Source organism: Halovulum sp. GXIMD14794 (genome assembly GCF_054457455.1).
In genome coordinates this window covers 227,554-283,768 of record NZ_JBTLNF010000006.1, presented here as the reverse complement: position 1 = coordinate 283,768, position 56,215 = coordinate 227,554, and the positions used below count along the sequence as shown (strand labels likewise).

Here is a 56,215-nt window from a genome sequence, read left to right as displayed (position 1 = left end):
TCGCAGCTGTCGCGCACCGGATCGACAAGCGTCGGAATGGCACGGGGCAGCATCCGGATCCCGGCCTCGGAGAGCATGGCGATCACGCTTTCCGCCAGCGCCGCGTCGGTCGTGCGCTGGGTGGAGTAGGACAGCTCGATCTCCAGATTGCGGCCCAGAAGCGGTCCGTCGGCCCAGTTCAGATAACCGTCATCGTCGGTGTCCTCGAACCCGAGATCGGCCAGCAGCGACGCGGCGGTTTCGACCGAATACGGATAGTAGGCGATCGCTTCAGGCGTCAGCACACCGCTTTCCGGGTTGATCCCGCCTGGATAGGGATGCGTGAACGGACCGCGCACCAGTGACTGCCCCAACGCATCCCGATCCAGCGCCTGGCTGACGGCCCGGCGGAAGCGCAGATCACGGTTAAGGTCCCGGATCGCCTGGGTTTCGGCATCATCGGGTCCGCAGGTCTTGGACAGGTTCATGTCGAGCCGCCAATTGAGCGAGCGCGGTCCCCAGTAGATCGCGTTCTCGGCGTCTTCGCCCTGCGTCTTGCGGATACCCTCGAGATAGATCGACGGGTTCTCCATGTTGGTCCAGTCGGCGTTGCCCGCGAAGGTCTGGACGTCCCGGTCCTCCCAGGTGGACAAGCGCCACTGCACCTCGTCGAGGTAGGGGAGCTGGTTTCCTTCCTGATCGACCTTCCAGTAGTACGGGTTGCGGCGTGCGACGACATACTGGTCGGGCGAGTATTGCGTGACCGCCCACGGGCCCATCGTGACCCACGGCACGTGGTCGGCAGGCAGGCCTTGGACGTAGCTGGCGTAATCCGCCCCGCCGTGTTTCGGGTGCAGCGGCTTCAGGATGTGCGACGGCCCCGGGCAGAAATTGATATAGGCCATCTTGTAGACATTCGGCACCGGGAAGGCGTCGGGGAAGGTGAAGCGGATCGTGTAGTCATCCAGCTTCTCGAGCGTCGTCCCCTCGCCGAACGTGTCACCGGTGATCCGCGCAGGAACCTGCGGGTCGAGGACATTGTCCTCCCAAAAGAACATGATGTCCTCGGCGTCAAACGGATCGCCGTCCGACCATTTCGCACCCTCCAGCAGATGCATGGTCAGCTGGTGCCCGTCCTCGGACCATTCCCAGCTGGTGGCAAGGTTCGGCAGGGGTTCGATCTTGGCGTCGGAAAGCTGCCACATCGGTCCGGTGGACACGAGGCACTCCTGCGCCGTCATCGTCAGACCGCCCCATCCCTGGTGCAGACCGGCCGCCCAGTTCCAGCCCTCGGGCCGGCCACCGGTGACGTGGCGCAGGACGCCGCCGTATTCACCCACGCCGTCGGGCGTCACGGACATGTCCATCACCAGGGGCTTTGCCGGAAGCCGCTCCTCGACCGGAGGCAATTTCCCGGCTGCAACGGCGGCCGCGACGAACTCGGGTTCGGAATAGCCATCGAGCGCACGGATCGAGATCAGCTTGTCGTAATCGACAGGCTCGACCTCTCCGGTCGGCAGCGGCTTCGCGTCCGGCAAACCAGTCGATCCGACAAGATCCGCCCCATGAAGCGGTGTTGCCGCCGCAAGCATGGCTGCCACGCAGGCACCAGTTCTAAGTCTCATGTCGTCTCCTCCCAGGGATTCATGGATGTTGGAGTACGGCCCCGGTTGATCCGGGGTCCGCGTGGCGCCCTCAGCCCTGCTGAGTGGCGCGCACCTTCTCGGCGGTCATAACGTTGCTTTCCTTGTCAGCGCGCAGCTCGTCGACGCTGCGGGTCGCCTTGCGCGCGGCTCCCGTCCAGGCACGGGTCTTCACGGTGGCCTTCGACAGCCGCGCCTTGGCCCCATCGATCTCGCCCGCGAACTGAGGCAGCCACTCGGCCTGGGCGACGAGCAATTCGTCGACCATCTGCCAAACCTCGTCCGGGTTGCAGACCGCGCCGACCAGCGGGTCGTGCAGCATGGCTAGGCGCAAAAGTTCGATGTCTCCGTTGACCGCCGCCAGCATACCCATGCGCTGCACGTCGACCGATGCCTGGCAGGTCGCGGCGCAACCGAGCGGCAAGGTCACACCGCCGACCATGTTCAGCCCAAAGCGGTCGATGAAACCAGGGCTTTCGATGATGCAGTCGTCGGGCAGGTTGGTGATCGTGCCGTTGTTCTTGACGTTGAAATGCCCGCGGTAGACGGTCCCTGTTTCCAGCGCCTCGAGGATCCGGCTGCAATGCTCGTCCGACCGTTCATGCTCGGACAGCGGCTTGCCCGCTTCGGCGAGGAATTTCGGGAAGTCCTCTTCGAACCAGTTGCGCCGTTCGCTGCAGACACGCAGGTAACCGCCGGTTTCGCCGTTGATCCACTCGCTGGTATCGATCCAGCGCCCGATTTCGTCGGGACGCTTTCGGTACCAGGGCAGATATTCGCTGAGATGGCCGTTGGACTCGGTCGAGTAGTATCCGAAACGCTTCAGCACATCGATCCGGACCTTCTCGGTCTGGCTGTATTCCGGGTGAGCCTCGAACGCGGCAACCAACTCGTCGCGCCCGATCTCACGGCCCTGGTACTTGATACCAGTGTACCAGGTCTGGTGATTGATCCCCGTACAGAAGATCTCGACCTCCCGGTGATCCTCGGCGCCGAGCGCGTTCGCGATCTGACGCCAGCCGTTCTGCACGCCGTGGCAAAGACCCAGAGTATTCGCGACACCGCCGTGATCGATTGCCGCCCAAGTATTCATCGCCATCGGGTTGGCGTAGTTCAGGAACCAGGCACCCGGCTCGGCCACCTCGCGGATATCCCGGCAGAACTCCAGGATCTGCGGGATCGAGCGCTGTGCGTACATCAGCCCGCCCGCGCAGATCGTGTCGCCGACGCACTGATCGATGCCGTACTTCAGCGGGATCTCGATATCGTGGCGGAACGCCTCGAGTCCTCCAATCCGCACGCAGTTGATGACGTAGCGGGCGCCTTCCAGCGCCTCGCGGCGGTCAAGCGACTGCGTCACCCGCGCCGGCAGCCCGTTGGCCGAGATGTCCCGCTCCAGCAGCTGGGCAACCATGCCGAGGTTCTTGTCGTTGATGTCGTGCAGCGCAAATTCCGCGTCCTGGAAAATGTCGACCTTCAGCAGATCGCGCACCAGCTTTCGGGTAAATCCGACGCTTCCTGCCCCGATGAATGCGATTTTCATTCACGTCTCTCCCGGAGATTTCCGTACCTTTGATCGCAGAATAAGACTGGACATTCCGGCGCTACGAGAGGAAATACGCATTATGCCGGGTATTTTTGACGCATCATCTCTAACACAGAACGGCCCCCGCTCGCGGATGCTGCTGTTCCCGCGCGGCCCCTTGCGACTCTACGTAATGCCAACGAGCGTTGGCTATGACGTCCAGTCGGGCAGTGGCTACAATTACGTCGGCCCCGATCGCGGACCGGGCGAATTCGTGCTGTTCCAGTACACGATCTCTGGTGCGGGCCGGCTGACATTCGAGGGCAAGCCGTTTCACGTTCGGCCCGGCCAGGCGATGATCCTGCGGATGCCGCACGACCATCGCTATTACCTCGAGGATGGTGATACCTGGGAGTTCTTCTGGATCTGCATATCAGGGCGCGAAGCGGTGCGGATCTGGTCCGCGATTCTCGCAGCTCACGGACCGCTGGTAGAGCCGGGCATTGCCGCCGTTTCCCGCATAGCGGATATCGTCCAGGAACTCCTGCGCCAGCCTCACGAAGCCGCCTCGCGCAGCTCGGCCCTGGCCTACGAGGTCTGCATGGCGCTGGCCGAGGACTTTCTCGAAAATGGTGCGGCGTTCCGCACGCGCCGCCGCAACGATGCCGTCCGTGCGGTGATCGAATATGCGCGCGAGAACGTAGACCGGCCGCTGTCCATCGATCAAATGGCGCGGATGGCGGGCTACTCCCGGAGTCACTTCACCCGCGTATTTGAGCAGTCCGAGGGCACGTCGCCGGCCCGGTTCGTTCTGGAACTCCGGTTGCGCGCCGCACTCGCACAGCTTCAGACCGGTACGAAATCGGTGAAGGAGGTCGCCTTCGACTGCGGGTTCCGGGACCCGAGCTACTTCGCCAAGACCTTCCGCCGGGTGTACGGCGTCGCGCCGTCCGAACTCTCCGACGGGATCCTCGCCAGTTCTCTCGACACCGACGCGGACTGATCAGCGCTCATCTGGGAGCCACGTGTCGTGGCAGTTGGGCAGGTCCAGCCCGTGATCCGCATGGTAGGCGTTCGAGAGCCAGCTGACCCCATCCTTGTAGAGCCAGGGGTCTTGTGTCTCTTTCTGCCACGCCTCGACCGTAGCCCGCATCTCGGCTAACAGTCCGGAATAGTCCGGATCGTCCGCCAGGTTACAGGTCTCGTCCGGGTCGGCGACAGTGTCGTAGAGCTCCTCATGTGGTCGCTGAAAGAAATCCCGGATCGGGCGTGTGCCGATCCTGTGCGGCGCATGCTTGCGTACCGCCTCGAATGTCAGTGAGCCATAGATGTCCGACGCCAACGGGAAGTCCAGTTTCCACGCGACGTTCTTTAGATAGCTGTGCGTCGCCGTCCGCAGGGCCCGCACCGGATAGTAATTTGTCACCTCATGGAAAGTATGGGACCCGAAGGCCGAGGACCAATCCGGCAACAGTTGCCGCTCCGATAGCACCGGCAGCAGGGAACGTCCGCGCCGCTCCGATGATGGCGCCTTGATCCCGGCCCAGTCGAGAAATGTCGGCAGGATGTCGGTGAACGAAACGAAGTTCGGGTTCCGCAGGCCTCTGGGTCCACCGGGAACCCGCATCAGGAACGGCAACCGGCATCCGGCGGCGTAGAGCGTGCTTTTCGCATTCAGGAATGGAACACCATTGTCGCTGACGAACAGGACCATGGTATCTTCGGCAACGCCGGCGTCCTTGAGCGCCGCCAGCACCATGCCTACGCCCTGATCCAGCCTGTTGACCGACTGGTGATACTCGGCCAACTCTTCACGCACCTCCGGCAGATCCGGCAAGAAACTCGGAACCTCGGCCTCCTCGGGGGTGAAGATACGCTTCTCGACGCCCGGCCAGTCGGTTTCGTTCGCAAAATTCTTGCGACCCCGAGAGCGGTGCGGATCCTCGAACCCGATGGTCAGATGAAACGGCCGTCCCTCTTTTTGAGCTTGCGCGAACACCCCAGAAGCCCGTGCCGCAATGCTCTGCACGTTACGCCCGTCCCCTTCCATGCGGACGGACCACGGGTAGACCTCGTCGGGTCGCACATGGACCTTGCCGATGATTCCGGTCAGCCAACCGTGCGCATTGAAAAGGGCAGGCAGTGTTTCGACGCCACCAAAGGTCGCGAAATGGTTGATCCCGTGCGAGTGACCATAGTGCCCTATCTCGTGGTTGTGTCGCCCGCTGTAGATCACCGACCGAGAAGAGGAACAGGAGGCAGTCGTGCAGAAGGCGTTGTCGAAGGACACCGCCTCGGCAGCGAATGCGTCCAAAACGGGTGTAACGGCACACCGATTGCCGAAGTAGCCCAGGTCACGCCCCAGATCATCTGCGATCATCAGCAGCACATTTTTCCCGGGCACAGGTTTTCCCTCCACGTCAGTCCGATGCGATGCATCCTGCTGTGCGACCAGTGACCATGAATAGCAGATGATTGTGCGACAGTCGGTAATTCTGTGCGATCTTCCCGAGACCGCACAAAACTACCCGAGATGAGCGAGCTTTCCGATATGGCCGCGTGGCGGTCAGCTTTTAGCCTTTCCGGAAAAACACGTCCGGATGGGAGGAGCTCTTGCGAAACTACCTGATGACCACAGTCGTTCTCATCGCTGCGCCCCCACTCGTGGCCGAGAATATAGCAGCGCCAGTCGCTCTGCCGGACGCGCCCGCGCTCTCGGCGGATACGTCTGAACCCCTGCCCCGCGAAGCACTCATGCGGGTAGAAACGCTTGCCAATTACAGCGAACCCGACTGGGTCTCGAAACTCGTTGCGGCCGGAAAGCTTCCCTCGGTCGCCGAGCGGCTTCCCAAAGCACCCATAGTGATGGACATGACATCGACACCTCATGGGGTCGGGCGCTACGGAGGCGTACTGCGCCACGTAACGGGAGGCCGGCCGAACGGGTGGAACTGGGCCGCAGGTCAAACTCAGGGCTGGGGTGGGGTCAACATGACCCACCAGGAGTGCCTCACCAACACCGGAGCCCTATGGGCGCTCGAAGAAGGCCAGTCCGAGCCGCTGCCAAACCTCGCCACGAACTGGGAATGGTCCGCCGACGGCATGCAGCTGACGATGCATCTGCTGGAAGGAGCCAAATGGTCTGATGGCGACCCCTTCGATGCAGAAGACGTCCTGTTCTTCTGGGAAGACAACGTGCTTGACCCACGCGTTCCTTCCCGCGCGACGATCGGGGCTTTCGGAGAAGGAACGACCCTCGAACAGGTGAATGCCCACACGATCCGCTGGACCTTCGCCAATCCGCACGAGCGCACACAGCTTCTGCGCATGGCATATCCCACAATGTGCCCGGGTCCGGCGCATATCCTCAAGCCGCTGCACCCCAAGTACAACGACGACGCGACGTATGAGAGCTATATCTCGGCTCTTGCGCCATCGACCCTACCCTGGGTGACGATGGGACCCTGGGCGGCGGTGGATTACGCCCCTGACCAGTTCATCATCGCGCGGCGCAACCCCTACTACTTCAAAGTGGATCAGCAGGGAAACCAGCTGCCATATCTGGACGAAGTGCAATGGCGGCTCTCCACGGTGCAGGACCGCGACGTTCAGACCCTGGCGGGGAATGCCGACTACACCAACATGCAGGACCCCTCCTTGTATCTTGAGGGCGTGAAGGCCGCGCGGGCCGAAGATTCTCCGGTCAACGTCTACTGGGGTCCGCGCGTGTTTCACTGGCGGATCGACCTGAACCTGTCCACCTCCTGTGGCGCTGATGACCCCGAAGCGTTAGCCTACCGCGAGAAGTTTCGTGAGTTCGAAGTACGTCGCGCATTCTCCCACGCGATGGATCGCCGCGCCATGGGGCAAGCGCTTATCCGCGGTCCTTTCACGGCCCAATATCCCGGGGGCCTCCACCCGGATAGCGGATCGTTCGACCTGGACCGTGCCGTTTTCTACCCGTTTGATCCTGCCTCGGCTACAGCGCTGCTTGAACAGGCGGGCCTGGAGGATATCGACGGCGACGGTTTCGTGGATTGGACCGACGGACCGCTCAAGGGGCAAACCTTCTCGCCCCGACTTCACTTCATGGCGACGCGGACAACAGACGCAGCGCTTGGGGAAGCCTCTGTCGCGATGTTGCGAGAGGCCGGCATTCGCGTAGTCTCATCCCCGCTGCAAGACTACGTGAACGGCGTCGTGGACAGTTGCGACTGGGAGCTTGTCCTTCAGCGCGGCGATCGAGCATTCCAGGTTCCGCTTGCAAACATCAATTCAATCGCACCGGTCGGTTACGCTTCGCCACCTTGGCATAAAGGCACTTCGACGAAGCCTCAAAAACTGCTTCCTTTCGAAGAGCGTATGGCCGAGATCGCGGCCGAACTGAAGACGGAAGCTGATCCGGCGCAGCAACGCGCGCTCTTCAACGAGTACGAACAGTTGTTCACCGCGAACGTCTACTCGGTGGGCCTGGTTACTGCGGCGGGCGCCCTGGCGATCAACAAACGCATTCGAAACGTCGTCCCCGGAACTCCGGTCCTTTCGTACCAATGGAGCGAACTGACCACGATGCGCGAGCGCTTCTGGATCGACGAAGCAGACATCGCCGCCGCGACCGAGCTGCGGCCGGGAACTCTTCCGGGGATCCAGTGATCCGCACGAATTCAACGAAAAACTGACAAGGAGGAAACATGTTACGCCATCCCCTGGCCCTTGCCCTGGCACTCGCCGCATTGGGTAGCCCGGTCCTCGCGAACGGGCTTGCCGGCCCCGAACCGCTGCCGCGGGTACCCGCCCTCCCCGGCGCCGAGGTCGATCGCGTGCCTCGGAGCGAGTTGATGAGCATCACGGCGCTCGACAGCTACGAAGAGCCCGACTGGGTGCGTGCGCTCGTCGACAGCGGCCAGTTGCCACCCGTGGCCGATCGCCTGCCGGACGCGCCTATCGTGCTTCAGACCGGCCCCGCGCCGGAAGGCGATGATCGGTACGGCGGCGTGTTCCGGCACGTCAGCGGCGCACGGCCCCAAGGCTGGAACTGGTCAGCAGGGCAGCACCAGGGCTATTTCGGGATCAACATGACTCACCAGGAATGCCTGGTGAACACTGCAGGCCTGTTCCTGATCGACGGTTCGGACCAGGAGCCGCTGCCGAACCTCGCGACCAGTTGGGAGTGGTCAGAGGATGGACACCAACTGACGATGCAGTTGATCAAGGGCGCCAGATGGTCCGATGGCGATCCGTTCGACGCTGAGGACGTGACCTTCTTCTGGGACCACAATGTCATGGATCCCCGTGTCGCGGCCAAGATGGGGCCCAACAGCCTCGGCGAAGGCACGACACTTGAGAAGGTCGATGAGCATACGGTCCGATTCACCTTCGCCGCGCCCTTCCCGGTCGCGCAACTCTACAACCTCGCTTATCCGAACTTCTGCCCGGGTCCGTCGCATCTGCTGAAGGAGCATCACCCGGCTTTCAACGAACAGGCAAGCTACGACGACTACCAAGCCGCTTTCCCAGCCGAGCGGATGCCTTGGGTTACGATGGGTCCTTGGTCGACGGTATCCTACAAACCGGACCAGCTCTTGGTTGCAAGACGTAACCCGTACTACTTCAAGGTCGACCAGGATGGGAACCAGCTGCCTTATCTGGACGAGGTCCGCTGGCAGCTTTCATCGAAACAAGATCGAGACATCCAAACGATCGCCGGGAACGCGGACTACACCAACTTCTCCGATCCGTCATCCTATTCCGAAGCCATCTCGGTCTCCCAGAAGGCCGGGGCTCCCTTCTCCCTGACGTGGGGCAGCCGCGCATTCGACTGGCGCGTCGATATGAACCTGTCGACCACATGCGGCGCAGATACCGACGAGGACATGGCGCGCCGCGAACTGTTCCGCACCTTCGATTTCCGCCGCGCCGTCAGCCAAGCCGTCGATCGGCAGGCGCTCGGTCAGGCGCTGGTCCGAGGTCCGTTCACCGCACCGACACCGGGCGGCATCCATCCCGAGAGCACCCAGATCGACGGCGAGGCGAGCGTCTACTATCCCTACGCGCCCGAAACCTCGAAGACCCTGCTCGCCGGGCTCGGCTTCGAGGATACCGACGGCAACGGCATCCTGAACTGGACCAACGGTCCGCTCGACGGTCAGGACCTCGCGCTCAACCTGCACTTCACGACCTACCGCACAACCGACGCAACACTGGCGGACGGCGTGGTGTCGATGCTGCGCGAGGTTGGCGTCCGGCTGGTCCCGCGCCCGCTATCGGACTACGTCGCAGTGGTGCGCGATACCTGCGACTGGGACCTCGCCGTCGAACGCGGCACGCGCGAGTACGAGGTTCCGATCACGAACCTCTCGGCCCTCGCTCCGCTCAACACCTCGGGTCCGGAATGGCACCGCGGCACGCCCGAGCGGCCGCAGGCCCTGCTTCCCTTCGAGGAAGAAATCGTCGCGATCGCCCGGCGGGTGCAGACGGAACGTGACGGCGCGAAGCGTGTGGAATTGTTGACCGAGTTGCAGCGCCTGTTCACCGGCAACATCTACAATGTCGGCCTGATCACGGCCACAAGTGCGATCGCAATCAGCGACCGGTTCGAGAACGTCGTCCCCGGGACCCCGGGACTGTCCTACCAGTTCGGCGAACTCAACATCATGCGCGAGCGGCTCTGGATCAGCGCCGACCGGCGAGGTGATGTCGAGGAACTGGAGCCTGCAACCTTGGGCACTCGGCTGTCGCAGTAGCCACCGAGAATGCATCTTGGCGGTGGGGCACCATGCCGTGTCCCTCCGCCGGGCTTGTTCTGGTCCGGCCTCTAGGTGGAGGAGGGATCAGCAACCCATGCGTTCGGGCAACCAACCTTGGCATTTAGAGAGTTGATAAACGCTTATCATTTTTCTTGACAAGCATTTCTGATAAGCGATTATCATTTTCTCTCGATATATCTCGCGGCACATGAAGGAACAGGATGCCCTCCAGATTGAGGAAAGCGGCAGCAGTGGTCACAGCACCCCTCGCGGGATGCGTTGCTATCTTCGCGCTGTGGGCACTTGCGGCCACGCTCACCGCCAATCCAGTGCTTCTGCCGCCGCCGTCATCGGTGCTGTCCGCACTGGCAGAGATGTTGGGCGATGAGCTCCTGGGGGATATCGCGGCAAGCCTTCGGCACCTGGGGCTCGGCATGGCAATCGGCGTTAGCATCGGGCTCGCCCTCGCCTTTCTGACCGCGTCGCACCCTCTGGTGTCCGATCTGGTGGAACCGCTCATCGAGATCCTGAGACCGATCAGCGGCATCGCCTGGATTCCTCTCGCCATCATGATGTTCGGTGTAGGTGAGACGGTGCCGATCTTCCTGATCGCCTATGTCTCGATATTCCCAGTCTTCCTCAACACGCTTGCCGGAATACGCAGCGTGGACAGGCGGCTGGTGGACGCCGCCCGCGTGTTGGGCGCGACCGAGCTCGCTATCCAGCGACAGGTGATCGTTCCGGCCGCCCTTCCGATGATCCTCTCAGGCTTCCGGCTGAGCCTCGGTGTCGCATGGATGACACTGATCGGCGCGGAATTGATCGGCGGCAACTCCGGCCTCGGCTGGCGAGCATTCTGGTATGAACAGTTCTTCGCGATGAACAAGAACCTGGCGGTCATCCTGGTCGTCGGGTTGCTCGGGCTGACGTTCGATACCGCTATCCGGGCACTGCAGTCCCGGCTTGTCAGGTGGTCGCCCTCGGCACAGGCAGCAAACTCATGACCGGCTCCCGCCGCCTTACCGTAATCTCGATCTATGCCGCAGCGCTGGTCCTGGCCGAACTCGCGGTCAGGGCAAGCGGGAAAACCGAGAGCCTGCCCTCGCCTCTCGGCGTATCGGCAAGGCTCGCCGCCAACACCGCCAGCGGCGAGCTTCTGACCGCCGTCGAGCAGAGCCTGGGACGCATTCTCCTCGCTTTCGTCTTCGCTGCTGTCTTTGGGACCGTCATCGGCGTCGCCATGGGCCGCATCCGCTGGATCGATCGCGCACTCGGACCAATCGTGAATGCACTGCGCTCCATCGCGCCGATCGCGTTGATCCCGATCGCGGTCCTCTGGTTCGGCGTCACCGGCGCCTCGGCGGTGTTCATCGTGGCGTATGCGGCGATCTTCCCGATCATCCTGAACGCGTCCGAGGCGGCCCGAAACGTTGACATGCGCCTGGTGAACGCCGCGCGCACCCTTGGCGCGACGCACGTGCACCTGCTGCGCCGGGTCGTCCTGCCGGCCGCCGCCCCTGCCACGATCACCGGTGCGCGCATCGCAATGGGCTTCGCCTGGGCCTCCATCGTCGCGGCCGAGCTGGCAATCGGCGTCAAGCTGGAGACCGGTGGCACCATCGAGGCAGGCATCGGCCAGATCATGGTCAGCACGCTCTTCGTCGACCGCGACGTGAACGGGCTCGTCAGCTACATGCTGGTGATCGGCCTGATTGGTCTCGGCATCGATCGGGGCATGCGCCGCCTCCACCGACATTTCGCACCCTGGGAACACGCATGACCGCCATCGAAATCCGCAATCTTTCGAAAGTGTTCACCTCGCCGCGCACCGGCGAGAAGGTTACCGCGCTCTCGGATGTGAACCTCACCATTCCGGAAGGCGAATTCACCGCGATCGTTGGCCCGTCCGGTTGCGGCAAGTCTACCCTGCTCTCGATCATGGCCGGCATTCTGCGCGAGACCGAAGGCGTCGCGCTGCACCACGGTACCCCTATCGACGCGCCAGCCCCCGACAGAGGGGTGCTGTTCCAGGACTACGCGCTGTTTCCGTGGCTGACCGTCCGCGAGAACATTGCCTTCGGGCCGAAGGCGCTTGGCGTTCCTCAGGCGGAACGAGAGCCGGAAGTCCAACGTCTGATCACCGTGGTCGGCCTCGAAGGCTTCGAAGCTCGCCTGCCGCACGAGCTGTCTGGCGGCATGCGCCAGCGCTGCGCCCTGGCCAGGATGCTGGCGAACCAGCCGAGAACCTGGCTCATGGACGAACCTCTGGCCGCGGTCGATCTGCAGACCCGGACGCTGCTGCAGGAAGAAATCCTGAGGGTCTGGGGAGAGGAACGCCCGGTCTCCGAACGCCCGACAGTCGTTTTCATCACGCACGGCATCGACGAGGCCGTGCTGCTGGCAGACCGGGTCGTGGTGCTGGGCCGCCGCCCGGGCCGCGTGAAGGCAGACCTGCGCATTGATCTGCCGAGGCCCCGCTTTGAGCGCCGAAACCATGCAGCCGAGGCAGAGCTGGTCGAAACCATCTGGAACGAGATCCGCGACGAAGCGCGGACGGCCATTCTCGAAGACTGACAAACCTGGGGAGGATCCAGTCCATGAACATGTCCCGAAGAAATCTGGTCCGCAGCAGCGCCGCACTCGGCCTGCTGTCGGCGTTCGCCAGCCCGAAAGCACTGGCGCAAGGCACGGTCGAGATGCCAATCGGCGTCGGCACACACACCAACGGCGGCCCGCTGGTGATCTACATGCAGGAACACGGCCTGATCGAGAAGGCGTCCGAGGCCATCGGGATCGACGTCGCCCCCGAGTTCCAGGACTTCCAGGCGCTGCTGCGCATGTTGCAGGGCGTGGCAGCCGGACAGCTCCAGTACGGCATGCTGGGATCGACGCCGGCGATCCGTCTGCTCGCGACACCGAACCCCGCTGTCCCGATCGCCATCGCGGGTGGCGGGCTGGACTTTCCGGTTCAGGTGAAGCCCGACAGTGACATCCGAAACATGGAGGACATGCGCGGCAAGACGGTCCTGACGATCGTAGGATCGGATCTGCATCTGCAATGGGTGAACATGCTAAAGGCCTATTTCGGCACCTCCGATGCGGCCGAGTTGGACATCACCATGCGCAACATAACGGCCGTCACCGAACTCTTCGAGGCTCAGGACAATATCGACGCGGTCGTCGGCCTGAACCCCGGCTCCTTCGGCGCCGAGGAACGCGGCGTGCTGGAAACGCTGATCACCAACTACGGCACGACCGGCAAGCATTACGACGGCCCGGAAGGCTCCGGCGCGGGCCATGTGCTCGACTGGTTCTCTCAGGCGCAGTTCGCGCCCGAGGCGTTCTATCCACACCGGATCTGGTGGGCCGTCCGGCAGCAGTTCCTCGACGCGCATCCCGAGGCGGTGACTGCATTCCTAGTGGCCAATCAGCAGGCGACACAAGCCCTTGCGGCGATGGCGCCCGGCGAAGTCACCGAGATCATCGGGGACCACTGGCCGCAGTCGGCCTCGGTCGACGCGCGCAACGCGGTCGTGGACGTCACCCTCTGGTACCGGCGCGGATGGTCATGGATCACCGAAGGCGATGCACGGACACTCGTCGGCCTGAGCGAGGAGAAAGAGATCTTCGAAACGCCCCTCTCCGCAGACCTGGTGAAGACCATCCTGCAGCGCGGCGCCGCGGCGGCCGAGGCGGCATATGCGCAGGCGGGCGACGTGCCCGCGAACGACGTCTTCACCGACCCTAAGGCGACCGATGTCCGCGGTCAGCCGCAATGGCAAATTGCCGACTGGTCCCTCTAGAGCTTGCGCGGTCCGCCCCGGCCGCCATAGTGCCGGGGCAATATGTAGCGGAACCCGATGAGCCAGAGATCGAAACTTCAGGACGTCGCCGACGCCGCCGGGGTCTCGTTCATCACCGCCTGGCGGGCGTTGAACCAGCCCGAGTTGGTGCGGGAAAAAACTGCCGAGAAGGTCCGCGCCGCGGCGCTCGACGTCGGCTATGTCGTAAACGCCGTCGCCCGCAGCCTCGTCACCTCGCGCACCGGCGTCGTGGGCCTGATCGTCCCTACGCTTGAGGACTCCATCTTCTCAGCCACGGTCGAAGGTCTTTCCGATACGCTGGCGAAGACGGAACGCGAGATGCTCGTCGGCATTTCGCACTACGACAGCACCCGCGAGGAGGAACTGATCCGCGCCTTCGTGGGGCGCCAGATCGACGCCTTGGTCCTGACCGGCAAGGAGCACAGCGCGGCAACCCGCAATCTGCTGTCGAAAGCCGGTACCACGGTGGTGGAGATCTGGGACATTCCGCAGGACCCGCTGGATCTCTATGTCGGCTTTTCCAACGCGCAGCTGGCACATGAAGCAACGCGCTACCTTCTCGAAAAAGGTTACCGGCGCGTTGCTTTCGTGACCCCGGAAAGCCGCGCCCGTGCCGTCGAACGTCGGGTGGGGTATGAAACCGCGATGCGGGAGGCGGGCCACTCCGACAGGATTCGGGTTCTGGAAGTTCAGCCCACCCTTCAAGGTGGCGCCGACGCACTCGAAGAGTTGCTCAGACAGACCGATCCGCCCGACGCGGTGTTCTTCAATGGCGACACGCTGGCGGTTGGCGCACACCTCCACGGCGCTGCGCGCGGCCTGTCGTTTCCCGGAGATGTCGCGATCATGGGGCTCCACGACACCGACATCACCGCACGCGTGCATCCACCGCTGACCACCGTCCGCATCCCCCGCTACGAAATAGGGGCGCTCGCAGCGCAAGAGATCGTGGACCGGCTGGACGGAACATCCGAAGGCCATTCACGTGAGGTCAGCTTCGAGATCGTCGAGCGCGGAACCACCTGAGCGGCTATTCTCGGAGCGGCAGACCCGAGCCCGAGCGAACCTGACGCTCGGTGAGCGCATCGCCCTTGGAGGAGCGCCCAGGCGAATAGAGTTCTTCTGCGTTTCGCCACAAGGTTCTCTCTGCGAAGCTTGCGGGAAACCGCGCGCGGATCCAGTCCGTGAACGTGGCGGGCGCCGTCGCGACCGGCCAGTTGCTGCCGTACATGAACCGTGACGGCGGCAGGTGCTCGCACATCCGCTCCAGGTGGGTGGCGTAGCGCGTGCGCAGCTCGGCGTCTCCGAAATCCGCGCCCTGCGGCGGCGAGACCTTCACATGAAGGTTCTCGAGCGCCAGCAGCCCGTAGCCGAACCCGGTCTCAGCCCCGCGAAGCCGGGGGTGGCCCGCATGGGTCAGGACGAACCGCACGCCGGGCAGCGCCAGGCACAGGGCGCGCAATTCCTCCAGCCGCGCCGGATGCCGGATGCCCAACTCGACATGCCCCAGCCCCTCCAGCCGCGAAAGCGCGTCGCGCAACTGCCGCGAGGACAGGTCGAACGCATCTATCGGGCGCAGCCGGATGCCGCGCCACTTGCCGTCCCGCGCCGACGCCGCCAGCCGATCCCCGAACCCTTCGGCCAGCGGCTGCAGGTTGTTGACATAGGCGACGATCTGCGGCGTTTCGGCCGCCAGCCGCGCCAGCCGCGCGTCGTCCTGCGGGCGCGGGCTGGTCTCGACCGCGACAACCGGGTGCGGGCCGACCTCGCGCCGGTAGGTCTCGGGCAGGCAGGGCCGGTGATGCGCCTCGCCCGGCTTCGGCCAGACGATGCCGCCGGGCCAGGACGGATCGTGGAAATGCGTATGCGTGTCGATGAGCCTCAAGGCGCGGGATCGCCGACCACCGGGTTGAGACAGGCCAGCGCATGGCCCTGCCCCTGCTCGGCCAACTGCGGCGCAGCGCGCGCGCACTCGGGGCGCGCCCGCCAGCATCGGGTGCGGAACGCGCAGCCCGAGGGCGGGTCCAGCGGGCTGGGCACCTCGCCCTCCAGAACGATCCGGTCCGCCTCGGGCGCATCGGGCATCGCCGACAGCAGCGCGCGCGTATAGGGATGTCGCGCCGCCTCGAATATCTGCCGCGTCGCGCCGACCTCGACCAGCTTGCCAAGGTACATCACACCGATCCGGTCGCAGACGTGCCGCACCACCGACAGATCGTGCGAGATGAACAGGTAGCTCATCCCGAACCGCGCCTGTAGGTCGGCCAGCAGGTTCAGGATCTGCGCCTGCACCGAGACGTCCAGCGCCGAGACCGCCTCGTCGAGGATCAGCAGTTTCGGCGACAGCGCCAGCGCGCGGGCGATCGAGATCCGCTGCCGCTGCCCGCCGGAGAACTGGCTCGGATAGCGATGCGCGAAACCGGGATCGAGGCCGACCAGCCGCAGCAGTTCGGCCACCCGCTCGGGCCGCTCGGCGGCGGGCACGACGCCGTCATGGATCTCCCAGGGCTCAGTCAGAATTTCGCGCACGGTATGGCGCGGGTTCAGGCTGGCCCAGGGATCCTGGAACACCATCTGCACGTCGCGCCGCACCGGGCGCAGCGCGGTTTCGTCCAGCGCGGCAAGGTCTTTGCCCTCGAACAGGATCTCGCCCGAGGTCGGCCGCTCCAGCCGCATCACGCAGCGCGCGAGCGTGGATTTCCCGGACCCGGATTCCCCGACGATGCCGAAGGTCCGCCCCGGCTCCAGGTCCAGAGAGACCCCGTCTAGCGCCCGCACGACCTGCGCCCGGCGTCGCATCAGCCCCCGCCCGCGCGTGGTGAAATGGCAGCCGAGATCGCGGATCGACAGGATCGGGCCAGGGGCGGCCCTGGCCTGCCTCGCAGCTCCGAGGGCGGGATCGGACATGTTCATGACAGCTCCTCGGCAAGATGGCAGCGGACCACATGCCCGGACCCGAGGTCAGTCTCGACCGGCCGCTCGGCGGCGCAGATCGCGCGGGCATCGGCGCACCGGTCGCGGAACGGACAACCGCGCGGCAGCGCCCGCAGATCCGGCGGCGAGCCCGGGATCGGCGTCAGCTTGCGCCCCAGCCCCGCCGCACTTGGCGTCGCCCGCATCAGGCCGCGCGTATAGGGATGCCGTGGGTCGCGGAACAGCGTATCGCGCGTCGCCTGCTCGACCACCCGGCCCGCGTACATCACCGCCACCCGGTCTGCGATCCGCCGCGCCACCGCCATGTCATGGGTGATCAGGATCAGCCCCATCCCGGCCTCGGCCTGCAAGCGCAGGATCAGGTCCAGAACCTGCGCCTGCACGGTCACGTCCAGCGCGGTCGTCGGCTCGTCGGCAATCAGCAGCTTCGGCCCCAGCGCGACCGACATGGCGATCAGCGCCCGCTGCCGCATCCCGCCCGACAGCTGGTGCGGATAGGCGTCCAGCCGCGCCTCCGGCGAAGGAATACCGACATGCGCCAGCAACGAGACCGCCCGCGCCCGCGCATCCCGCCGGCTCAGGCCCAGGTGATGCCGCAGCAATTCGCAGATCTGGTAGCCGATCCGGAACCGCGGGTTCAGCGAGGTCAGCGCATCCTGGAAAATCAGCGCCATTTCCCGGCCCCGGACCCTGCGGTGCTGCGCCGGCGTCAGCGCCTGCAGGTCGACACCGTCCAGCAGCAGCCGGTCGGCGCTCACCGTACCCGGAGGCGAGGGCACGACACCCATGATCGCCTGCGCGGTGACGCTCTTGCCCGAGCCGGATTCGCCCAGGATGACCAGCGTTTCGCCCTGTCGGAGCGTCACGTCCACGCCGCCGACGGCCTCGACCCGGCCAAGGTCGGTCGAGAACCCGACCCGGATGTTGCGCGCTTCCAGCAGCAGCGGGCCGGGCGCGGTGCGCAGCGGGCGGTCCGCCGTCTCGACCAGGGTCATTCCTCGCCTCCCGCCGCGCGTTTCGCGGTCATCCAGCGCCAGCGCTGCACCGGGTCCGAGACCGCGCGCAGCCAGGCGGCAAGCAGGTTCGCGCTCAGCGCGGTCAGAAAGATCGCCAGCCCCGGAAACGCCACCAGCCACCAGGCCAGCGCGACATAGTCCCTCCCGGCCGCGACCATCAGGCCCCAGGAACTGTCCGGTGGCTGGATGCCGAGCCCCAGGAAGCTCAGCGTCGCTTCGGCCAGGATCAGCTTGGCGACCTCCATCGTGCCCAGAACGATCAGCGGCGAGGTCATGTTCGGCAGGATGTGCCGCCGGATGATCCGCGCCTTCGACGCCCCCAGCGAGCGCGCCGCCTCGACGAAAGCCGACTCGCGCAGCGACATCGCCAGCGAGCGGGCGACGCGGGCATAGACCGGCCAGCGCACGATGGCGAAGATCAGGATGATGTTGCCCAGGCTTGGCCCCAGCGCATAGAGCACCAGCAGCGCCAGCATAAGAAAGGGAAAGCCCAGCTGCAGGTCGGCAAGCCGCATGATCACGTCGTCGGTCCGCCCGCGCAGCGTGCCCGCGATCACGCCCAGCGTGACGCCAAGCGCCCCCGACACGATCACGCCGCAGAACGCCACCAGCAGCGACACCCGCGCCGCGTGGATGATCCGGCTGAGAATGTCGCGCCCCAGCGTATCGGTCCCCAGCAGGTGAACCGGCCCGGAACCCGGCTGCGTCAGCGGCGGCGAGTTGCGCATCAGCAGCGATTGTGCAGTCGGATCATAGGGCGCGAACACCGCCGGAAAGGCTGCCATCGCCGCCAGCAGCAGCATGAAGATCAGCGCCAGCAGAGTCACCGGATCGCGCAGTAGCGCCAGCGCGAACCGGGACAGGCCGGGCCGGTCGGGCAGGTTGCTGGCACGCTCGATCGCCGCGTCAGGCGAGGTCATGTCTTGGGTGCTGTCGGTCATGCCCGGCTCACTCGTAACGCAGTTTCGGGTCGAGCCAGGCGTAGGCCAGGTCGATGACAAGGTTGACCAGGATGATGACCACGACGATCACGCAGACCACCGCCTCGATCAGGAACAGGTCCCGGTGATAGATCGCCTGCACCAGAAGCCGCCCGATCCCCGGCCAGGCAAAGACGGTCTCGATCGCGATCGCTCCACCCATCAGCATCGCCATCTCGTCCCCGGCGATGGTGAGAATGGGGATCGAGGCGTTCTTCAGCGCGTGCAGGAACACGCGCGACTCCGGGATGCCGTTCGAGCGGGCGACGTGGATGTAGGGTTTGGCATACTCGTCGATCATCGCGCTGCGGGTGATCTGCGCCGTCCGCCCTATGGACCGGTACGACAGGGCGAGCGTCGGCAGGACCAGGTGCGCCAGCGTGCCGTATCCCGAGGTCGGCAGCCATCCCAGCGTGATCGAGAACAGGATGATCAGCAGCAGTCCCAGCCAGAAGTCGACGGTCGAGATCCCGCCCAGCGTGAAGACCGTGATCGCCTTGTCGATCCAGGTTCCCATGTGCAGCGCCGCGAAGGACCCCAGCAGCAGCGCCGCAGGAACCGACAGCGCCAGCACGCTCGCAGTCAGATAGAAGGTCGGCACGATCCGCTCCAGCGCGATCCCCAGCGCCGGCGCCTTCTGCCACAGCGAGTCCCCGAACCCGGCCGAGACCCGGTGCAGGAAATCCACGAACTGCCCCGACAGCGGCTTGTCGAACCCGTACTTGGCCCGCATGTCGTCGATCAGTTCCTGCGACGCCTCGGCGGGCAGCATCATCTCGACCGGATCACCGATCACATGGCTGACCAGGAAGACCAGCAGCAGCACGGCAGCGGCGACGAAGACGGACTGGAACAGGCGACGAAGGATATAGGCTTCCATCGCGGGAGACCTCTCGGACTGGCTTGCGTTCGCTGAGAGTGTATCCGCACCCGGCGCCACCGGGTGCGGATCGTTTGCTTCCGGGAGGAAATTACTTCGCGATGATATCCGTCAGACGGACACCGGCATGAAGCGGCGGTTCGAACGCAACACTGTCCGACACGCCGTGGAAGCGAACCTCGTGATGAAGCGGGATGTACCAGAGATCCTCGTAGGTCAGCCGCCCGATCTCGGCCAGCGCCGCCTGCCGCGCGTCGCCGGTCAGGGCAACCGCAGCCGCCAACTTCTCGTCGATCTCGGGATTGCAGGCGACCGACAGGCGGCCCTCGCAGGTATAGAACGCGCCCGCGGTCGAGGCGAAATCATAGGGATCGTTGGTGTGCTTGTGCAACGCGATCAGGCCACGCGCCGGGTCGATGGGTTTCTCGGCATGGATGAACACATCCTGCCAGGCCGGACCACGCTCGAGCACCTCGACCTTCACATTGGGAATGCCGATCTGCTTGAGCTGCTCCAGCATCACCTCCATTACGTCCGCGTTGCCGATGAACCCGCCCTGCATCGTCGCCATCCAGAGCGGAGTATCCTCCACCGGAACGCCGTCGGCCTTGGCTTCTTCCACCAGCCGCCGCGCCTCGTCCACGTCATAGGCAAGGGGTGGCAGATCGGCGTTATAGCCGGTCGCCGATGGCCCCACGATCATCGTCGCGGGCTGCGCACCGCCCAGCAGCACGTCGCCGATCGTCTGCCGGTCCACCGCCAGCGAGATCGCCTTTCGGATGCGCGGATCGGCCAGCACCGGATTGCTGCTGTCCAGCCGGAAATAGGTCGAGGTCGTGTCCGGGCTCTCGATGCAGTTCTCGCCCAGCATCGACTTGCACAGCTCGCCCGGCAGACGCTCGGCGAAATCCACCTCGCCCGCCTGCAGCGCGGCAATCCGCGACGAGGCCTCGGGCCGAAACTCGAACACCGCCTCGGCATACTGGATCCGCCCATAGGCGTCCTCGGCCTCCTGGCCCCACCAGTCCGGGTTCGCCTCGAGCGTGATCGACGTGCCGCGCGTCCAGTCCCTGACCTTGTAGGGCCCGGTCCCCACGGCCACCTGCCCCCATTCCTCGGGATGCGCACGAATATGCTCGGCGGACGGAATGTAGGTCTGCCACATCCGCGTCAGCAACAATGGGTCGGCCGCGTCTGAGCGCACCTCCAGCAGCATGTCGCCCTTGGCCTCGAAGGTCATCTCGGGCCCGCCGAGCGCGCGGATCTGGAAGCCGTTGTCCTTGCTCCAGACATGGCTCAGCGCCGCCGCCGCACCCTCCGCGGTCAGCGGCGATCCGTCGTGGAACAGCACGTCCTCGCGCAGCGTGAACTGCCAGGTGCGGTCGTCGATCTGCGTCCACGAGACCGCGAGTTCAGGCACGAACGCATTGGTCCTGCCGTCGCGCCCGACAAGCCCCTCGTAGACATTGCCCATCACCGTCCGGCTGTTGGCGTTATAGGCGTTGGCGCTGTCCAGCGACGGCGGCTCGACAAGGGCCGCGACCGCGATGGTCCGATCCTCGGCCTGCGCCTGCACGGCCAGCAGCGCCGCCACGCACACGGATACGCCGGTCCGCAATAACATCGGCCGGGCGTCGCAAAGCTTGGTCATCCTCATGTTCCTCCCCGTTCTCCGGCGTGTCAGGACCTCCTGCCGCCTGTTCCGCCAAGGCTATGCGGGTTGCGCCGGGCACAGAAGCGGCAGAGAATCCTGTTCCACCTGTCGGAACACGTCAGGCCAGTTTCAGCTCCGGCACACGCAGTCCGGGGACGGTGGTCTCGACCCGGAAGACCGCGCCCGACTCCGGCGCGTCCAGCAGCACCTCGGGCGGGACATGCAGGCGGCAGGTGGTCACGAACAGGCTGCGCAGGTTCGGTCCGCCGAAACACAGCGCTGTCGGCAGCGGCACCGGCAGTTCGACGGTCTCGATCTCGCGGCCATCCGGATCGAATCTCGCCACGCACCACCCGCCGTAAATCGCCGCCCAGAGACAGCCCTCCCGGTCCATCGCGATCCCGTTCGGCGTGCCCTCGCCGCGGTGAACCGCGAACCGGCGCGGGTTGAGCGGACGCTCGCGCCGCTCGTCCATCTCGAACCGCAAGATCGCCTTCGAGCCGGCCTCGGTCAGGAACAGGTGCCGCCCGTCGGCGCTCCAGCACATTCCCTTCGCTCCGCGCTCGAGGTCCAGCGCGCGCCGGATCTGCCCGCCCGGGTCCATGCGGTAGAGCCGCCCCTGCCCCATCCCGGCCAGCGGCACCGGGCTGAGGCTGCCCACCCATAGCTGGCCCTCGGGCGCGGCCTGCGCGGTCGAGAACCGCCGCAGCGCATCCTCCGGTTCCGGGTGACTGAAGACCGAGCGCCGCCCCGTGCCGAGGTCCAGCACCGAGATCCCGTCGCGCGATGCCACCATGACGCGCCCGCTCCCCGACGGAAGCACCGCGCCCGGCAGGTCCGGCATCCGCCTGCGCCCCGGCACGGAACCCGCATCCTCGGCCGCGGTCCAGCTGATTGCACCGCCCAGACTGTCCAGCCAGATTAGCCGCCGATGCGCCGTGTCCCAGCAGGGCGAGGTGCCCACCTGATCGTAATGGCCGCCCGAAACCACCTCGGGCTCTTCGACGGAATGCGCTGAACCGCCAGAAGTCCGCACTCCCACGTCCCGCCGCCGAGGTGCTGCGCGGGGCCCGTGCGACAACTGGCGCGCGGTGAAGGCCAGCTTCCGCCCGATCTGGTGGCGTTCGGCCTCGGAATGCCCCGCCGCGATACAACGTACAGATATTGCGGCAACCGGACGCCCCTCGACATCGGTGATCGCGGCCGCGACCTCCGGTGCATGATCCTCAGGTGCTCCGTTTGCGCCAACTGGTCGAGAGACCACCGCAAACCCGGTCGCGGCGGCGAAACCGAGCCTCCGGGCGGTCTCTGGCGCAGGCGGTTTCTCCGCTTCGCGGAACCGGGCCAATGCCCGCGACAACCCGATGCTGTCCATCGCCGCGAGTACCGCAAGTCCCGGCGCGGCCCGATCCAACCGCTCGGTGCGCCCATCCGGCGTCTCCGCGCGCGGGCTGAACGGCAGGAACCGACTTGCCGGGCTGATCCTCTCCCCGGTTACCAACCAGTAGAGGATCGGCAGCTCCAACTCGTCGGTCAGCCTCTGCAATTCGTCCCTGATCTCGCCCAGACGCGCGCGATGGGGCTGACCCGTCGGGATCAGGTTCATGAACTCGGGCCCCAGCACATAGCCCTTCTCACCCGGATCCAGCGCGAGGTACCCCGCCCGGCGCAATGCCGAGAGAATCCGCGAGAGCGTGGCCTTCGGCAGCCCGGTCCGGTCCCGGATGTCCCCAAAGCCTGGCGGGTGCGCGGCCTGTCCAACCACGGACAATACGGCCAGTCCACGCTGGAGCAACCGCGCTTCGGACCTGGCTTCAGTCACACTGTCCTCCGAGAGTCGCCCCGCCAAACCCTTGCATAATGGGTCGCAAGACGCCGCCCGGCCAGCACGTAATTCAGACCTGGATCCCTGCGGTCTTCCCGGTGCAGAACTCCTCCAACAATCCGGGACGAACCGCCACGGCGCCTTTCGTCCATTTGGTCAGGCAAGGGCCGGCACAAGACGCGCCAGCCCGGCCAAACCATCAAGCAGACTGCATGTTGAGCGCCTTCTCGTCGAATTTCCCCGTCGTGGCGGCTGTGGCCAGAATATTGGCCACGTCGTCGCAACTGGGCTTGGAGGAGATATCCACGTCGGAGCCGAGGATCACATCGTCGCTGCAACCCTTTCACCGTGCGCGGGAATATCCTGCAGACGCCGATGCCGCCATCCGTGACGTCGCCGCGATAGCGTCCCGCGATCGGGGCAAATTCCTTGGGGTGCCAAGGTGCCGGAAACAAACCACCCGCCGGTATCACAGCGCTCAACGCTTTGAACCGAAACGCCACTTCCGGGCGACCACTGCTACTTCGAGCTCACGACTATCCCTCCTGAAATTACAGACTCAGGATACTCGCGTCACACAAATTGAGGCTGAGCCCAGTCAAGAGCTCCCCGACACCTCGCCCGCGCGCTATGCGGCTCTGACCTACCCACTAATGAGTGATCAATAAAAACATCTGGACAACATAAACATCAGATGTTTGACTTGCTCCTACGCAAGCTTCCACGAGCCGATGGTCGGTCTCGAAGGGGCGCGCCATGACAGGGCATGCGGGGGGGCTGGTACCAGGTCGAAACAGTTCTCACCCGGAGGTCGCTCGGGTGAGCGGGAAGGCAACAAACCGTCAAGGCAGGGTCCAGTCGTTCAGATGGCGCGGAGATCGCGCCGACGCTACCGGAAAACCGGCGCTTAGACGTCGAGACAATTAACCAGGAGGAAACAATGGTTCGGAAAATGACCACAGGGCTGCTGATGGGATCCGTCGCGGCGATGGCAATTGGGGCGGCGGCGGCTGCCGCGGATATGGTCGCCTTGCTGCTGCCCGAAAACGTGAACCCACGATGGGAACAGCAGGACGCGGCCGCCTACGTCGCGAAGATGGGTGAAATTGCACCGGATGTGACGGTGGAGGTATATAACGCCAACAACGACACCGCCACCCAGCAACGGCAGGCGGAGCAGGCGCTGACCCAAGGGGCCAAGGTTCTGGTCGTCATTCCGATCGACGGCGAAAGCTCGGCCATCATTGCCGATACTGCGGCCGAAGATGGCGTTCCGACCATTGCCTACGACCGCATGATCAACTCTGAAAACACGAAGTTCTGGGTGCAGGCCGACATGCATGCCACCGGGGCGGCGCAGGCACAGCACGTGGTGGACAACACCGAATCCGGCGACACCCTCGTACTGCTCAAGGGGTCTCCAACGGACCCGAATGCCGCCGTGATCGCCGCAGGGCAGATGTCAGTGCTTGAACCGCTCTTCGCCTCGGGCGAACGGGTGATGGGGTACGAGAACTGGACACCGGGCTGGGATCCGGCGATTGCGCGGCGGTCCATGGACCAGGCGCTGACGCAACTCGACAACAACGTACAAGGCGTAGTGTCGTCCAATGACGGTAATGCGGGGGCCGCGATTGCCGCGATGGAGGAACAGGGCATGGCCGGGTCGGTCCCGGTTTCAGGGCTCGACTGCACGGTCGAGGCGCAGCAACTGATGCTTCTCGGCAAGCAGACCCAGTGTGGTTGGCGGCCGCTCCACGAAATGGCGGCTGCAGCGGCAGAGGTCACCGTGCGTCTCCTCAAGGGCGAGGCATACGACGACTTGGCAACCGAGGTCGTTCAGAACGGCGTCGGGGCCGACGTGGCCTTCGTCCCGGTCGACAGCTATTCGGCCGTAGGCGCAGAAGGCGTGGCCTATGTCGTCGAGAATGACCCCTCGATTACGAAGGACATGATCTGCCAGGGCGAAGCTGCCGCGACCGAGTACTGCCAGTAGATCAGACGCCATGACCCTGGATCGTACCGTGGCGGGGCGCACAGCCCCGCCAGCGCACCTTGCCGTGCGCGGAATTCACAAGCGCTTCGGCGGGGTTCACGCGCTTCGCGGCGTCGACTTCGAAGTGGCACGCGGCGAAGTCATGGCCCTCGTGGGTGATAACGGCGCCGGCAAATCGACCTTGATGAAGGTTCTTGCCGGCGCCCATACCGCCGATGAAGGAGAGTTCCTGCTCGACGGGCGCCATGTTTCAATTTCGACGCCAAACGATGCGGCCAATCACGGCATCCAGATCGTCTACCAGGATCTCGCGCTCTGCGAGAACCTCGACGTGGCCGCGAACCTCTCGCTCGGCTCGGAGCCGGTGAAGCCCGGGTGGAATTTTCTGCCCCGGCTCCTGCGGCCTCTGGACGATATCCAGATGGAGGTGGCTGCCCGCGAGGCGATCGACAAGCTTCAGGTGCGTACGCTGCAATCCGTTCGGGCGAAAGTGGGCGGACTGTCGGGTGGACAGCGCCAGGCCATCGCGATTGCCCGCGCCGTCGGCGCGGAGAGCTCCGTCGTGATGCTCGACGAGCCGACCGCCGCGCTCGGAGTCGCCCAGACGAGGCAGGTTCTCGAGGTCGTAAAGCGGCTGCGGGAGACCGATCACGCGGTCGTCTACATCTCCCACAACATGCGCGACATTTTCGAGGTTGCCGACAGGATCTGCGTTCTGAGGCATGGGGGAAACGTCGCGACCTGGTGGGCAGACCAGACCACGCCGGACGAGATCGTCGTGGCGATGACCCGCGGTCTCGACAAGGGGGTGGGTGATGCAGCCTGACACGCATCGGCCCTTCATCGACCGGTTCCGGGCGATGCGCGAAACCCGCTTCGGCGCGTTCGTCCCCGTGCTGCTGGCGCTCGCCGCGATCTGGCTCTACTTCGGACTTGTTCTGCCGATGTGGGACGTGATGAGCGGCGATGTGGAGGAGTTCAGTACGATTTTCCTGAGCCCGCGCAACATCTACAACCTGTTCATGCAGTCTGCCGTGATCGCGACGCTCGCTGTCGGGATCACCGTGGTGCTGCTTCTCGGAGAGATTGACTTGTCGGCCGCCGGCACCGCGGGCGTGTGCGCCGCGCTGCTGGGGGTCCTCGTTCTCGCCGGTGTTCCGGGCTGGCTCGCGTGCGTGATCGTGATTGGAATTGGCGTGGTCATGGGATTGGCTCAGGGCCTGCTGGTCGCCTATGTCGGCATTCCGTCGTTCGTCGTGACGCTGGCCGGACTTCTCGGCTACCAGGGCCTGATGCAGAAGATCTTGCCGACCGGGAACCTCAACGTGGGTGATCCGTTCGTGCGAGGCTTCGCCCGTGTCCTGATCCCGGATCTGTTGGGGATCTTACTCGGCCTCGCCTGCTTAGCCGTGTTCGCGTACCTCAGCCTGCGCAAGCAGTCAGAACGCAAGGCCAGGGGGCTTGAGCAGGAAACGGCCCTAGCCCTTTGGGGGCAGGTGTTCGTGTTCGGCACACTGATCCTCGCGGTCATACTGACACTGAACGCCTATCGGTCCTTGCCGCTCCTGCTCGTCCTGCTGCTCGGCATCACCGCGCTTCTGGGATGGGTGACGACCTCGACACCCTTTGGCCGGTCGCTTTTCGCGGTCGGTGGCAACGCTGAGAGCGCCCGCCGGGTCGGGTTCAAGGTCAAGCGCATTCGCGCAGCCGCGTTCGGGATCGTCGGCCTCATGGCAGCGATCGGCGGCATTTTCGGTGCGTCTCGCTACGGCTCGGTATCCTACACGGCGTTTGCCGGGGGATCGCTCCTGCTCGAGGCGATCGGGGCCGCTGTTATCGGGGGAACCTCTCTCTTCGGCGGCCGCGGGTCGGTCTGGAACGCGATTCTCGGGGCGCTCGTGATCGGGTCCCTGGGCAACGGACTCGACCTCACGGGCGCCAGCGCCGCAGACAAGCTGATGGTTTCCGGCGTGATCCTGATCCTGGCGGTCGCGATCGATGCCCTGTCACGTACGGAAGCGGGAGCGAGATGAAATGACATGGACAGAAGATCAACGCCCGGCGCTTTACGCCTTGCTCGACCGCATCATCCCACCCAATACGAAGAAAGGCATTCCCGGTGCCGGAACGTTCGAAACCGCGGACTACCTTGCCCGCGCGGCTGCTGAAGACCGTGCCTTGAAGGGCGCGGTGATCAGCCTTCTCAAGCTGCTGGGCGCTTCTGCCGCGGACATCACGGTCGACCGTGTCCGCGATCTCGAAGCCGAGGCACCCGAGGCATTCGGGGCGCTCGTGCGGGCGGTGTATATGGGTTACTACAGTCGGCCGGAAATCCGTGGGCTGGTGGGGCTGGCGGCCCACCCGGTCCATCCGAAGGGGTACACCGTGGCCGGCGAAAGCGCGGATGAACTCGATGCACTGACAGCGCCCGTCCGCGCAAGAGGCAAAGTCTATCGAGACCCCACCGGGGAGGCGGCGCGCAATGGCGAATGATCCGGTCGATGTACTGATTGTCGGCGCCGGGGCGTCAGGGGCGGCGATCGCGTGGTCGCTGCTCGAGACACGCATGCGAATACTCTGTCTCGAGCAGGGAGGCCATCTTCACGATAAGGACTTCCCGTCGCGCCGCGACGACTACGAACTGGCCCGGTATGGCGAGTTCTCGTGCGATCCGAACGTCCGACGGCTGGCACAGGACTATCCCATTGAGGTCTCGGAGAGCTGCATCACGCCGGTCAACTGGAATGGGGTCGGCGGGTCCACCGTAAACTTTCTCGGCCACTGGCCCCGAATGAAGCCATCGGATTTCCGTACGAAGACGCTCGACGGTGTAGGGGAGGACTGGCCGGTCAGCTACGAGGATCTCGAGCCGTTCTTCGATGCCAACGATGCCAATACCGGTGTATCCGGGTTGGGAGGCAATCCGGCCTATCCGGACTACACGCCGGCGCTCCCGCCCATCCCGCTCGGAAAGCTCGGCCGCACCTTGGCCGAAGGGTTCAACAAGAAGGGGTGGCACTGGTGGCCGTCGGATGTCGCGATCCTCAGTCGCGACCACGATGGCCGGCAGAAGTGCGTGAATGCGGGAACCTGCGACCTGGGATGTGCGGCGGGCGCCAAGGGGGGAACGAACTTCACCTATTGGCCGATGCTTGAGAACGCCGGTGTCGAACTGCGGACCAACGCGCGCGTCCGCGAGATTCTCGTCGACGAGCAGACCGGGTTCGCGACAGGCGTCCTGTATCACGGTCCCGACGGGCAGGTGCACGAACAGAAGGCCGAACTGGTGATCGTTGCCTGTAACGGAATCGGCACGCCGCGGTTGCTGCTGCATTCGAAGTCGCGGTCTTTCCCGGACGGCTTGGCCAACCGATCGGGCCTCGTCGGCCGAAACTTGATGTTTCACCCCCTCACGGGCGTCTCGGGCGTGTTCGACGAGCCGATGCTTGGGCACGAGGGGCCGATGGCCTGTGCCATCCTGAGCCAGGAATTCTACGAGAGCGACCCGGACCGAGGATTCGTGCGGGGCTACGGCCTGCATTCGGGCAGATCAACTACGCCGATGACTTATGCACTCGGCGGTTATGGGATCGACGCGCCGATCCCATGGGGGGCCGAACATCGGGATATCATGGACAACGTCTATCCGTACCTCGCAGGCCTGACGGTCGTCAGTGAAGATCTTCCCGAGGAGCACAACCGCGTGACACTCGACCCGGAGTTGACTGACAGCGACGGTATTCCGGCGCCGAAGATCAGCTACCGACTGGGAGACAACACCCGGGCCATGCTCAAGCACGGGGAGGCGCGCGCGGAAGAGTTGCTCCGCGCCGCAGGAGCGAAAAGCATCATTAACAAAAGTGATGGATCGGTGTGGTGGCGTGCTGGATGGCACCAGATGGGCACCTGCAGGATGGGCAACGACCCGGCCACCTCGGTGGTGAACGCCTGGGGCCGCAGCCATGATGTGAAGAACCTGTTCATCGTCGACGGATCGATCTTCGTCACGGCCGGGGCGGTGAACCCGACGTCAACCATCCAGGCGCTGGCCCTTTATGTCGGCGATCGCATCAAGGCCAACATCGCCAACCTGTTCGACTAGCGCCGGGGCACGCGGTGCATGGCGCGCCGTGCGAAAGAAGTTGCTGCGGCAACACTGGCGGAATCCGCCCCTTGCGCCTGATCCAGGCGCGCCGCACCTCAGCCGTTTCCGGCGCCTCCCTTCCCCGCCGCCCGGGAAGGTCTCGAAGATGGAGGGAAATGGAATCGCGGGCGTCCGCGAGATCGCCGGGATCGATGCTGCCGACCTGGTCGAGGATCTCCGCCTTGATGACGGGCGCCAGCAACAGGCCCGGAATCGCGCCGGTAGAAATTTCATCCAGCGGCACTGCGCCGCGAATGTCGATCCCGAAGCCGGCGGCAGGATCCGCGATGAACGCGTGGTGATGGGGCCACCCGGCCCTTCGCGCAACGCCCAAAGCTCGACGCCGGTACGAGCGTGGAGCGCCATGGCGAGTGCGAAGCACCTGCCCCGAAGTTAGCGGGTGCGGATATGGCGCGGCGCTAGGCTTCGGCAGCTGGCGTCGATGAGGTCCATGAAGATCATCCCCTGATGCGGTCGACGGGGAAGATGGCGTCCAGTCAAGAAAACGGAACACGGCGCCCTCCCGCCCAGGATCAGAAGTCGTCGAGGAGCTCCGGCTTCCGGCGGCGGACGCTGGCCGGAAGCAATCGAAGCATCTCCCGCGGTGCCGCCGCACGCAGATACCTACATGTGCCGAACCGGTGACCATCTCCACGGTACCGACGCCGACGGCGACGGCGACAAGTTTTCTGTGACAAGGAAGCCAAGGCTCCCAGGTGAACGAGTAGCTTGCGGAATGGCAAAGTTTGCCATATGCTTGGACATCAAGGAGACGAACATGGGCACAATGAACATTTCGTTGCCGGACCCCATGAAATCTTGGGTCGAGGAGCAATCCAGGTCGGGCCGGTACGCAAATTCAAGCGACTATGTGCGCGATCTGATCCGCCGTGACCGCTTACGGTCCGAGGCGATCGCCGAAATCCAGGGTACTATCGACGCTGGCCTCGCCAGTGGTCCCGATACTGCGCTGGATCGTGATGAATTCAAGGCCCGAATGCTCGACCAGTTTGCCGGAAAATGACGGCTGGTCTATTCGGCCCGCCGCCGAAGTCGACCTTTCGCGGATCTGGCGCCTTGGTGCCGATACGTGGGGCGTTGATCAGGCAAACCGCTACGCGGATGGTCTCTTTGCACTCTTCGACCTGCTCGCCGGTTTCCCCGAAATGGCGCGGGATCGCGACGAGTTCACGCCTCCGGTACGGATTCACCCGATCGGCGTGCATTTGGTAGTCTATCGGCAGCATGGACAACGCGTCGAGATCATTCGCATCCTGCATGCCCATCAAAACCTGACGGCCTATCTCCTGAACGACGCGCCACACTCGGCATCGAGGTAGCTGTGCAGATCGATCAGATCGGTCATCTCCCCGCGCATCATCACGTCGAGCCCACTCATTCCATCGAAACTCGAATTGGGCTTCCTGATCCAGGCGTAGCCTCGAGCGGGATCCGAAAAGAGACACCGCAGTCCTTTGTGGATCCCGATCAGGTTAGCCATCCTGGCCCGCAGGTCGCGGCCGATAAGCCCGGTGTCGCCGGCTTTCCAGCGCACCCAGGTGCGCTGCGCCATGCCGCCCAGCAGTGTGCGGGCCTCCCTGTCGGACAACTGCCACTTCCCAAACAGCTTCATCGTCGCACGGGCAAGCGCTGCAGCCTCCTCGTCCGTTACGACGGGGATCTCGGGCCGGCCCGGCGTGTGGCTGATCTTTCCAGATTGCATGACGACCTCACAGACTGTCGCGGCCACATCAGGAGAGCTGGCGCACGACGACACGGCCAGACCGGGGCACTTCGATCCGGAAATGGCTTGCTTGTGTCACATTCAGGACGAGGGATGGACGAAAGCAGACCCAGTTCTCATGGCCGGGGTGGCGCACGCTTTCATATCGAATGCCGGCGCGTGCGCTTTCTTCCCGAACCCGCCGACCGAAGGCCTGGGTCGCGGGATGGCATGCATCGTCAGGGTCGTGGTATTCCGGGTGCGTTCCGACGATGTCGACGTAGTCGCCCGCCAGATCCGATGTGTATTGCCGATAGGTCTCGGACTTCTGTGTCAGGGCACTCAGGGCGATCTCCTTGCGCAACCCGTTGGCCACCTCCAGAAGCGCCGTGTTGATACTGGTAGAGCAATACCACGCCCCCAGGCTCGAATCCGTGAACCTGAGCCCGTCAGGCGATCCATGTAGAAACGCCGCCATGACCACGCTCGCGTTCGGACGGCCATACACCCACTCCGCCCGGGGCAGCCGCTCGAGCCGCGGCGCCACCAGGCGATCGTTCGTCCAGCCTTCCAGATACATCACGGCATCCAGATCCTCTGCGGAGGTGACCTCTTCAAAGGCCGATACCGGCGGGAACCGCGAGGGGATGAGGCATGAGGTTCCTGCGAGCGCGGACCTCACATCGTAGTCGATGATCTTCATGCGAACACGAGGTCGCTCTCGGTGACCGGCTCGAAGCTTCCTTCGGCGGCGCCCGAACCCATAGCCCCGCCGCGCCAGGCATCGAGATAGCGGCGCACCGACATAAGGCCGTCGTGCCCGCCGTCCAGCATGTAGACCATGGGCGAGGCCCCCGCGAAGAGCGTCCCCCGATGAGGACCCTTCAACCAGACCAGCGCTTCGCTCTCGCTTTCGAACAGGATGCTCAGCGCCTTGTAGATCCCGAGTACCGCCGAGATCCGCAAAAGCGTATCAAGGGGCAGGGTGAGCGGCCGCTGCTCACGCGCCTTCTTCATCCACTGGTGATAGGTTGATCGGCCCGGATCCCCGAGGAGGGCAATGCGCTCGGCCTCGCTCAGGCCAAGTCGATCCGCGATCTCGCGAAAAGCCCGCAGGCCGGGACCGCGCAACCCCGCCGCCGCCAGCATGGGCAATGAGCTCACGATCACGACTACGCAGAAGAATGGGAACCGAAGGCGCAGCGCCTCCTGGCGCCTTCAAATTCAGCGATATTGCCGCTACATACCGTCAATATCACCGGGAACTTAAGTCAGGCACATCACGGACTTCGCTGAAGATGGGCAGTTCGAGCCGCGCAAGATCGCCGCGGCCCTGCGCACTTCGGCTGAGGAAGTCGCATTGACCGTCGGCTTGAGCAAGGACGCGTTGCAGAGGCGAGCCCGCATCAGTTCGAACACGACGCAGCGCCGCCTGCGCGAACTGGTAGAGGTACTGAACAAGGTCGAGCCGCGTTTTGGGTCTGAACTGATGGCCTATGCATGGTACCGGTCAGAGCCCCTTCCCGGCCTTGACGGCCGGACAGCTGGTGCAGGAAGGCAAGGCGCAGCAAGTTCTGGAATACATCGATGCGGTCGACGCGGGCGTCTTCGCCTGATGCCTCTCAAAGATGGACGCTACACAGGGCCACTCTATCGCGCTCTGAACCCGGTCTATACGCGTGAACCTCTTTCCGGACGAGGCGCTCTTCCGGACGAGGCGCTGAACTCTATGGAGGGCGCTTCAACCCCAAGGGCGCCCTTGCCCTCTACACCTCGCTGGATCCCACGACCGCGCTTCGAGAAGCCAACCAGGTCGGCAGCCTGCAGCCCACGATCCTGGTGTCCTACAGCGCCGACCTTGGACCAATCTTCGATACCCGCAATCAGGGCGGACTTGACCGGTATTGCGTGACAGCGGCGATGCTTGCTGACGCTGCATGGCGCATGAAAATGCTCGAGGGCCAATCGGTTCCGACACAGGATTTGGCACGCGCCCTCATAGCGGATCGGTTTTCGGGGCTTCTGTTCCAGAGTTTTGCGAAGGGCGCGTCGTCTTCGGACTTCAACATCGTGTTGTGGGCCTGGAACGACAAGAACGGTTCCTTGGAAGTCGTGGATGACGAAGAGCGGCTGTCACCGATGTGAGCTGCAAGGCTTGGCGTAGTTGACCCAAGCCAGAACGATGACCTTTGCGTCGCTGTTGAAGCGGTAGAACAACCGATACTGCTGGAAGAATTTCGCCCGGAACCAGTGCTTGCGGTGATCGCCGAGTGTGCCACCTTGCCGGAAGGTCGCGGCTCCCGGATCCCCTGGTATGGCCTCGGTCACAAACTTGAAGATGGTGGCCAGCCGTTTCGTGGAATTATTCTTGCGCCAGGCCTTGGGATCGCGTGCCTTACGCGCCTCAACCTCCTCGATCAGCCCTTCGAGCTGGTTCAGAAATAGCGGATGCGCATAAATCGACCATCCATTCACGACTAGAGGCGCTTGGGCGGGCACGGTATCGCCCGTCATTCATCCTCGAGCGATAGCGGCGCATCGAGATCGACATCGACGTCTCCGACCAGTACTAATCGAGGAAGCCCTGCGAGACCGCTTCGCCAAACTTCCGGAATGACCGGTGGACTTGCAGCTTCGTTGGCAGGCGATCTCATCCGAAGTCGGTTTCCCTGTTCCACTTCAGCGAAGATTTCAGCGATAGCAGGATGATGGCCGCGCCGGTAAAGCCGGTTACGACTTCCGGGATATGAACCACGCTTTGCAGGATCATCAGCAGTGCCAGGAGCAGGACCGCATAGAACGCGCCATGCTCGATGAAGCGATAGCGCGTCAGGGTCCGCTCCTCGACCAGCATGATGGTCATCGCGCGGACGTACATAGCGCCGATCCCCAGACCGATTGCGATCACGAACAGGTTGTGCGACAGCGCGAATGCACCGATGACCCCGTCGAACGAGAAGCTCGCGTCCAGCACCTCCAGGTAGAGGAACGCGCCGACGCCACCTTTCGCGGCGACACGGGTGGCCGAGGCATCGTCGAGCACCTGCCCCAACGCGTCAACGGCGAGGAAGGTCAGGATCCCCCAGAGCCCGGCCTCGATGAACACCGAACGTTCGCCCTGCCCCAGGAAAGCCGCGACCAGGAATAGCGCCGCGATGGCAAGGCCAAGCGCGAAGCCGCGGACCGCGCCAAGCCGCGCGGCGCGCGTCTCGATGACGTTGAGCCAGTGCAGGTCCTTTTCCTCGTCGAGGAAGTACCCCAGCGCGACGAGCAGTAAGAACATGCCACCGTAGGCCGCGATCGCGACATGCGCGTCGTGCATGATGCGCGCGTATTCGTCGGGCTGCGCCCAGGCCAGCCGCACCGCCTCGACCGGCGAGATCGACGCCGCGACGGCCACGATCGCCAGCGGGAAGATCACCCGCATCCCGAACACCGCGATCAGGATGCCCCAGGTCAGGAAGCGCCGCTGCCAGACCGGGTCCATCGTCTTGAGCTTGTTCGCGTTGACGATGGCATTGTCGAACGACAGCGAGATCTCGAGCACCGACAGGATCGCGCAGATCAGGAAAACGGAAAGCGCGCCCTCGATCGTGTGCTCGGCCTGCCAGCCGATCCAGCCGCCAAGGACAAGCCCGACGACTGTTACGACGATGGGCCACTTGAAATACGTGGTCATGTTGGCTCCGATGGTCTTGAGGGGTCAGGCGGCCGGGGACAGTTCGTACTTCGCGTTCGCCTCGATCAGCGTGCGCGTGTAGCCGTGCTCGGGCCTTGCGAATATGCGCTCGGGCGTACCCTGCTCGACGATCTCGCCGCCACGGAACACCAGGATCCTGTCGGCGAAGGCGCGGACCAGCGGCAGGTCGTGCGCGATGAAGATGTAGGACATGCCAAGCTGTTTCTGCAGCCCGGCCAGCAGCTCCATGATCTGGGCCTGCACCGAGGCGTCGAGCGCCGAGACAGCCTCGTCGCAGATCAGGATCTCGGGGCTCATGCCCAGGGCGCGGGCGATGGCGATGCGCTGCTTCTGCCCCCCCGAAAACTGCCCGGCGTGGCGGTGCGCGTGATCGGCGTTCAGGCCGACCAGTTCGAGCAGCTCGGCGATCCGGTCGCGCCAATCCTTGCGCGGCAGCAGCGCCGCGTTGATCGCCCAGGGCTCCGAGATGATCGACGAGACGGTCCATCGCGGGTTCAGCGACTGGCCGGGGTCCTGAAAGATCATCTGCATCTTCTGCCGCAGCGCCTGCTGCCGGGCGCGCGGCGCCGCAAACAGATCCTCGTCGTGCAGCTGCACCGTCCCCGCCTGAGGCGCATCCATCCGCAGCAGGATCCGTGACAGCGTCGACTTGCCCGATCCGCTCTCGCCGACCACCGCCAGCGTTTCTCCGGCGGACAGATCGAAGCTGATGTCCTTGAGCGCCTGCTTTTCGCCGAAGAACTTGGAGATCCCCGAGACCTTGAGGATCGGCGTACCCGTCGTCCGGGACACCTTGACCGCGCTCGGCACTGAAGCCAGCAACTGCTTCGTGTAGGCCGCTTTCGGCGCGCGCAGAAGCTCGGCGGTGGTTCCGGTCTCGACAACCTCGCCAGACTTCATCACCACCAGCCGGTCTGCGGCCTTCGAGACAAGGCCGAGATCGTGCGAGATCAGCAACATCGACATACCCATCTCGTCGCGCAGCTCGACGAGCAGATCCATGATCTCGCTTTGCACGGTGACGTCCAGCGCGGTGGTCGGCTCGTCCGCGATCAGGATGTCCGGCTTCATACCGAGGGCCATCGCGATCATGATGCGCTGCCGCTGCCCGCCCGAGAACTGGTGCGGATAGTCGTTCAGCCGCTGCCGGGCGTCGGGGATACGAACCCGCTCGGCCAACTCCAGCGCGCGTGCCTGCGCCTGCTGGCGCGAGACGCCGTGCAGGGTCATGCCCTCGACGATCTGCTCGCCCACCGGGATCACCGGGTTGAGGTGCGCCGCGGGGTCCTGGAAGATCATCGCGATACGCTGACCGTTGATCGCCAACCGCTCGGCCTCGCCGATCTTCAGCAGGTCCTTGCCGTCCAGAAGGATGCTACCGCTGCTGATCCGGGCCGGAGGCTGATCGAGAAGACCCATGATGGCGCTCGTCGACACCGACTTTCCCGAGCCGCTTTCGCCAAGGATGCCCAGCGTCTCACCCCGGTTCAGGTGGAAGCTGACGTTCCGGACCGCCCGAGTGGTCCCGCGGCTGGTGTGGAAGTCGATCGACAGGTTGCGGACATCAAGCAGATGGCTTGTCATTGGACCCCCTGATCTCGAGGCGCCAGCGCTGCGAGGGATCGAATGCAAGACGCATCCAGTTCGACAGCAACGTGAGCGATAGCGTGGTCATGATGATTGCAAGGCCCGGCCAGAACGAAAGCCACCAGGCCTGCGTCAGATACGGCTTACCCTGCGCGACCATGATCCCCCAGGTGATGCTGGGCGGCTGGATGCCGATGCCCAGGAACGACAGTGCGCTTTCTGCCAGGACCACGAAGGCAAACTCCATCGTCGCGATCGTGACCAGCGTGGGCAGGACCATCGGCAGCAGGTGGGTGACGATGATCCGCAGCGGCGAGGCGCCCATGATCTCGGCCGCCTGCACGAACATCCGATTCCGCAGCTCCATCACCTCGGCGCGGGTCGTGCGCAGGTAGACCGGGATCCGGGTGAACGCCAGCACGATGACCAGGTTGAAGATCGACGGCTCGAGCATGTAGAGCACGATCACGGCCATCAGCAGCGACGGAAAGGACATGATGATGTCCGCACCGCGCATCAGGACCTGCGAGACCCAGCCGCCCGCGTAGCCCGCGACCATTCCCAGCGCCGCGCCGATGAACAGTGCCGCAAGCACCGAGCACCCGGCAACAAGCAGCGTGTTCTGCGCCGCGACGATGATCCGCGGCAGGATGGGGCGTCCCAGCGTGTCCGCGCCGAGGAAGAACTCCCACGAGCGCGAAAGATCGAACGGCGGTGCGTTGCGCCCCCGGAGGTCGGTGGACGAGGCCACATCCTCCAGCAGCGGCGCACCGAACAGCGCCGCGGCCAGCAGCGCGCTCAGGAAGAGGGCCGCCAGCAACGCGACAGGGTCGCGTGTCAGCAGGCGCAGGTTGCCCACTGGCCGGACGGGCTCAGCGGCGGGTGCGAGGGTCGATTGCAGCATAAACCACGTCAATCAGCATGTTCATGAGAAGGATGGCGATCGCGGTCACGAAGATGGACGCAAGGATCACCGAGAAATCGCGCATCAGGATCGAGTCGATCATCAGCTTGCCGACGCCCGGAAAGCCGAAGATCGTTTCCACCACAACCGCGCCGTTCAGCATCCCCGCCGCCTGGTCGCCGATCACGGTGACGATAGGCAGGGCCGCGTTCTTCAGCGAATGGCGGTAGACGATGCGCTGGCGCCCTGCCCCTTTGGCGCGGGCTGTCTTGACGTAGGGCGCGTTCAGCGCGGTGATCATCGAACTGCGCACAACCTGCGTGACCAGGCCGAACGGCCGGATGAAGAGCACCGCTATGGGCAGGACCCAGTGCCAGATGGTGCCGGTGCCGGAGGTCGGCAGCCAGCCCAGCCCGACCGAGAAGAACAGGATCCCCACGATCGCGACCCAGAAATCGGGTGCGCTTGCGCCGATCAGCGTGATGATAGTCGCCAGACGGTCGAAGAATCCGCCGACGTTCAGCGCAGCCAGCGCCCCCACGATCACCGCGGCCACGGTGACGAGAACGACCGTCAGCACCGCCAGGCCTAGTGTCCAGGTGAAGGCCTCGAGCACCATTTCGAGCGCCGGGAGCGAGGTCCGCAGGCTCTCGCCGAAGTCCAGCGTCCCCATGTCGGCAAGGAAGCGCCCGAACTGCACCAGCAGAGGATCGTTCAGGCCGTTGACCGCGCGAAACTGCTCGCGCGCCTCGGCCGAGGCATCCAGCGGCAGGTACAGGGCCGAAGGATCTCCGGTCAGCCGCGACAGGAAGAACACGATCACGATCAGGACCGCGAGCGAGAGCAAACTCGAAACCAGGCGGTGGCGAATACGGGGCAGCATGACGTCTCCGGAAAAGAGCGGAAGGCGCAGCCGCCTTCCGCCGTACTGTTGTCGTACCGCGTTCAGCGGAACGCGATGTCGGCCAGCTGAAGCTCGCTGTTGGTGGCGATGGTCGGCTGGAACTCGAGCCGCTCGGACACGCGGGTGTAGCCGACCATGTGGAACATCACGATGTCCGCGATGATCTCGTTCTGGAGCCTGTCGAACAGCTGCTGCCAGAGCGCCGCACGCTCTTCACCGGTCGCGACGGTCGCCTCGTCGATCAACCGGTCGACTTCGGCATCCTCGAGCACGCTCTGAAGCCCGTCCGAGTGGTATTTGAAGAACATCGAGAAGACCGGATCACCCTTGGCGTTGTCATGCTGAAGCTGGATGATCTGCGGCGGACGATCCTCGGCGAAGGGCTTGGAGTAGAAGTTCTCCCACTCGGCCACGTCGTACATGTTCAGATCGACGTTGAACCCGGCGTCGGTCAGCATGGCGTGCATCGCTTCCATGACCTCGGTCCCGTTCGGGAAAATGCCGGTCCGGCCGATCAGGTCGATCTCGGTGTCGACCAGCACGCCGTCGGCGCGTGCCTCCTCGATCAGCGCCTTGGCGCGGTCGGGGTCGTAGGGGTACGGTTTGACGTCGTTGTTGTAGCCGATGGTGGTCGGCGGAACGATATGCGACGCCAGCACAACATCCTTTGACAGGATCGTGCCCTGGAACGCCTCGCGGTCGATGGCGAGGTTCAGCGCCTCGCGGACGCGGCGGTCATCGAGCGGTGCGACCTGGGTATCGAGGCGCAGGAAGAAGGTCTCGGAGTTCGGATAGGCGAAGTCCGTCGCCGGGTTCGTCGCATCCTGCACGGCGATGTTCGGGACGATGTCCGCCTCGCCGGTCTCCACCATCAGCGCGGCCACCGAGCGGTCCGAGCGGAACAAGTAGGTCGCACCTTCCACTACAGGGGTCTCACCCCAGTAATCAGGGTTCCGCGACAGGCTGATGCTCTGGCCGGTCTTCCACTCGTCGAAGACGTAGGGACCGGTGCCGATCGGGTTGCGCGTATGCGCGTCCATCGGCGTATCGGACGGAACGATGGTCATCGTGGACATCAGCACGGGCAGGATTGGCTGAGCCGGCGTCGTGGTGATGTCGATGGTCTGGTCGTCGACGATCTCGGTCGAGACCTCCATCCCACCGAAATACTTCACGCCGATCTCACAGTTGATCGCGCCAGAAGTCGTACGCGCGATCGAATGCGCGACATCGCCCGCGTCGAACGCGCTGCCATCCGAAAACCGGACACCCTCACGCAGTTTGAAGCGCCAGGTGTCACCATCCACCTGCTCCCAGCTGTCCGCAAGGCGCGGCTGCAGGCTGGCCGATTGCGGATCCAGCTCGGTCAGGGTCTCGGCAATGTTCTGCAACACGACGCGGCCCACGTCCGAGCGCGAGGCCATGCAGGGGTCGACGACCTCGGGCTCTTCGGCCAGCACGATCTTGACGGTCGCGTCCTGCGCCATCGCTCCCGAAGCGATTGCGGCGAGCAATGCGCCCCCGACGAGGCGTCCTTCGAGTCTTGCCATGTGATTTCCTCCCGGCGTTTGACTGACGGCAAACTGACGAGAGCCGGATTAATTGTCAACAGGATTGCCGACAATAATGACGCATCATGCCGGAACCGTTCCATGTTTCAACTCATAGGAGGCGCGATAGGCTTCGCTCGACGCCGGCAAATGTTCACGCACGGCATTCACGTAGGACCAGGTATCCCGTCCTTTCATCGCCTCGATGATTCGCGCGTGCTGCGAGACCACCTCGCGCATATGCTCGGGATCGGAGTACTTTACCGCCCGAACGATATGCACCTTGCGCGCATAGCTATCGATCGCCTCGCGCAGCTTGCCGTTCGGGCAGGCAGAGTATTGGACGGAATGAAACTCGAGGTTCAGCCGAAACACGTCCCGCAGTCGCTTTCCCTCTGCAGCCTCGGTATGCTGCCGATGTATTTCCGTCATCTTTTCAATGATATCTGGATGCACCGGCAGAACTGTGCGCGCCGCAGCTTCGGACTCCAACAGGGCCCGGATTTCATAGAGCTCATCGATCTCGTCGGGCGTCGGCTCCACCACCTGCGGGCCACGGTTCGGTATGAACTCGACAAGGCCCATCTCCTGCAGTTGCGAAAGCGCCTGTCGCAATCCGTACCGGGTGGCGCCGAACCTCTGCCGCAGGCGATCCTCTACAAGCCTTGAGCCAGGCGGATATACCCCGAAGACGATCCCTTCTTCGATCTGGGTGACGATTTCGTTCTGCATGGCTCCTCCGGTCGAAACCCGACCCGAATTCAAAGGACGGGGTTGCGCAATCCAATCTCAAATGGCATCAGATTGTCGACATTTATGTTGGCAATCATTCGTCACATTGGCGAATAGCATGATGAGGCACCTTATGGAAGCGCGCGCAAACTCCTCCCCCCGGACCCGCCTGCACTCGACACTTGCGGCCGGGCGTTGCGCCGTCAACGCGTGGCTGTCGATCCCGTCATCCTACCTGGCCGAGGGCATGTCCCACCAGGGCTTCGACAGCGTGACCGTGGACCTGCAACACGGGATGATCGGCTACGAGGCCGCGATCGCTATGCTGCAGGGCATCACCGCGGGCAACGCGACGCCAATGGTACGCGTCGACCGCAACGATCCATCGGCCATAATGCATTTGCTCGACGCCGGCGCATGGGGCGCCATCTGCCCGATGATCGCCAACCAGGAAGACGCCGAGCGCTTCGTGAGCGCCTGCCGCTACCCGCCGCACGGCACACGTTCATTTGGTCCTGCGCGTGGCCTGCTGGCCGGTGGACCCGACTATTTCTCCCGCGCCAACACCGAAATCCTCGCGATTCCGATGATCGAGCAGGTTTCGGCGGTCGAGAACATCGACGGCATCCTCTCGGTCCCTGGTGTAGACATGGTCTATGTCGGCGCGAACGACCTGTCGCTCGACTATGGCGAAAACCCCCTATCCGAACCCGAAGGGACGAAGGCCGCGCAAGCTATCGAGCACGTCTTGGCGCGCGCCAAGGCACACGGCAAGAAGGTCGGGATCTTCTGCTCGGGCCCGCAAGCCGCAGCGGGGCGGCGGGCGCAAGGCTATGATCTGGTTACGCCCGGGAACGATTTCGGCACGCTGATGCGCGCGGCGTCCGCAGCCGTGACCGCTGTCCATGCCTGAGGACGACATGACGACGGTATTGGGCTGCATCGCGGACGACTTCACCGGGGCGACGGATCTTGCGGGGCTTCTGGCGCGCTCTGGGGTGCGGGTGAGCCTGCGGATGGGGGTGCCGGGTGAGGCGCCGGATGAAGCAACGGGGGACACTGCCGCCGTCGAGGTGATCGCGCTGAAGTGCCGGACCGCGCCGGTGGCCGAGGCTGTGGCCGAGACCCGCAAGGCGCTGGCCTGGCTGCAGGCGGCGGGGGCGCGGCGGTTCTTCTGGAAGTACTGCTCGACCTTCGACTCGACGCCGCAGGGCAATATCGGCCCGGTGGCGGAGGCGCTGATGGCGGATCTGGGGACCGAGCAGACGATCTATTGCCCGGCCTTCCCGGAAAACGGCCGGTCGATCTTCATGGGCAACCTCTTCGTCGGCCGCCAGCCGCTGGCGGAGAGCCCGATGAAGGACCACCCGCTGACGCCGATGCGGGATTCGAACCTGATGCGCCTGCTGGAGCCGCAGGTGACGCGCCCGGTGGGCCTTACCGACCGGCTGACGGTGGCGCGGGGCGCCGAGGCCCTGAAAACCGAACTTGACCGGCTGGCGGGCGAGGGCGTGGCGCATGTAGTGGTCGACGCCGTGGCCGACGAGGACCTGGGCATCATCGCGCAGGCCTGCCGGGACATGGTGCTGATGACCGGCGGCAGCGCCGTCGCCGCCCCGCTTCCGGCGCTGTGGCTGGCGGACGGGACACTGTCGGCAGACGCCAAGGCGGCCTCGGTGCCGGATCTGGACGGCAAGGCCGTGGTGCTTTCGGGCAGCTGCTCGGCGATGACGCGTCGCCAGGTGGCGGACTACACCGGGCGCGGCAAACCGGCGTTCCGGCTCGATCCGCTGGCGCTGGAGGCCGAGGGCCCGCAGGCGGCGCTCGACTGGCTGGCGGCGCAGGACCTGGCCCAGGCGCCGCTGCTCTATGCCACCGCCGAGCCCGACGCCGTGCGCGCCGCGCAGGACAGGCTGGGTACCGCGCGCGCCGGCGAGATCGTCGAGCAGGCGCTGGCCAAGCTCGCTGTCGCCGCCCGGAAGCAGGGCGCGCGCCGCTTCGTCGTGGCGGGCGGCGAGACCTCGGGCGCGGTCACCCAGGCGCTTGAGGTGACCCGGCTGGACGTGGGCAAGGAAATCGCCCCCGGCGTGCCCTGGTGCTTCGCCGAAAGCGGCGGCACGCAGATCGCGATCACGCTCAAGTCGGGCAACTTCGGCGCCGAGGACTTCTTCGCCGGCGCGCTCGACACGCTGGCCGCGCTGGAGGCGGCATGAGCGAGAGCGACCTGCGCGAGCAGATCTGCCTGCTCGCCAAATCCATGTTCGACCGCGGCCTGACGGGCGGCTCGACCGGCAACATCTCGGCGCGCACGCAAGACGGCGGCCTGCTGGTCAGCCCCACCGGCACCAGCTTCGGGCGGCTGGATCCGGGGCGGCTCAGCCGCTTCGACGCGCAGGGCATCCATATCGACGGCGACAAGCCGACCAAGGAGATGCCGCTGCATTCGGCCTTCTACGACACCCGCTCGACGGCGGGGGCGGTGGTGCACCTGCATTCGTGCCATTCGGTCGCGCTGTCGATGCTGCCGGGGGTGGACCCGGACGACTTCCTGCCGCCGCTGACGCCCTACGGGATCATGAAGCTGGGCCGCGTCAAGCTGCTGCCCTTCTTCCTGCCCGGCGATCCGGCGATGGGAGAGGCCGTGCGCGGCCTCGCCGGCAAGCGCACGGCGGTGATGCTGGCCAACCACGGCCCGGTGGTCGCCGGCAAGGACATCGAGGCCGCCTGCAACGCGATCGAGGAGCTGGAGGACACCGCCCGCCTCGCGCTGCTGACGCACGGGCTGAACCCGCGCGGCCTGACCGGCGATCAGGTGCAGGCCCTTGTGAGCAAATTCGACGTGGAGTGGGACGCATGAAATTCTCGGCCAACCTGGGCTTTCTCTGGACCGACCGCCCCTTGCCGGGCGCGATCCGCGCGGCGAAGGCGGCGGGCTTCGACGCGGTCGAATGCCACTGGCCCTACGAGGTCCCGGTCGAGGACGTACGGGATGCGCTGGACGAGACCGGCCTGAAGATGCTGGGCCTGAACACCGTGCGCGGCAACACCGCGAAGGGCGAGAACGGCCTGTCCGCGCTGCCCGGCCGCGAGGCCGACGCCCGCGCCGCCATCGACCAGGCCATCGCCTATGCGGTCGCCATCGGCACAGCCAACATCCACGTCATGGCCGGCTTCGCCACCGGCGACGACGCGCACCGCACCTTCTGCGCCAACCTCGCCTACGCCTGCGACAAGGCCGCCCCGCACGGCATCACGATCCTGATCGAGCCGCTCAACCGCTACGACGCGCCCGGCTACTTCCTGACCACCACCGAACAGGCCCGCGAGATCATCGCCGAGGTCGATGCCCCGAACCTGAAACTGATGTTCGACTGCTACCACGTCCAGCTGATGGAGGGCGACCTCACCCACCGCCTGACGGCCCTGCAGCCGGTGATCGGCCACATCCAGTTCGCCTCGGTCCCCAACCGCGCCGCCCCCGACCACGGCGAGGTCAACTACCCCCACATCTTCGAAACCATCCGCGACATGGGCTGGCCCACCCCCCTCGGCGCCGAGTACAAACCCGGCGGAGACACAGACCAGACGCTGGACTGGCTCAAGGCCGCGCAGGCCATCTGACCTAAGGCGCCGGCGCCGGATAGGGCCGCTGCCAGAATAGCCCGATCTTTGCCTGTTCGCAGGTCAAGGTGGCAAACCTCTGGCTCGCGACAAGCTACTCCGATCCCAGCAACTCAAGCTCCAACCGCGGCGAAAGGGCTTTCGGCGAGACACGCAGGTCCAGTATCGACGGACCATCGAATGCCCGCGCTTCGGCAAGTGCCTCCGCGAAATCCTCATCCCGCTCGACCGAGGCACCGAATGCTCCGTAGGACCGGGCAAGCGCCGCGAAATCCGGGTTCTTCATCGCGGTGCCCGAAGGCCGTTTAGGATAGTTCCGCTGCTGGTGCATCCGGATCGTGCCATACATCCCGTTATTCGAGACCAGCACGATCACGTTCGCCCCGTACTCGCAGGCCACTCCGAACTCCTGCATGACCATCTGGAAACATCCGTCTCCGGCCAAGCAGATCACGTCTCGGTCAGGGTGGCGCAGCTTCGCAGCAATCGCTGCGGGCAATCCGTAGCCCATCGAACCGCTAGTGGGTGCAAGCTGGGTGCGCCAGCCGCGATAGCGGTAGTAGCGGTGCAGCCATGCCGAGTAGTTGCCAGCGCCATTGGTCAGGATCGCATCATCAGCCAGCACCTCGTTCAGATGCCCGATCACGTTCTCCATCCGCAGATCGCCCGGGGTCTCTTGCAACACCTGCCAGCGCTCGTAGTCGGCGCGTGCTGCTTCAACCAGCGCGATGCGGTCGACCGATGGCGCAATGGCCGCCTCAGCCAGCAGCTTCACGAAGGCGCCGGGCTTGGCGACCACCGACAATTCTGGTGCATAGACCCGCCCAATCTCGGAGGGATCGGGATGAATGTGCACCAGCCGTTGTTTCGGCGCGGGCGGCGACAGCAGGGTGTAGCCGCTTGTCGTCATCTCTCCCAGTCGCGCACCGAGCGAAAGGACAAGATCGGCGTCCCTCACTCGCTGCGCCAGCGCCGGGTTGATCCCGATACCCACATCCCCTGCATAGTTCGGGTGCCGGTTGTCGAGGAAATCCTGACATCGGAACGAGGCCCCCACGGGAACCTGAGCCGTTTCCGCATAGGTGGCGAGCGCCTTCCCGGCATTGCCCGACCAGCCGCTGCCGCCAACGATCAGGAACGGGTTCCGCGCCCCGGCCACCGCTTCGGCAACCGCTTTCGCCTCCGCCGGACTGCCGCTTTCCGCAGGCAGGCGCGCAGCAGCTGTCACCGCCACATCGCAAGGGCCGGACAGCATGTCCTCGGGCAAAGCCAGAACCACCGGCCCCGGCCGCCCGGTCTGGGCGACGTGGAAGGCGTGGCTGACATACTCTGGAATACGGTCGGCGCGGTCGATCTCGGCCACCCATTTCGCAAGCGGTCCGAACATGGCGCGGTAGTCCACTTCCTGAAACGCCTCTCGGTCGCGCTGGTCGGAAGCCACCTGGCCAATGAAAAGAATCATCGGCGTCGAATCCTGAAAAGCGACGTGCACGCCGCCCGAGGCGTTGGTCGCTCCCGGCCCGCGTGTCACGAACGCGATCCCCGGCTTCCCGGTCAGCTTGCCGTCCGCCTCGGCCATCATCGATGCGCCACCCTCGTTTCGGGCGACGATCGTGTCGATGCCCGAGCCATACAGCCCGTCCAGCACAGCGAGATAGCTTTCGCCCGGCACGCAGAACACTCGGTCCACGCCCTGTGCCTGAATTGCTTCGACCAGAACCCTGCCGCCGTGGCGGGTTGTAGTTGCAGTCATGCGGTCACTCACTTGAAGCTCAAAGGAAGTCTTCGCGGGCCGAAAGACGTTCGGCCGCATTTTCGAACCGGGTGCGGGCGGCACGGCGCGCGGCTTCGGCATCCTTCTCGCGCAGTGCGTCCAGAACGGCCCGATGCTCCGCAAGAATTCCCGGGCCGAACTCGGATGCAGCGGCGTTCTTGAGGAAGGCTGAACGAAGGTTGTTCTGGATATTCGCTTCGATCATGCCGGTCACCTCGACGTAATACTCATTCCCCGACGCCTCGGCGATTCGTCGATAGAAGGTCAACTCGGTATCGACGCGCTCTTCGAGCGCCTTTTCGGGGCCGGCCATGTCGGCGCGCTCCATCTGCGCAAACAACTTTGCAATCTCGTCCATCTGGTCATCGGTCCTGGCGATCGCCGCCAGCGCCGAAGCACCCGCCTGCACGCCGGTCCGCAATTGCAGAAGCTGGATGATCTTCTTCCGCTTCTCGAAACAGTTCGGACTGATACGGAAGGCCGAGCGGCTGCCCGCGTCGGTGATGAACGCGCCGACGCCGCGCCGGGAATCGACCACGCCATCGTATTTGAGCAGCGAGATCGCTTCCCGCACGACAGTGCGCGCCACGCCGAACCTCTCGGACAATGCATTCTCGGAAGGCAGCTTGTCACCCGGCTTCAGTTGGCCTGCCTCGATAGCAGAGGTGATCGTTGCAGCCACCTCGTCCGGCAGGCGCCGCGGCCTGTCGATCCGGTCGAAAATGCTCGAGCTATCCATCGCGTCCAATCCTTTGGCTATGGCTTTGGCAGATCCTAGGCCGACAAACGAACCTGTTCCAGTGTTTACGCCTCACTATCAGTAAATCAGTTGTCTTACAATCTGTCTTATGTTTTAGAGGGCACAATCAAGGAGGAATCAATGGCAGAGACGCGGATCGGCTTCATCGGCCTGGGCGGCATGGGCAGGGGACTGGTCAAGAACCTTGCGGGTAAGGGCTTCCACGTCACCGTGTTCGACATCGACAGCGCCCGGATCGAGGATGCCGTGGCGCTTGGCGCGAAGGCCGGCGAAGACCCCACCGCCATAGCTGCACGGGTTGACGTTCTCGCGGTCTGCGTGACCACCGCCGAAGCGGTGCGGGAGATAGCCTTCGGCCCTGATGGCGCGCTGGCCGCAATGAAAGCCGGCGCGACCTTCCTCGATCACACGACCGTCTCGCCACAGCATGTGGACCTGATGCGGGCTGAATGCGCGAAGCATGGCATCGAGTATGTCGAGGCGCCGATGACCCGTACCCCCGCCCATGCAGACCGTGGTGAAGTGAACATCCTGTTCGGCGGCGAGGCTGATCAACTGGACCGCCTGCGCCCGATGTTCCAGGCCTACGCCGAGAACATCTTTCATGTCGGACCGGCGGGGCACGCCATCCGTCTGAAACTGATCCACAACTACATCGCCTTCGCGAACGTCGCTTCCTTCTGCGAGGGCTTCGCGCTCGCTGCCAAGGAAGGGCTCGATATGTCGAAGGTCATCGGCATCATCTCGGCTGCGGGTGGGAAGTCGGGGATGATGGACCTCTACGGCGAACTGACCCTGCGCCGCGATTTCACACCGCACATGTCGCTCGCAAACGCACAGAAGGACGTGCGCTATTACGCCGAATGGCTGGAACAGGCGGGTCTGCCGGGCTTCATGGCCCAGACCGTGCACCAGACCTACGCGCTCGCCTCGATCATGGGGCATGGCGGCGAGGGCTGCACGGCGGTGATCAAGGCTTACGAAGAACTCTCGGGTGTCGAAGCAAAACTGAACGACTGACGCACGGGATAAAAAGGGGCCATGGCCCCATCAAACGCAAGGGAGGAAAACATGAACATGCGTACACTGCTTGCCGGGGCAGCTTTCGTCGCTCTGGCGGGGTCGGCCAATGCCGCCGACGTCACCCTGAAACTCGCCCATTTCGCGGCCGAAAACCATCCCGGCCACCTGGCCGCAGTGCAGTTCGCCGAGAAAGTTTCCGAGCGCACCGATGGCGCGGTGGAGGTCGAGATCTACCCGGCAAACCAGCTTGGCTCGCCGCCCGAGCAGCTTGAGCAGACCGTGCTGGGCGCTGTGGACATGAACCTGCCGACGCAAGGCGGGCTCGACAAGTACGAGAAAGCCTTCGGCACGGTCATGACCCCGTTCGCCTTCTCGAGCTACGAGCAGGCGCACGAGGTTCTGGACGGCCCGTTTCACGACTGGGCCGCGCCGAAACTGGAAGAACAGGGCCTGGTGCTGCTGTCGACCTGGGAATACGGCTTCCGCAACATCACCAATGGCGTCCGCCCGATCGAGACACCGGCCGACGTAGAGGGTCTGAAACTGCGCACGCCGCCCGAACTTCAGATCGTCGCAGCCCTCGAAGGGCTTGGCGCGTCGACCACGCAGATCGCCTTTCCCGAGCTGCCCAACGCGCTGAACCAGGGCGTCGTGGACGGCCAGGAAAATCCCATCGGCGTGATCTATCACTTCAAGCTGAACGAATTCCAGGACCATCTCGCCCTGACCCGGCACGTCTACAACTCGATGACCCACGTCATCAACAAGGACGTCTGGGACAGCCTGACCGAAGAGCAGCAGATCGTGCTGCGCGAGGAAAGCAAGGCCGCCGCCACCATGATGCGTGAGGCCGTGATTGCCCAAGAAGAGGAGGAGATCGCCGCGCTGGAAGAGGCGGGGATGAAGGTCACTCGGCCCGATCTCGCCCCCTTTGCCGAGTTGATGGGTCCGGCGCGCGAACGCGTCGCCGAATACAGCGGCAAGGAGAACATGGACACGTTCCTAGGCTTCCTCGAGTAAAGGGATCTGCCGGAGCGGACCCAGCCCGCTCCGGCCCGCATCATGACGACATTTCTCATCCTGGGATCCCTGATCCTGTTGATCGCACTCGGCCTCCCAGTCGCGATTGCCCTCGGGCTGACCGCCGTAGGCTTCTATGTCCTGCTGGGTGATTTCGGCATCCTCGCGATGCTGCCGCAGCGAATGTTCTCGGCCACGACCGGGTTCACACTGCTGGCGATCCCCTTCTTCATACTCGCCGGAAACCTGATGAACACCGGCGGGATCACACACCGCATCTTCCGCTTCGCCGATGCATGCGTGGGCCATATCCGCGGCGGTCTTGGGCAGGTGAATGTGCTTGCCTCGCTGTTCTTCTCGGGCATGTCGGGCGCCGCGGTCGCCGACGCGGCCGGACTTGGCCAGGTCGAGTTGAAGGCAATGAAGGAACGCGACTACGATCCGGACTTCTCGGCAGCGATTACCGCTGCCTCTTCGACGATCGGACCGGTCTTTCCTCCCTCGATTCCCTTCGTCCTCTACTCGTCGATCACCGGCGTCTCTGTCACGCAGCTTTTCCTCGCAGGCGTCGTTCCGGGGGTATTGATGGCGCTGGCGCTGATGGTCGCCGTCTACATCATGGCGCTGCGCCACAAAATGCCGCGCCGCGACCATATCGATTGGCTCGAGATCGGCCGCAGCTTCCTGGACAGCTTCCTGTCGCTGATGACGCCGGTCATCATCATCATGGGCATCTTCGGTGGATTTGTCACGCCGACCGAGGCGGGCGTACTGGCCACGGCCTACGCGCTCGTTCTTTCGATGCTGGTCTACCGCGAGGTGAAACCCCGCGACCTGCCCCGCATCCTTTGGGAAACGTTGCTGCATACGGTCCGCGTCATGTTCGTGATCGCCACGGCAGGCTTCTTCGGGTGGCTGCTGGTTCACCAACGGGTACCGAACCAGATGGTCGAAAGCCTGCTTGGCCTGTCGGATAGCCCGGCGGTCATCCTCGCCATTGTCGTGCTCATCCTGCTGGTGCTGGGCATGTTCCTGGAAGGGATCGCGGTGATCGTCCTGACGGTGCCACTGTTCCTGCCGGTGATGAACGAGATCGGCGTCGATCCGGTGCAGTTCGGCGTCATCATGATCATGTGCTCGATGGTTGGACTTCTGACGCCACCCGTCGGCATGGTCCTGTTCGCCGTCTCGTCGATCGCCGGAATGAGCGTTGGCCGCCTGTCACGCGCCCTGCTCCCCTACCTGATCGGGTTGGTGATCGTCCTGCTGGCCGTGGTCGCAATCCCGGAAGTCTCGACATGGCTTCCCAATCTGGCTTTGGGCAAATGAAGAGGCTCGACCACATACTCGGTGCAACGCTGCGTGGCATAGCCATCTCCTGTCTGGCGGCGCTCTTCCTGCTGCTGCTGATCAACGTTGTGGCGCGCGGCTTCCAACTTGCGGGCTTCGCATGGTTCGACGAAATCGTGCAGGCTCTGTTCGCCTGGATGGTGTTCTTTGGCGCCGCCGCGCTTTGGCGCGAGCACGAGCATTTCCGCGTCGAATGGCTCGAGGTCAACCTCGGGCGCAGCCGGCCCGGTCTTGCGCTTCAAATCGGCCTCGCACTGCTCTGCATCGCCTTTCTGGTGACCATGACCTGGTACGGCTGGGATCTGACTACGCGCAGCCGCGCACTGACCCCGATCCTGCGCCTGCCCACATGGCTTTTCTACGTGGCGATCCCGGTCTCCGGCGCCGTGATGACAGCCTACTCGGTGCGCGATCTGGTTCGCGCGCTCAGACAGTTCTCAACCAAAGATCCCCGAGGAGCAACCGAATGATCTACGACCACCGAACCTATGTTTGCCGTCCCGGAACGATCAAGAAACACATGAAACTCTACGAGGAACATGGCTGGGCGGTGCAGTCGAAACATCTCGGCCAGCCCGCCGTCTACGGCGCGGTAGAGACCGGCGACGTGAACTCCTACATTCATATCTGGGTTTATCAAAGTGCCGCCGACCGCGCCGAGAAGCGCGCGGCACTGGCCGCCGACCCGGCGTGGCAGGAATATCTCAAGAAAAGTGCCGAAGCCGGGTATCTCGTAAGCCAGACGAACACGATCCTCGCGCCCGCGCGGTTCTTCAATCCGGGCAAGTGAGTTATCCGGTCAGCAACCTGGCGGAACGTGTCATTTGAATCACCGCCTCTGCTCGACGAGGAGCAAGACATGGCCTCAAGCGCCGTGGCGTTGGCGCAATCTACATGTTCCGCCGAAGCTTCGTGCTTAAGGGATGAACTTTCATCGAGCTCCGATCGCTATGCGCTATCCCGATGACGGCCCCACAAGGCCATCGTGAAGCAGGCGGGATAGTTTAGCTGCTGACAGTCCAAGCCTGGGAAGCAGTGAATGATATTGGGAGGAACGCAAGTATTTACGGTTCCCGCAGTATAGCTGTAGGAGCGCCCAGAGGCACCGCCAGCGTGCGACTGAGCAGGCCGATCATACTGGTCGAGGTTGATCGTCAGTGCATCGTCGGTCTCCGGGCTACGGAGACGATGCTCTTCGGTGCTGGTCACCGGTATCCGATTGCACGTTGCGTTCCCTTGGCGTCGTAGTGCCGCCGCCAGCGGTAATAATCCTGCTCCGTTATGCGCACCTCACGGGTCGCATCGACCCGGGCCATGCCTTGCCCGACAAGCACGTCAACCGGCCTCAGCTTCGTGACAATCTCCTCGGGCTTGTGTCGCTTGTTCGCCATTCCAGATCCTCCGTTTCCTAACCTTAGCGGTGGATCAATTCAGTTGGGGGGTCATCCCATCCCAACTCCGATTTTCATGGCCAGGCGCTCACCGCTTTGCCCGCCAGTTTGCCCGCCAGGTAGCGGAGCTTTTCTCCGATTATCATGTCGAGCGAGAACGCGATCGGCAGGGCGATCAGGGTGCTCTGCCCCCAGGCACGCAGCCACGTCCACGAGATCCCGAATTCCAGGAGGCTGAACACTCCCGACAGAGCCATGGACATGAAGGACAACATGACCAGAGAACTGGCGAGCCGTGGCAGATGCGTGCGGCCCATGTCAGGCGACCTCGCTCAGGGCCAATGTCTCGGCGGCGGCAGCCAAGTCCGCCAGGGCGTCCGGCTCCGTGATGCGCCCGGTCTCGGCATCGAAGAAATCGTGGAAGTTCGCGACCGAAACGACCGCTCGCAGGTCCGCCCCGAAGAACCGGGCCGAGCCTTTCGCCAAAGCCAGCACGCTTCCCGCGCCCCCGGGACCAGGAGATGTCGCAAGATAGACCGTCGGCTTGTTCTGGAACACTTTCTGGTCAATCCGGCTCGCCCAGTCAAAGAGGTTCTTGTAAGCGGCCGAGTAGGAGCCATTGTGCTCCGCGAATGACACGATCACCCCGTCAGCGGAGCCGATCTTCTCGAAAAACCGGGCCGCGGCTCTAGGCTCGCCGACCTCCTTCTCGAGATCTTCGCTGAAGATCGGAAGCTCGAAGTCATTCAGGTCCAGGACCTCGACCTCGGCATGCGGGACCAGTGTCGCGGTGAAACGCGCAAGGGCCTTGTTGATGGAGTTCTTGGTGTTGCTTGCGCCGAACGCCAGGATCTTCATGAGTGTTCTCCTTTAATATTGATGAACGAGCGGATGGCGCCCCCTTTTGCGTTTCCTGCTCGGGGATCGCTGCCACTTTTTTAGGGCCGAGGGCTGCCAACGGACGCGGCCGTCGGTGAGATCATGCCGCCTCGTCGATCGCGACTCCGCTGCGGACCTGCCCGACCAGCATTGCCCAATCCATGTCGAGGGCGCCGTAGACCTGCCCGGCTACATCGCGGGCGTTGTCGGCAAGGATCTCGACCATCAGGCTCGCTCCGTCGGCAACGACAACGCCGGCCTGCGACAGGCGCAGCAGCCCGGTTTCGCGCTTGGTCTGGTTGAACGTGCCCGAAGCGTCCATCGCGACATAGGCGTTGTATCCCTTGCGCTGCGCGGTCATTGCCGGGAAGGCGGCGCAGACCTCCAGCGATACTCCGGCGAAGATCAGGTTCTGCCGCCCGGTCGCCGTGATCGCCGCCGCGACGCGCGGGTCATCCCAGGCGTTGACCGAGGTGCGGTCGATGAACTCATGGCCAGGCAGAGCCGCTACCAGCTCGGGAAAGGCAGGACCCCAGAGTGTTTCAGCGGAGGTAGTGGTGGTGACGATAGGCAGTCCCAGGGCCTTGGCCGCCTTTGCCAGCCCGACAACGTTGTGCTTGAGTTCGCCGACCGGGTAATCGCGAACACCGGTCATCAGGCCAACCTGGTGGTCGACGAGAACGAGGGCGGTGTCGTCTTGCGTCATCGGTTCGGGATTCACGTAGGTCATCTTTGCGTTCCTCTTTGTCTTGAGTGAGTTGGTTGGGGTTTCGGGTCGGGGGTATGGGTCAGCTCATTCGATGGCGCCGAGCTCGCCGGCCTGGTATGCCGCAATCACCGCAGCCAGCTGGTCGGCGTTACTCATCGCGAAGGGACCCTTCTGCACGAACGGTTCGCGCAACGGCGTGCCGCCGAGCAGCACGGCCTGCCCTCCTCCATCGCTCAGTATGCGGATCTCCTCGGCACCTTGAGCGGCCAGCGCGGCGTCGCTGCTCAGCCGGTGTCTGGTTCCGTCGAGGTCGACCTCGATCTCCCCGCGTATGAGATGCAGCCAGGTCGCGTCTCCGGGAGCGACGTGATGGGTGAACCTGCCACCTGCCTGCAGGGTGATATCGAGGATGGTGAAGGGTAACGCCGGCGAGCGGGCACCAACGACGCCATTGCTCTTGCCTGTCATCACCCGCACGCGATGCCCCGAGCCTTCGATCACCGGCATCCCCGTGGCGGGGACATGTCGTGCGACGGGCTCGTCCAGTTTCCGTGCCGCCGGCAGGTTGACGAAGATCTGAAGGGCATGGGTGCGCGAACCGGGCGTGGGTGCCTCGTCGTGCACCGCACCGCGGGCGGCCTTGAGCCAGTAGAGATCGCCCGGGGCCAGTTCGATGTCGTTGCCCAGCGAGTCCCTGTTGCGGAAGCTGCCGGTGCTGTCCTCGAAGAGCACGCTTACCGCCGAAATCCCGGCGTGCGCGTGAGGGGCGAAGGTCGGCGCTGTCATGGTGAAGTGATCGACCATGATCAGCGGGTCCATCAGACCGTCGAGCTGGGAATGGATGAAGCTGAGCGCTTTGAAGCCCGTGCCCCGGGTCATCTCCTCTCCATACTGGAGCGCAGCGATCATGGCGTGGGGTTCGTCTGTCTGAAGTCTGTGTGGAACGGTCATAGCGGCCTCCTTGGCTGCTCGCGACCCTACTGTCGGGACATGTCACCGAAAATCCGTTGATTTCGGAACCTATCGTTCTGTATTTGGAACGATGATCATGAGCGAGGAGTCCAAGCGATGGACCTCAATCAAGCCTACTATCTGGTTCATGTCGTCGAACAGCAGGGGTTCTCGGCAGCGGCGCGCAGGCTGGGCATTCCCAAATCGCGGATCAGCCGACAGGTGAAGGGTCTCGAAGAGAGCCTTGGCACCCGGCTCTTGAACCGGGATTCGAGACACATGTCGCTGACGGAGGCGGGCGAAGCATACTATCGTCATGCCAAGACGGCGCTGGAATGCATGGTGGCCGCCGAAACGGCCGTACGCAGAGGAAAGGACGCGCTTGAGGGGACAGTAACCCTCTCCTGCTCGGTCGGGGTTGCGCAGTTCGCGCTCAGCCGGGTTCTGCCGGTTTTCCTCGCCGATAACCCCCGCGTAGTCCTGCGTCTGCAAGCTTCGAACGACTATGCCGACATGATTGGGGATGGCATCGACCTCGCCATACGGGGACATATCAAGTTGCTCCCCGACTCCGGGCTGATCCAGCGGCGCATTACCGAAGTTCCGTGGCACCTGTTCAGCTCACCCGGGATCGCGCAGCACATAGGTGCATCGGCGTCGCCGGCCGACCTGGATGGACAGTACGGACTCGCGCTTGGCTGGCGGCCAGGCGGCACCTCCTGGTCGTTGCAGGGGCCGGGTGGAAGCACCGCCTCGGTTCCCTTTGCCGCACGCATGCGCTGCGACGACATGGTGACCTTGAAGCAGGCGGCTGCAGCGGGCCTCGGCGTGGTGGCGCTCCCGGCCTATGTCTGCGCCGAGGATATCGCCGCCGGGCGGCTGACTCGCATCTTGCCGGACTGGATTGCAGGTTTGCCCGAAATCAGCCTTCTGATGCACGACAGGAGGGGAAACCCGCCACAGGTCGACGCCGTCGCCGCCTTTCTGCGCCGCGAACTGCCGGCCGTCATGGGGCGGTAACTTCGCGTTCATCCCGACCCTGGCCGATCTGCACGCGTGCACGTTGGCGATGGACCGTGTCACGCGCAGCCCTCGCATGAGCCGGCCCACGCCCTATCGTCCACCAGAGGATCAATGCGCCACCTTCGCGCAGTTCCATGACAAGCTGCGCCGCCGCATGGCGATGGTTTGCCTCTGCACACGAAGGGTATCTGTCGGCGAGCCGGCGCATCTTCTGGGCTTTTCCGAGGCTACGACATTTGTGGGGGCCTTCCGGCGCCGGACAGGGGTTAGCCCGGCCGAGTGGCTCGGCAATTGATGCCCCGGGTCAGTCCGTTGAACTCTCCGGTCATGCCCTTGGACGGCGCGGACCGCTAAACGCCCTCTCGACATGTTTGATTGTCGATGGAGTTGGAAGATGAGACCGACGTTTGTCGCGCCCCTGAGTTTGAAGGCCCTTCTTGGGGACTTCGCCAATTGCGATGCGAACGTAGAGCCGATCCCGGATGGACCGCCCACTGCGCAGTACCGCAGCGATCTGGTCGTGGGCTCAGGGAGCGTGACATGCGCATTGTCTACTCCCGTATGATGGGCCTCTATCGCCTGCTGACCGGCGACGCTTCGAGGTCATGTTGCCAGTATCCACCCCGCCACATCTGGGGCGATTGCGGTCTGTCCGCGAGGCTGCCGCTCGGGTGCCCGACTTTGGGCGGCCGTTTTCCCGGTCGTCTGCCGCCCGCTTGGCGGGCGCTGTCGATGGTCCAGGCCGCACTGCTTGGAACGATGGCCAAGGCGGTGCGCGCCCATACAGGTGTCGGCGCTTTGCCGATGGCGCCGCCGTTCTGGCCCCCTGCGGCGCGTACGCTGCTTTCGGTCTTGGTAAACGCAACCAGTCCGTCGCGGCCGAAGCGCCTTCTCTCGGCCCCTGTCCAATTCTTATGGCCTCCGCCGCGCTTGGCGTCGGTACTCTCTGACCCGGAGACGACCCATGAATATTCTCGTTTCCGGCGCGGGTGGCACCACGTCACCGCGCTGTTCCTCAACACCGCACGCGCCGAGGGTCTGGCCGAGGCGTTGGTTGAGGCTGAGGCCACGCAGACCGACACACTCAAGGGGAATCATGGACGGCTTGGACCTTGTCGTCTCTTTGCTCGCTATCACTCGGCAGGCCGACGGGCTGGGATATCGCGAGGTGGACTATCAGGCCAACCTGAACCTGCTGCGCGAGGCCGAGTTCGCTGGCGGATCGCGCTTCTCCTATCCGGACGCCCTGCGTCGCGCTCACCATACTGCCGATCCTACCGCGTCGATTCAGTGGCCCGGCCCGGGTCTTCCTGACCCCGCTCGGACTCGACATGGCCGCGCCCCGGTTCGGGTCTCGGCAGCTCACCGACCACTTTGAATCCCTCGCCGCTGGAGCGGCACGACAACCAGAAGGTCTCTGCACATGACTCTCCACACCGCCGGCGGCCTGGCCGCCCTAACCTGTGCC

General features: G+C 64.3%; 53 protein-coding genes and 3 pseudogenes (2 of these 56 running past the window's edge). 29 read left to right on the top strand and 27 right to left on the bottom strand.

Features of this window, described 5'->3' with window-relative positions:
* Both ACW9UR_RS16140 and melA read right to left on the bottom strand, forming a co-directional pair.
* On the bottom strand, window positions 1-1,604 hold the 5' portion of the coding sequence (locus ACW9UR_RS16140) for an ABC transporter substrate-binding protein (protein WP_458918078.1). It extends 439 nt beyond the left edge of the window; the window shows 1,604 of its 2,043 coding nt (coding positions 1-1,604); its start codon is at window positions 1,602-1,604; its stop codon lies off the left edge, out of view.
* Between the two features lie 70 nt (window positions 1,605-1,674).
* A complete protein-coding gene (melA, locus tag ACW9UR_RS16135; RefSeq protein ID WP_458918077.1) occupies window positions 1,675-3,165 on the bottom strand; it encodes an alpha-galactosidase in 1,491 nt (496 codons plus the stop codon).
* 175 nt (window positions 3,166-3,340) lie between these two features.
* Between melA and ACW9UR_RS16130 the strand changes: the two genes are divergently transcribed.
* The gene (locus ACW9UR_RS16130) at window positions 3,341-4,150 is read left to right on the top strand and encodes a helix-turn-helix domain-containing protein (RefSeq protein ID WP_458918076.1); all 810 of its coding nucleotides are present in this window, start codon (window positions 3,341-3,343) and stop codon (window positions 4,148-4,150) included.
* Here the strand turns inward: ACW9UR_RS16130 and ACW9UR_RS16125 are convergent, their stop codons facing one another.
* The gene (locus ACW9UR_RS16125; protein WP_458918075.1) at window positions 4,151-5,536 is read right to left on the bottom strand and encodes a sulfatase family protein; all 1,386 of its coding nucleotides are present in this window, start codon (window positions 5,534-5,536) and stop codon (window positions 4,151-4,153) included.
* Between the two features lie 224 nt (window positions 5,537-5,760).
* On the opposite strand from ACW9UR_RS16125, the gene ACW9UR_RS16120 reads away from it, so the two are divergent.
* The 7 genes from ACW9UR_RS16120 to ACW9UR_RS16090 all read left to right on the top strand — a co-directional run bounded on the left by ACW9UR_RS16120 (window position 5,761) and on the right by ACW9UR_RS16090 (window position 14,743).
* Entirely contained in the window at window positions 5,761-7,800 is a 2,040-nt protein-coding gene (locus ACW9UR_RS16120; RefSeq protein WP_458918074.1) for an ABC transporter substrate-binding protein, read from the top strand.
* A 38-nt stretch (window positions 7,801-7,838) separates the two neighbouring features.
* Window positions 7,839-9,890 carry an ABC transporter substrate-binding protein gene (locus ACW9UR_RS16115; RefSeq protein ID WP_458918073.1) on the top strand — a complete coding sequence of 684 codons (2,052 nt, stop codon included), beginning with the start codon at window positions 7,839-7,841 and terminating at the stop codon, window positions 9,888-9,890.
* A 254-nt stretch (window positions 9,891-10,144) separates the two neighbouring features.
* On the top strand, window positions 10,145-10,897 hold the full coding sequence (locus ACW9UR_RS16110; RefSeq protein WP_458918072.1) for an ABC transporter permease: 753 nt from the start codon (window positions 10,145-10,147) through the stop codon (window positions 10,895-10,897).
* Window positions 10,894-11,673 carry an ABC transporter permease gene (locus ACW9UR_RS16105; protein ID WP_458918071.1) on the top strand — a complete coding sequence of 260 codons (780 nt, stop codon included), beginning with the start codon at window positions 10,894-10,896 and terminating at the stop codon, window positions 11,671-11,673. Before ACW9UR_RS16110 ends, ACW9UR_RS16105 begins: the two co-directional genes overlap by 4 nt.
* Window positions 11,670-12,467, top strand: coding sequence for an ABC transporter ATP-binding protein (locus ACW9UR_RS16100; RefSeq protein WP_458918070.1), 798 nt, complete (start codon window positions 11,670-11,672; stop codon window positions 12,465-12,467). The genes ACW9UR_RS16105 and ACW9UR_RS16100 overlap by 4 nt, the downstream gene beginning before the upstream one ends.
* A 23-nt stretch (window positions 12,468-12,490) precedes the next feature.
* Window positions 12,491-13,696 (top strand): ABC transporter substrate-binding protein, encoded by a 1,206-nt coding sequence (locus ACW9UR_RS16095; protein WP_458918069.1) that lies wholly within the window; start codon window positions 12,491-12,493, stop codon window positions 13,694-13,696.
* 57 nt (window positions 13,697-13,753) lie between these two features.
* Complete coding sequence (locus ACW9UR_RS16090; protein WP_458918068.1) at window positions 13,754-14,743, top strand: LacI family DNA-binding transcriptional regulator; 990 nt, start codon at window positions 13,754-13,756, stop codon at window positions 14,741-14,743.
* A 4-nt stretch (window positions 14,744-14,747) separates the two neighbouring features.
* On the opposite strand, the gene ACW9UR_RS16085 is transcribed toward ACW9UR_RS16090, so the two are convergent.
* The 7 genes from ACW9UR_RS16085 to ACW9UR_RS16055 form a co-directional block, all read right to left on the bottom strand.
* Window positions 14,748-15,602 carry an amidohydrolase family protein gene (locus ACW9UR_RS16085; protein WP_458918067.1) on the bottom strand — a complete coding sequence of 285 codons (855 nt, stop codon included), beginning with the start codon at window positions 15,600-15,602 and terminating at the stop codon, window positions 14,748-14,750.
* Complete coding sequence (locus ACW9UR_RS16080; protein ID WP_458918066.1) at window positions 15,599-16,624, bottom strand: ABC transporter ATP-binding protein; 1,026 nt, start codon at window positions 16,622-16,624, stop codon at window positions 15,599-15,601. Before ACW9UR_RS16080 ends, ACW9UR_RS16085 begins: the two co-directional genes overlap by 4 nt.
* A 2-nt stretch (window positions 16,625-16,626) precedes the next feature.
* Complete coding sequence (locus tag ACW9UR_RS16075) at window positions 16,627-17,646, bottom strand: ABC transporter ATP-binding protein (protein WP_458918065.1); 1,020 nt, start codon at window positions 17,644-17,646, stop codon at window positions 16,627-16,629.
* Entirely contained in the window at window positions 17,643-18,608 is a 966-nt protein-coding gene (locus ACW9UR_RS16070; RefSeq protein ID WP_458918064.1) for an ABC transporter permease, read from the bottom strand. The genes ACW9UR_RS16075 and ACW9UR_RS16070 overlap by 4 nt, the downstream gene beginning before the upstream one ends.
* 7 nt (window positions 18,609-18,615) lie before the next feature.
* A complete protein-coding gene (locus tag ACW9UR_RS16065) occupies window positions 18,616-19,527 on the bottom strand; it encodes an ABC transporter permease (RefSeq protein WP_458918063.1) in 912 nt (303 codons plus the stop codon).
* A 91-nt stretch (window positions 19,528-19,618) separates the two neighbouring features.
* A complete protein-coding gene (locus ACW9UR_RS16060) occupies window positions 19,619-21,184 on the bottom strand; it encodes an ABC transporter substrate-binding protein (RefSeq protein ID WP_458918062.1) in 1,566 nt (521 codons plus the stop codon).
* Between the two features lie 115 nt (window positions 21,185-21,299).
* Window positions 21,300-23,003, bottom strand: a complete 1,704-nt coding sequence (locus ACW9UR_RS16055) for an SMP-30/gluconolactonase/LRE family protein (RefSeq protein WP_458918061.1) — start codon at window positions 23,001-23,003, stop codon at window positions 21,300-21,302.
* A 943-nt stretch (window positions 23,004-23,946) separates the two neighbouring features.
* Between ACW9UR_RS16055 and ACW9UR_RS16050 the strand changes: the two genes are divergently transcribed.
* The 8 genes from ACW9UR_RS16050 to ACW9UR_RS16015 all read left to right on the top strand — a co-directional run bounded on the left by ACW9UR_RS16050 (window position 23,947) and on the right by ACW9UR_RS16015 (window position 30,486).
* On the top strand, window positions 23,947-25,002 hold the full coding sequence (locus ACW9UR_RS16050; RefSeq protein WP_458918060.1) for an ABC transporter substrate-binding protein: 1,056 nt from the start codon (window positions 23,947-23,949) through the stop codon (window positions 25,000-25,002).
* Window positions 25,003-25,012: 10 nt separating this feature from the next.
* Complete coding sequence (locus ACW9UR_RS16045) at window positions 25,013-25,828, top strand: ATP-binding cassette domain-containing protein (RefSeq protein WP_458918059.1); 816 nt, start codon at window positions 25,013-25,015, stop codon at window positions 25,826-25,828.
* The gene (locus ACW9UR_RS16040) at window positions 25,818-27,035 is read left to right on the top strand and encodes a sugar ABC transporter permease (protein ID WP_458918058.1); all 1,218 of its coding nucleotides are present in this window, start codon (window positions 25,818-25,820) and stop codon (window positions 27,033-27,035) included. Before ACW9UR_RS16045 ends, ACW9UR_RS16040 begins: the two co-directional genes overlap by 11 nt.
* A gap of 1 nt (window position 27,036) precedes the next feature.
* Window positions 27,037-27,495, top strand: a complete 459-nt coding sequence (locus ACW9UR_RS16035) for a hypothetical protein (protein WP_458918057.1) — start codon at window positions 27,037-27,039, stop codon at window positions 27,493-27,495.
* A complete protein-coding gene (locus ACW9UR_RS16030; protein WP_458918056.1) occupies window positions 27,485-29,104 on the top strand; it encodes a GMC family oxidoreductase in 1,620 nt (539 codons plus the stop codon). Before ACW9UR_RS16035 ends, ACW9UR_RS16030 begins: the two co-directional genes overlap by 11 nt.
* Before the next feature lie 148 nt (window positions 29,105-29,252).
* A complete protein-coding gene (locus ACW9UR_RS16025) occupies window positions 29,253-29,543 on the top strand; it encodes a hypothetical protein (RefSeq protein WP_458918055.1) in 291 nt (96 codons plus the stop codon).
* A gap of 381 nt (window positions 29,544-29,924) precedes the next feature.
* Window positions 29,925-30,170, top strand: coding sequence for a type II toxin-antitoxin system ParD family antitoxin (locus tag ACW9UR_RS16020; protein WP_458918054.1), 246 nt, complete (start codon window positions 29,925-29,927; stop codon window positions 30,168-30,170).
* Entirely contained in the window at window positions 30,157-30,486 is a 330-nt protein-coding gene (locus ACW9UR_RS16015; protein ID WP_458918053.1) for a type II toxin-antitoxin system RelE/ParE family toxin, read from the top strand. The genes ACW9UR_RS16020 and ACW9UR_RS16015 overlap by 14 nt, the downstream gene beginning before the upstream one ends.
* Here ACW9UR_RS16015 and ACW9UR_RS16010 read toward each other — a convergent pair.
* From ACW9UR_RS16010 to ACW9UR_RS16000, 3 genes are read right to left on the bottom strand one after another with little or no spacing between them, the layout of a single operon-like run.
* A complete protein-coding gene (locus ACW9UR_RS16010; RefSeq protein WP_458918052.1) occupies window positions 30,447-30,869 on the bottom strand; it encodes an antitoxin Xre-like helix-turn-helix domain-containing protein in 423 nt (140 codons plus the stop codon). The two genes, ACW9UR_RS16015 and ACW9UR_RS16010, sit on opposite strands and share 40 nt — an antisense overlap.
* A gap of 28 nt (window positions 30,870-30,897) precedes the next feature.
* Window positions 30,898-31,572 (bottom strand): RES family NAD+ phosphorylase, encoded by a 675-nt coding sequence (locus tag ACW9UR_RS16005; protein WP_458918051.1) that lies wholly within the window; start codon window positions 31,570-31,572, stop codon window positions 30,898-30,900.
* Window positions 31,569-32,033, bottom strand: coding sequence for an antitoxin Xre/MbcA/ParS toxin-binding domain-containing protein (locus ACW9UR_RS16000; RefSeq protein WP_458918050.1), 465 nt, complete (start codon window positions 32,031-32,033; stop codon window positions 31,569-31,571). The genes ACW9UR_RS16005 and ACW9UR_RS16000 overlap by 4 nt, the downstream gene beginning before the upstream one ends.
* A 603-nt stretch (window positions 32,034-32,636) precedes the next feature.
* On the opposite strand from ACW9UR_RS16000, the pseudogene ACW9UR_RS15995 reads away from it, so the two are divergent.
* Window positions 32,637-33,014, top strand: a pseudogene (locus tag ACW9UR_RS15995) (RES family NAD+ phosphorylase); the annotation flags it as partial.
* Between the two features lie 18 nt (window positions 33,015-33,032).
* On the opposite strand, the pseudogene ACW9UR_RS15990 reads toward ACW9UR_RS15995, so the two are convergent.
* From ACW9UR_RS15990 to ACW9UR_RS15960, 7 genes and pseudogenes are all read right to left on the bottom strand, one after another.
* Window positions 33,033-33,383: pseudogene (locus ACW9UR_RS15990) on the bottom strand (type II toxin-antitoxin system YhaV family toxin); the annotation flags it as partial.
* Window positions 33,384-33,519: 136 nt separating this feature from the next.
* The gene (locus ACW9UR_RS15985) at window positions 33,520-34,548 is read right to left on the bottom strand and encodes a DUF475 domain-containing protein (RefSeq protein ID WP_458918049.1); all 1,029 of its coding nucleotides are present in this window, start codon (window positions 34,546-34,548) and stop codon (window positions 33,520-33,522) included.
* Between the two features lie 24 nt (window positions 34,549-34,572).
* A complete protein-coding gene (locus ACW9UR_RS15980; RefSeq protein WP_458918048.1) occupies window positions 34,573-36,153 on the bottom strand; it encodes a dipeptide ABC transporter ATP-binding protein in 1,581 nt (526 codons plus the stop codon).
* A complete protein-coding gene (locus ACW9UR_RS15975) occupies window positions 36,134-37,060 on the bottom strand; it encodes an ABC transporter permease (protein ID WP_458918047.1) in 927 nt (308 codons plus the stop codon). Before ACW9UR_RS15975 ends, ACW9UR_RS15980 begins: the two co-directional genes overlap by 20 nt.
* Window positions 37,029-37,943: an ABC transporter permease gene (locus tag ACW9UR_RS15970; RefSeq protein WP_458918046.1), complete on the bottom strand. Its 915-nt coding sequence runs from the start codon at window positions 37,941-37,943 to the stop codon at window positions 37,029-37,031. The genes ACW9UR_RS15975 and ACW9UR_RS15970 overlap by 32 nt, the downstream gene beginning before the upstream one ends.
* Window positions 37,944-38,005: 62 nt before the next feature.
* The gene (locus ACW9UR_RS15965) at window positions 38,006-39,514 is read right to left on the bottom strand and encodes an ABC transporter substrate-binding protein (protein ID WP_458918045.1); all 1,509 of its coding nucleotides are present in this window, start codon (window positions 39,512-39,514) and stop codon (window positions 38,006-38,008) included.
* 84 nt (window positions 39,515-39,598) lie between these two features.
* Window positions 39,599-40,246: a GntR family transcriptional regulator gene (locus ACW9UR_RS15960; protein ID WP_458918044.1), complete on the bottom strand. Its 648-nt coding sequence runs from the start codon at window positions 40,244-40,246 to the stop codon at window positions 39,599-39,601.
* A 133-nt stretch (window positions 40,247-40,379) separates the two neighbouring features.
* Here ACW9UR_RS15960 and ACW9UR_RS15955 point away from each other — a divergent pair, with 133 nt between their 5' ends.
* Genes ACW9UR_RS15955 through ACW9UR_RS15940 form a run of 4 tightly spaced genes read left to right on the top strand, consistent with a single transcriptional unit; the run spans window position 40,380 to window position 43,867 of the window.
* Window positions 40,380-41,159: an HpcH/HpaI aldolase family protein gene (locus ACW9UR_RS15955; RefSeq protein ID WP_458918043.1), complete on the top strand. Its 780-nt coding sequence runs from the start codon at window positions 40,380-40,382 to the stop codon at window positions 41,157-41,159.
* Window positions 41,160-41,166: 7 nt separating this feature from the next.
* Entirely contained in the window at window positions 41,167-42,459 is a 1,293-nt protein-coding gene (gene otnK / locus ACW9UR_RS15950) for a 3-oxo-tetronate kinase (protein ID WP_458918042.1), read from the top strand.
* Window positions 42,456-43,103, top strand: a complete 648-nt coding sequence (gene otnC / locus ACW9UR_RS15945) for a 3-oxo-tetronate 4-phosphate decarboxylase (RefSeq protein WP_458918041.1) — start codon at window positions 42,456-42,458, stop codon at window positions 43,101-43,103. Before otnK ends, otnC begins: the two co-directional genes overlap by 4 nt.
* On the top strand, window positions 43,100-43,867 hold the full coding sequence (locus tag ACW9UR_RS15940; protein WP_458918040.1) for a hydroxypyruvate isomerase family protein: 768 nt from the start codon (window positions 43,100-43,102) through the stop codon (window positions 43,865-43,867). The genes otnC and ACW9UR_RS15940 overlap by 4 nt, the downstream gene beginning before the upstream one ends.
* Window positions 43,868-43,961: 94 nt before the next feature.
* On the opposite strand, the gene ACW9UR_RS15935 is transcribed toward ACW9UR_RS15940, so the two are convergent.
* Window positions 43,962-45,620, bottom strand: a complete 1,659-nt coding sequence (locus ACW9UR_RS15935; RefSeq protein ID WP_458918039.1) for a thiamine pyrophosphate-binding protein — start codon at window positions 45,618-45,620, stop codon at window positions 43,962-43,964.
* Between the two features lie 19 nt (window positions 45,621-45,639).
* The gene (locus tag ACW9UR_RS15930; RefSeq protein ID WP_458918038.1) at window positions 45,640-46,380 is read right to left on the bottom strand and encodes a FadR/GntR family transcriptional regulator; all 741 of its coding nucleotides are present in this window, start codon (window positions 46,378-46,380) and stop codon (window positions 45,640-45,642) included.
* Window positions 46,381-46,521: 141 nt separating this feature from the next.
* On the opposite strand from ACW9UR_RS15930, the gene ACW9UR_RS15925 reads away from it, so the two are divergent.
* The 5 genes from ACW9UR_RS15925 to ACW9UR_RS15905 are packed head-to-tail and all read left to right on the top strand — an operon-like array spanning window position 46,522 to window position 50,584.
* Window positions 46,522-47,421, top strand: a complete 900-nt coding sequence (locus ACW9UR_RS15925; protein ID WP_458918037.1) for an NAD(P)-dependent oxidoreductase — start codon at window positions 46,522-46,524, stop codon at window positions 47,419-47,421.
* Between the two features lie 51 nt (window positions 47,422-47,472).
* Window positions 47,473-48,444 carry a TRAP transporter substrate-binding protein gene (locus tag ACW9UR_RS15920; protein WP_458918036.1) on the top strand — a complete coding sequence of 324 codons (972 nt, stop codon included), beginning with the start codon at window positions 47,473-47,475 and terminating at the stop codon, window positions 48,442-48,444.
* A gap of 42 nt (window positions 48,445-48,486) precedes the next feature.
* Window positions 48,487-49,773: a TRAP transporter large permease gene (locus ACW9UR_RS15915; RefSeq protein WP_458918035.1), complete on the top strand. Its 1,287-nt coding sequence runs from the start codon at window positions 48,487-48,489 to the stop codon at window positions 49,771-49,773.
* Window positions 49,770-50,264 (top strand): TRAP transporter small permease, encoded by a 495-nt coding sequence (locus tag ACW9UR_RS15910; protein WP_458918034.1) that lies wholly within the window; start codon window positions 49,770-49,772, stop codon window positions 50,262-50,264. Before ACW9UR_RS15915 ends, ACW9UR_RS15910 begins: the two co-directional genes overlap by 4 nt.
* Window positions 50,261-50,584, top strand: coding sequence for an NIPSNAP family protein (locus ACW9UR_RS15905; protein WP_458918033.1), 324 nt, complete (start codon window positions 50,261-50,263; stop codon window positions 50,582-50,584). The genes ACW9UR_RS15910 and ACW9UR_RS15905 overlap by 4 nt, the downstream gene beginning before the upstream one ends.
* Window positions 50,585-51,017: 433 nt before the next feature.
* On the opposite strand, the pseudogene ACW9UR_RS15900 reads toward ACW9UR_RS15905, so the two are convergent.
* The 5 genes and pseudogenes from ACW9UR_RS15900 to ACW9UR_RS15880 form a co-directional block, all read right to left on the bottom strand.
* Window positions 51,018-51,185, bottom strand: a pseudogene (locus ACW9UR_RS15900) (IS3 family transposase); the annotation flags it as partial.
* Between the two features lie 74 nt (window positions 51,186-51,259).
* Window positions 51,260-51,502 carry a DUF2798 domain-containing protein gene (locus ACW9UR_RS15895; protein ID WP_458918032.1) on the bottom strand — a complete coding sequence of 81 codons (243 nt, stop codon included), beginning with the start codon at window positions 51,500-51,502 and terminating at the stop codon, window positions 51,260-51,262.
* Between the two features lies 1 nt (window position 51,503).
* Complete coding sequence (locus tag ACW9UR_RS15890) at window positions 51,504-52,043, bottom strand: NADPH-dependent FMN reductase (RefSeq protein WP_458918031.1); 540 nt, start codon at window positions 52,041-52,043, stop codon at window positions 51,504-51,506.
* Between the two features lie 121 nt (window positions 52,044-52,164).
* Window positions 52,165-52,794 carry an isochorismatase family protein gene (locus ACW9UR_RS15885; protein ID WP_458918030.1) on the bottom strand — a complete coding sequence of 210 codons (630 nt, stop codon included), beginning with the start codon at window positions 52,792-52,794 and terminating at the stop codon, window positions 52,165-52,167.
* Between the two features lie 63 nt (window positions 52,795-52,857).
* On the bottom strand, window positions 52,858-53,724 hold the full coding sequence (locus ACW9UR_RS15880; RefSeq protein WP_458918029.1) for a pirin family protein: 867 nt from the start codon (window positions 53,722-53,724) through the stop codon (window positions 52,858-52,860).
* 117 nt (window positions 53,725-53,841) lie between these two features.
* Here ACW9UR_RS15880 and ACW9UR_RS15875 point away from each other — a divergent pair, with 117 nt between their 5' ends.
* The 3 genes from ACW9UR_RS15875 to ACW9UR_RS15865 all read left to right on the top strand — a co-directional run.
* Entirely contained in the window at window positions 53,842-54,744 is a 903-nt protein-coding gene (locus ACW9UR_RS15875; protein WP_458918028.1) for a LysR substrate-binding domain-containing protein, read from the top strand.
* Window positions 54,745-54,820: 76 nt separating this feature from the next.
* Entirely contained in the window at window positions 54,821-55,042 is a 222-nt protein-coding gene (locus tag ACW9UR_RS15870; RefSeq protein WP_458918027.1) for a helix-turn-helix domain-containing protein, read from the top strand.
* Between the two features lie 1,128 nt (window positions 55,043-56,170).
* Window positions 56,171-56,215 carry the beginning of a hypothetical protein gene (locus tag ACW9UR_RS15865; RefSeq protein ID WP_458918026.1) on the top strand. It continues 636 nt past the right edge of the window, so the window shows 45 of its 681 coding nt (coding positions 1-45); it begins with the start codon at window positions 56,171-56,173; the stop codon falls past the right edge of the window.

Excerpts from the sequence above, each read along its gene's own strand:
- melA (WP_458918077.1), bottom strand. The coding sequence starts at position 3,165 with ATGAAAATCGCATTCATCGGGGCAGGAAGCGTCGGATTTACCCGAAAG.
- ACW9UR_RS16130 (WP_458918076.1), top strand. The coding sequence starts at position 3,341 with ATGCCAACGAGCGTTGGCTATGACGTCCAGTCGGGCAGTGGCTACAAT.
- ACW9UR_RS16115 (WP_458918073.1), top strand. The coding sequence starts at position 7,839 with ATGTTACGCCATCCCCTGGCCCTTGCCCTGGCACTCGCCGCATTGGGT.
- ACW9UR_RS16105 (WP_458918071.1), top strand. The coding sequence starts at position 10,894 with ATGACCGGCTCCCGCCGCCTTACCGTAATCTCGATCTATGCCGCAGCG.
- ACW9UR_RS16100 (WP_458918070.1), top strand. The coding sequence starts at position 11,670 with ATGACCGCCATCGAAATCCGCAATCTTTCGAAAGTGTTCACCTCGCCG.
- ACW9UR_RS16095 (WP_458918069.1), top strand. The coding sequence starts at position 12,491 with ATGAACATGTCCCGAAGAAATCTGGTCCGCAGCAGCGCCGCACTCGGC.
- ACW9UR_RS16090 (WP_458918068.1), top strand. The coding sequence starts at position 13,754 with ATGAGCCAGAGATCGAAACTTCAGGACGTCGCCGACGCCGCCGGGGTC.
- ACW9UR_RS16080 (WP_458918066.1), bottom strand. The coding sequence starts at position 16,624 with ATGTCCGATCCCGCCCTCGGAGCTGCGAGGCAGGCCAGGGCCGCCCCT.
- ACW9UR_RS16075 (WP_458918065.1), bottom strand. The coding sequence starts at position 17,646 with ATGACCCTGGTCGAGACGGCGGACCGCCCGCTGCGCACCGCGCCCGGC.
- ACW9UR_RS16070 (WP_458918064.1), bottom strand. The coding sequence starts at position 18,608 with ATGACCGACAGCACCCAAGACATGACCTCGCCTGACGCGGCGATCGAG.
- ACW9UR_RS16065 (WP_458918063.1), bottom strand. The coding sequence starts at position 19,527 with ATGGAAGCCTATATCCTTCGTCGCCTGTTCCAGTCCGTCTTCGTCGCC.
- ACW9UR_RS16060 (WP_458918062.1), bottom strand. The coding sequence starts at position 21,184 with ATGAGGATGACCAAGCTTTGCGACGCCCGGCCGATGTTATTGCGGACC.
- ACW9UR_RS16050 (WP_458918060.1), top strand. The coding sequence starts at position 23,947 with ATGGTTCGGAAAATGACCACAGGGCTGCTGATGGGATCCGTCGCGGCG.
- ACW9UR_RS16045 (WP_458918059.1), top strand. The coding sequence starts at position 25,013 with ATGACCCTGGATCGTACCGTGGCGGGGCGCACAGCCCCGCCAGCGCAC.
- ACW9UR_RS16040 (WP_458918058.1), top strand. The coding sequence starts at position 25,818 with ATGCAGCCTGACACGCATCGGCCCTTCATCGACCGGTTCCGGGCGATG.
- ACW9UR_RS16035 (WP_458918057.1), top strand. The coding sequence starts at position 27,037 with ATGACATGGACAGAAGATCAACGCCCGGCGCTTTACGCCTTGCTCGAC.
- ACW9UR_RS16030 (WP_458918056.1), top strand. The coding sequence starts at position 27,485 with ATGGCGAATGATCCGGTCGATGTACTGATTGTCGGCGCCGGGGCGTCA.
- ACW9UR_RS16025 (WP_458918055.1), top strand. The coding sequence starts at position 29,253 with ATGGAGGGAAATGGAATCGCGGGCGTCCGCGAGATCGCCGGGATCGAT.
- ACW9UR_RS16020 (WP_458918054.1), top strand. The coding sequence starts at position 29,925 with ATGGGCACAATGAACATTTCGTTGCCGGACCCCATGAAATCTTGGGTC.
- ACW9UR_RS16010 (WP_458918052.1), bottom strand. The coding sequence starts at position 30,869 with ATGCAATCTGGAAAGATCAGCCACACGCCGGGCCGGCCCGAGATCCCC.
- ACW9UR_RS16005 (WP_458918051.1), bottom strand. The coding sequence starts at position 31,572 with ATGAAGATCATCGACTACGATGTGAGGTCCGCGCTCGCAGGAACCTCA.
- ACW9UR_RS15985 (WP_458918049.1), bottom strand. The coding sequence starts at position 34,548 with ATGACCACGTATTTCAAGTGGCCCATCGTCGTAACAGTCGTCGGGCTT.
- ACW9UR_RS15980 (WP_458918048.1), bottom strand. The coding sequence starts at position 36,153 with ATGACAAGCCATCTGCTTGATGTCCGCAACCTGTCGATCGACTTCCAC.
- ACW9UR_RS15975 (WP_458918047.1), bottom strand. The coding sequence starts at position 37,060 with ATGCTGCAATCGACCCTCGCACCCGCCGCTGAGCCCGTCCGGCCAGTG.
- ACW9UR_RS15970 (WP_458918046.1), bottom strand. The coding sequence starts at position 37,943 with ATGCTGCCCCGTATTCGCCACCGCCTGGTTTCGAGTTTGCTCTCGCTC.
- ACW9UR_RS15965 (WP_458918045.1), bottom strand. The coding sequence starts at position 39,514 with ATGGCAAGACTCGAAGGACGCCTCGTCGGGGGCGCATTGCTCGCCGCA.
- ACW9UR_RS15960 (WP_458918044.1), bottom strand. The coding sequence starts at position 40,246 with ATGCAGAACGAAATCGTCACCCAGATCGAAGAAGGGATCGTCTTCGGG.
- ACW9UR_RS15955 (WP_458918043.1), top strand. The coding sequence starts at position 40,380 with ATGGAAGCGCGCGCAAACTCCTCCCCCCGGACCCGCCTGCACTCGACA.
- otnK (WP_458918042.1), top strand. The coding sequence starts at position 41,167 with ATGACGACGGTATTGGGCTGCATCGCGGACGACTTCACCGGGGCGACG.
- otnC (WP_458918041.1), top strand. The coding sequence starts at position 42,456 with ATGAGCGAGAGCGACCTGCGCGAGCAGATCTGCCTGCTCGCCAAATCC.
- ACW9UR_RS15940 (WP_458918040.1), top strand. The coding sequence starts at position 43,100 with ATGAAATTCTCGGCCAACCTGGGCTTTCTCTGGACCGACCGCCCCTTG.
- ACW9UR_RS15935 (WP_458918039.1), bottom strand. The coding sequence starts at position 45,620 with ATGACTGCAACTACAACCCGCCACGGCGGCAGGGTTCTGGTCGAAGCA.
- ACW9UR_RS15930 (WP_458918038.1), bottom strand. The coding sequence starts at position 46,380 with ATGGATAGCTCGAGCATTTTCGACCGGATCGACAGGCCGCGGCGCCTG.
- ACW9UR_RS15925 (WP_458918037.1), top strand. The coding sequence starts at position 46,522 with ATGGCAGAGACGCGGATCGGCTTCATCGGCCTGGGCGGCATGGGCAGG.
- ACW9UR_RS15920 (WP_458918036.1), top strand. The coding sequence starts at position 47,473 with ATGAACATGCGTACACTGCTTGCCGGGGCAGCTTTCGTCGCTCTGGCG.
- ACW9UR_RS15915 (WP_458918035.1), top strand. The coding sequence starts at position 48,487 with ATGACGACATTTCTCATCCTGGGATCCCTGATCCTGTTGATCGCACTC.
- ACW9UR_RS15910 (WP_458918034.1), top strand. The coding sequence starts at position 49,770 with ATGAAGAGGCTCGACCACATACTCGGTGCAACGCTGCGTGGCATAGCC.
- ACW9UR_RS15905 (WP_458918033.1), top strand. The coding sequence starts at position 50,261 with ATGATCTACGACCACCGAACCTATGTTTGCCGTCCCGGAACGATCAAG.
- ACW9UR_RS15895 (WP_458918032.1), bottom strand. The coding sequence starts at position 51,502 with ATGGGCCGCACGCATCTGCCACGGCTCGCCAGTTCTCTGGTCATGTTG.
- ACW9UR_RS15890 (WP_458918031.1), bottom strand. The coding sequence starts at position 52,043 with ATGAAGATCCTGGCGTTCGGCGCAAGCAACACCAAGAACTCCATCAAC.
- ACW9UR_RS15885 (WP_458918030.1), bottom strand. The coding sequence starts at position 52,794 with ATGACCTACGTGAATCCCGAACCGATGACGCAAGACGACACCGCCCTC.
- ACW9UR_RS15880 (WP_458918029.1), bottom strand. The coding sequence starts at position 53,724 with ATGACCGTTCCACACAGACTTCAGACAGACGAACCCCACGCCATGATC.
- ACW9UR_RS15875 (WP_458918028.1), top strand. The coding sequence starts at position 53,842 with ATGGACCTCAATCAAGCCTACTATCTGGTTCATGTCGTCGAACAGCAG.
- ACW9UR_RS15870 (WP_458918027.1), top strand. The coding sequence starts at position 54,821 with ATGAGCCGGCCCACGCCCTATCGTCCACCAGAGGATCAATGCGCCACC.